Genomic DNA, 56,916 nt, shown 5'->3' with positions numbered 1-56,916 from the left:
CTGTTCCGACGCGGCGGCCACCGCCACGCTCTGGCGGCTGGTTTCCTCGGCGATGCCGGTCAACGACACCGCGTTCGATTCCAGATCCCCCGCGCCGGAGGACACCGCCCCGGCGATGCCCGACAGCGCCGCTTCGAAGCTGTCGGCCAGACGCGCCATTTCGGCGGCGCGCACGGCCACCGCACGCTCCTCCTGCTCGCGCCGCTCCTTTTCCATTTCGGCAACGCGCACGATGTTGCGCTGGAAGACCTCCAACGCGCGGTTGACCTGCCCGATCTCGTCCTTGCGCTCCACCCCGCCGATGGCAAAGCCATATTCGCCGTTCGCCAGCCGCCCGATGACGGCGACGGTGCGGGCGAGCGGTCGCCCGATCACCATCATGCCGACCAGACTGAGCAGGGCCGCCAGAATGACCAGCGTCACGACGCTGCCCGCCAGGGTCCAGTTCTGGATCATCCGGGCCGGTTCGTTGACCTTGTCGAACGGAATGGTGGTCAGCATGCCCCACGGTGTGCCGGTGGTCCCGATCGTGATGGGCGTCAGCACGTTCTGGACGGTGCCCAGAACGGAATCCTCGGTGACGAAATCGCTGCGCTGTCCGGCCTTCACCGCATCGACCACGCCCGACAGTTCCGGGGCGGAGGCCGTCACCGGCTTGCCCAGCGCGCCGCTCTGGTGGTGGGCCGCCCAGCTTCCCTTGTGCGACACCAGACTGATCCGGCCGGTGTCGAGCGGACGAACCCGGCCCAACGATTCGGAAAAACGGTCAAGCGGCAGGCTGAGACCGACCACGCCGATCACCCGGCGGTCGACGATGACCGGGGCGACCAGCGACACCATCAGCACCTTGCGGCTGCCGACCATGTATTCATAGGGTTCGGTGACGACCGGTTTGCGGGTTTCCTTGGGCTGGAAATAGAAGGCCGCTCCCGGATCGCCCGCCTTCGGTTCGTCAAAGGCGCGAACGTCGATCTGCCCCTTTTCCCGGAACCATTGGGCCAGAAAGCGCCCTTTGCTGTTGCAGCCGATGTCGTCGATGTGGTCGTTGTCGGGATCGATGGCGTTCGGCTCGAACCCGGCCCACAGGCTGAACAGATTCGGATCGCTTTCGAACATCGCCCGCATCACCTCGTTGTAGGCGTTGCGGTCGCTGACCCAACTGCGGCGCATCATGCCAAAGGCGTTGGCCAGCGCCTCCACCGTCGCCATGGCGCGGTTCAGATCGCCTTCGACGCTGGCGGCGTGATGTTCCCCCACCTCGCTGCTGTGGCGCAGGGCCAGATCGCCGATGATGCTGGTGTTGACCGTGGACAGGGCGGCCACGCCGCCGGCGAAAATGACCGCCAGCATGGCCACAGCCCACAAGATGAGCTTGCCGGTCAGGCTGCGCCCCGCGTTTGCAATTCGGTTCATCATGACGTGATGACTTTCACCTTGTCCCCATCTCCCAAACGCGGGGCGTCGCGGTGAACCGGACGCCCCGTCACAACGCCAGTCAGGGGCGCTGCATCACGCATTTGGCTTGCACGGGATAGACAACCTCCGCCGCCGGGATGACCTTCACCGGCTTGAAACCGATGTCGGTGCCATCCACCGGGTATTTCACGCCCTTCTCGACCCGCGACACCACGATGGGCAACAGCGCCTGATGGTCTTCCTTGCGGATGGCCAGCGGTCCCATTTCGGTGGTGACGGTGGTGTTTTCCAACGCTTGGGCGATGTCGTTGCCTTTGATCGCGCCGCCGTTGGGTTTGATCGTGTCCAGGGCCGCCGCCAGCGCCCGCAACGCGTTGACCGTGTTGGGCTCGACATAGACCGGCAGGTGTCCCGTCACCTTCAGGTAATCCTGCGCGAAAATTCCGTCGGTCAGTTCGATGTTGTAGGGGTGGGCGACGTAATGGCCCAACGCCCCTTCGCCCGCGTTGCTGATGTTGCCGACCTGATCAAGGAAGGTGGTGCCGAACCGCACCTTCAACCCGCCGTCGCCCGCCGCCTTCATCATCAGCAACAGATCGTTCGACCAGTTGCCGGTCAGCACGGTGTCCGGGTTGGCCGCCTTGATCTTGGCGATGAAGGGGGAGAAATCCTGGATGCGGGCCACGTCGTGCAGGACGCTTTCCACCACCTCGTACCCGCCGCGCGCGGCGTTGGCCTTGATCGCCGCCTCGACATCCTGGCCCCAGGAGTAGTTCTGGTTGATCGCGTACACACGCTTGCCCAGAACCCCTTCCTGATGCATCACGCTGACCAGAGCACCGATCCGCATCGGCGCCGTCGCCGAATAGCGGAAGGCGTGGAAATGGCACTTCTCGCCGGTCAGTTCCATCGCCTCGGCCCCGACGTTGAGGTAGACCACCTCCTTGCCCGGGTTCTTCCTGTTGTACTCGCGGATGTCGTCGGACAGTTGGGCGGCGATCAGGGACGAGGAGCCTTGCAGAACGATGTGCGCCCCCTCCGCCGCCGCTTGCAGAAACTTTTCCGACGCGCCCGAGGGTTTGCCGCCCGAGTTGTATTCGGTGACGATGACCTTTTCGCCATTGAAGCCGCCCCGGGCGTTCAGCGCGTCCAGCACATAACGGGCGGCGATCAGATAGGGGCGGCCGGTGGAGGCCTGCATGCCCGACAGGCTTTCGATCACCGCGATCCGCAGCGGTTCCGCCTGCGCGGTGGCGGTATGGCCCGCCGATAGGGCGACAACGGACGCAACAGCAAGCGCAAGACGGCCGAGAGTGGCAAGCGAGGCGGTTTGGAACGGGGCGCGCATCGAATCTTCCTTGGGTGGGGTGGCCTCCCCCGCCTGATTCGGCGCACAGGCAGAGACGAGAATCGACCGATCCTCGTGCAGCCGCGCTTGGCAGTCGAACGGTGAGGGATGATCGTGGGATAACCAAGGGTGAAGGACTCAAGGCACGCCCCGATGGCACGAAGCAACGCAAAGCCCATGATGACAGACGCCCTGGATTGGAACGTCCGCCACACGCTCACCCTGGTCGATTGGCAGAAGCAATCATATGACTACGAAGAGGTGCATATCACCATATGTTGATCTCGCTTAGGAGATGGAGATCCTCTTAATCATTATTATCTGTATGTTGTCGGCAACTTTATGCAATCTTTTGTCGCCCTGCAACATGGATCTCGCTACCGCGCGCATTTCCATCCGGGAATCTTTCCGCGCGACGCGGAGAGCATAACCAAGGGAGAAGGGGTTGGCGGACGCGCCGCCCACTCTTATCTTCCCCTCATGACCCAGCCCCTGCCCCCCTACGGCACCGCCCCCACGCTCGCCGACCTTGAACGTCTGGCCGACGCCGCCCTGGACACCATTCCGGCGGAGCTGCTGGCCCCGATCCAGAATCTGGTCATCCATGTGGAGGATTTTCCCGACGAGGAGACCGAGCAGGAGATGGAGCTGGAAAGCCCCTTCGACCTGCTGGGCCTGTATCGCGGCGTCGATCTGACCCGGCAGAGCGTGGCCGATGTGCGCGGCGGGCCGGACATGATCTTCCTCTACCGCCGCCCGATCCTGGATTACTGGTGCGAGACGGGGGAGGATCTGGCCGCCATCGTCCGCCATGTCCTGATCCATGAAATCGGCCACCATTTCGGCCATTCCGACGAGGACATGGAGCGGATCGAGGCGATGGGCTGACGGACTGCTACGCCCCGCCCCTGCCCTTGCCCTCGCCGCCGTCCAGAACCGCCGTCACCCGCGCCCGCAGCTCCGGGACCAGATCGCGGTCGAACCAGGGATTGCGGGCCAACCAGCCGCTGTTGCGCCAACTGGGGTGCGGCAGCGGCAGAAAGTCGGGTTCATACTCCCGCCACGCCGCCACGGTGTCGGTCATCGTCGCCTTGCGCCGCGCGCCGAGATAGCGGGCCTGGGCGTAACCGCCGACCAACAGGGTCAGGCGCACCCCGGTCAAGGCCGCCCGCAACGGCGGGTGCCACAGCGGCGCGCATTCCGGGCGGGGCGGAAAATCGCCCCCCTTGGCGGCGGTTCCGGGGTAGCACAGCCCCATCGGCACGATGGCGATCCGCGATTCGTCGTAAAACGCCGTCCGCTCCATCGCCAGCCACGCCCGCAGCCGGTCGCCCGACGGGTCGTTCCACGGGATCCCGCTGGCGTGCACCCGCGCGCCCGGCGCCTGCCCGACGATCAACAGCCGGGCGGTGGTCGAACCGCGCAGCACCGGACGGCAGCCGTGCGGCAGCGCGTCGGCGCAACGGGTGCAGGCCCGTGCCTCGGCGAACAGACGCGCCAGCGCGTCCGAGGTGGCGGGCGGGGTGGGCGGCGTCACAGCGCCAGCAGCTCCGCGACCAGGGCCGGAACCAGGGCGGTCGCCGGTCCCTGGATCGCCCGGTCAAAGCGGCTGACGCCCTCCGACGGGTCCAAATTCAGTTCGACCGTCACCGCCCCGTTGGCCCCGGCCTCCGCCACGAAACCGGCGGCGGGGTAGACATGGCCGGAGGTGCCGATGGACAGGAACAGGTCGCAATCCTCCAAGGCCGCCTGGATGCGGTCCATGTGGTACGGCGTTTCACCGAACCACACGACATCCGGTCGCAAACCGCCCTTGCCCCCGCAGCTCAAACACAGGTCATGCACCGACAGATCGTCGTGGCAGTCCGTCACCGCGTGGCAACGCTGACATACCGCCTTCAGCAATGCGCCGTGCATGTGGATCGGATCGGCGGAACCGGCGCGCTCGTGCAGATCGTCGATGTTCTGCGTCACCAGGGTGACGGAGCCACGCCACCCCCGCTCCAGCGCCGCAAGCGCCGCGTGCGCCGCGTTGGGCTGGATCGCCGGGTCCAGCAGCCCCCGGCGGCGGTCGTTGTAAAAGCGGTGGACCAGATCGGGGTTCCGGGCAAAGCCGCGCGGCGTCGCCACATCCTCCAAATCCACCTCGGACCAGATGCCCCCGGCGCAGCGGAAGGTGTCCAACCCGGATTCCTGGGAAATCCCGGCCCCGGTCAGAATCACGATGGAATCGGTCTGATTCAGTCGAAGGGAGTCCAACACCGGCATCAGTCTTTCTCCTTCGCGTCGCGGTCGGCGGGCATTGTGGCGGAACGGACGGCGCTGTCGAGACGTGATTTTCTCAACCGAACCCATCGACGACGTCGTTCGTTTTCAAACCGCCCGCAACCGGATAGCCTGCGGCCCGACGCGTCCGGCAACGAGAGTCCACGCCATGGTGAAGCTTCTGTTCGTCTGCACCGGCAACATCTGCCGTTCCCCCACGGCGGAGGGGGTGTTCCGTCACCTCGTCGCCCAGGCCGGGTTGGACGGGCGCATCGGCGCGGACTCCGCCGGTACCCACGGCTATCACATCGGCGAACCGCCCGACCCGCGCACCGTGAAAACAGCCAAGGCGCGGGGCGTCGACCTGTCGGGCCTGCGCGCCCGCAAGGTGGCGCTGGATGATTTCTACGCGTTCGATCACATCCTGGCGATGGACAGCGGGCATTTGGAGCAGCTGCGGCGGCTGGCCCCGGCGGACGCCACGGCCACCCTGTCGCTGTTCCTGGACGTCCTGCCCGACAGCGGCCTGCGCGACACGCCCGATCCCTATTACGGCGACGCGCGTGGCTTCGAACAGGTGTTCGACCTGTGCGAGCGGGGGGCCGCCGCATGGCTGGCCCGCGTCCGTCCCGACCGCTGACGGAGGGGGCAATTTGTAAGATTCAATGCCGAATCGGGACCGATAGCGTCTCGCCCACGCCCCGGCCAGTGGTTATACTTGGGAAATCATAAGTCCGGAGTCACCGACCACCATGCCCACCGTTTGTGGCGCTCTCGACGGGATTTCCCTGTTCGACTCCTTCACGTCCGCCGAACGCGCGGCGGTGGAGGCGCAGGGCCGGGTGTTTGACGCCCCTCCCGGTCATGTGCTGATGAGCGAGGGGACGGAGGCGCAATCCCTGTATGTCCTGCTGTCGGGAACCGTGCGCGTGGTCCGCAGCGACGGCGTCGGCGGGCAGGTGGAGGTCGGGTTCCGGCAGGCCGGGGAATGTTTCGGCGAAATGGCGCTGGTCGATGGCGGCACCCGGTCGGCCTCCATCATCGCCGCCACGCCGGTCACGGTGTTCGAACTGGAACGCGACCTGTTCCTGTCGCTGATCTCGCCCTCGCCCGATCTGCTGGCCAAGCTGCTGCGCGAGTTGAGCCGGATGATCCGCGACGTGTCGGAACGGGTGGTGCGCGAGGATCTGGAGCGCCGCGCCCGGCTGGCCGAATCCGCGTTGGCCCGCCACCGCGCCATCACCCAGGCCGTCACCGGGCTGGCGCACGAGCTGAACACGCCGCTGGGCGTCTGCGTCACCGCCGCCAGCCATTTGCAGGATTTGGCGGTGATGGGGATGGAGGATGTGCGGGAACCGACCGCGCTCCTGCAATCCAACCTTGCCCGCGCGGTCGAACTGGTGGAGGCCTTCACCGCCATCGCCGCTTGCCAGCACACCGGCCCGCTGGACGCGCTGGACGCGCGCGAAGTGGTGGAGCACGCCATTGCCCTGTTCCGGGCGCAGCGCCCCGATTGCGGGCTGTCCATCACCGTTCTCCCCGGCGATCCCTGCCCGTGGCTGGGCCACGCGGCCCATCTGGACCGTGTTCTGCACCATCTGATCGACAACGTCCACGCCCACGCCCACCCGGACGGGGGCGGAAGTCTGACGATTGCGCTGGATCCGGCCGCGCTGGAGGGCAAGCGCGCGTGGCGGATCACCCTGCGCGACGACGGGGTCGGCATCGCCGCCGCCCACCTGCCGGTTCTGACCGACGCCTTTTTCACCACCGCGCGCGGGCGCGGCCACAAGGGGCTTGGCCTGGCCGTGGTGTTCAACACCGTCACCGGTCCAATGGGCGGGCGTCTGAGCATCGACAGCCAACCCGGCCAGGGAACCCGCGTGACCCTTGTGATTCCACAAGACTTGTAAGGGCCAAACACGGCTGGGAGCAAACCCCGCCAAACAGGCCGCGCGCCTCGCCGAGCGCGCTCAACCACCATGGCCAAGCGCACAAAGGCAAAAAACCCGAACGGATCTCTCCGTCAGGCACAACAATCTGTCAGCGGACATTTGCCCGCTGGAACGTCTGATTGTCTCGGGGGAAATTGGTGGAGCCGAGGAGGATCGAACTCCCGACCTACGCATTGCGAACGCGTCGCTCTCCCAGCTGAGCTACGGCCCCACACACACGATCCGCACGCGGCTTGCGTCCGGCGTGGCGCGGTTTTTAGCCATTCACGGCGGGGCTGTCAAGCGGCTGATTCAGAAAAATCGACACCAGCTCCCACGCCGCCACGCGCACCCCAGCCCACAAGCTGCGGAAAAGCCACGGGACTGGACAGCGTTGCGCGCCTGTGGTTAGGGTGCGGCCCAAACGCAGGCGCCCGCATCGGGCCGCCGGATCGGGCCGCCGTGACGGACGCGGCCGTCCCAAAACCGACACGGAGCAGGCCCGGCATGATCGCGCTGTATGTGCTCATCAACACCATTCTGGACCTTTTCTTCTGGGTCCTGATTCTCTCGGCGGTCTTGAGCTGGCTGGTGGCGTTCAACGTCGTCAACACCCGCAACCGCGCGGTCTATCTGATCGGTGACGCGCTCCACCGCCTGACCGAACCGGTGCTGCGCCCGATCCGCAACGTTCTGCCCAACATGGGCGGGCTGGATCTGTCGCCCATCGTGGTTCTGCTGGGGATCTCCTTCGTTCAGAACCTGTTGGCGCAATACTGGCCGCGCTTCTGATGCCCGGCCCGCTGGAGCCGGTGGCCGACGGGCTGCGGCTGGCCTTGCGGGTGACGCCGAAGGCGTCGCGCAACGCCGTCGCCGGGCTGGCGGACACCGCCGACGGCGGGCGGGTGCTGAAGGTGACGGTCACGGCCGTGCCGGAAAACGGCAAGGCCAACGACGCCGTTGTGAAACTGCTGGCCAAGGCGTGGAAACTGCCGAAAACCAGCCTGACGGTGGTGGCCGGGGCCACCGACCGCAACAAGATCATCCATGTGGCCGGCGATCCGGCGGCGCTGATGCCCCGCCTGACGGCCTTGATTGACAGCGCAGCAGAGTGAGTGTGGAGGCGACCATGGCGGACGCAAAGATCATCGACGGCAAGGCTTTCGCGGCCGGTCTCAGGGCGCGGGTGGCTGATGGCGTCGCCGCGCTGAAGGCCAGCCATGGCGTCACCCCCGGTCTGGCCGTGGTGCTGGTGGGCGAGGATCCGGCCAGCCAGGTCTATGTGAAGTCCAAGGAACGGGCGCTGGTCGAGCTGGGGATGAACTCCTTCGACCATCATGAACCCGCCGACATGGCCGAAGCCGACCTGCTGGCCCTGATCGACCGGCTGAACGCCGACCCGGCGGTCCATGGCATCCTGGTGCAACTGCCGCTGCCCAAGCACATCGACACGCAAAAGGTCCTGGCCCGCATCGTGCCGGAAAAGGACGCCGACGGCTTCCACGTCGTCAACGCCGGTCTGCTCGCCACCGGCCAGCCGGGGGCCATCGTGCCCTGCACCCCGCTGGGCAGCCTGCTGCTGATCCGCGACACGCTGGGCCATGATCTGAAGGGCAAGCGGGCGCTGGTGCTGGGCCGGTCCAACATCGTCGGCAAGCCGATGGCGCAACTGCTGCTCCAGGCCGATTGCACGGTGACGCTGGCCCATTCGCGCACCGCCGATCTGGCCGGGGAATGCCGCCGCGCCGACATCCTGGTCGCCGCCGTCGGTCGGCCCGAGATGGTGCGCGGCGATTGGATCAAGCCGGGGGCGACGGTGATCGACGTCGGCATCAACCGCGTCCCGGCGGCCGAACCGGGCAAGACCAAGCTGGTCGGCGACGTTCATTTTGCCGAGGCGGTGACGGTCGCCGGGGCCATCACCCCGGTCCCCGGCGGCGTCGGCCCGATGACCATCGCCTGCCTGATGCTGAACACGCTGGCCGCCGCCTGCCGCGCGGCGGGTGCCCCGGTCCCCGCCGAGGCCGGGCTGTGATTACGGTTCACACCCGCGTCGATGGCCGCGTCGTCCGCCAGCCCTTGGCGCTGGGCGAGGCGCTGCCGCCCGACGCGGTGTGGATCGACCTGCTGCGCCCGGACGAGGAGGAGCGCGCCCATGTCGGCGCGCTGACCGGTTGCGACCTGCCGACCCGCGCGGAAATGCGCGAGATCGAGGCGTCGAGCCAGCTCTACACCGAAGGCGACGGCGTTTACATGACCTCGCCAATCATCTCGCGCGCCACCTCCCCCCACCCCGAACAGGGGGAGCTGACCTTTGTCCTGACGCCGCGCCACCTCATCACCCTGCGCTACACCGAACCGCTGCCGGTCATCACCTTCGCCGCCCGCTGCGTCCGCCAGCCGGAGTTGCTGGCGTCGAGCGAAACGGCGCTGTTCGGCCTGCTCGACGCGGTGATCGACCGGGTGGCCGACGTGCTGGAGCTGGTCGGCGGCCGCATCGACGAGCTGTCCACCCGGATTTTCGACGATTCGCTGGACAGCGGCGGCTTTGGCAAGGCGGCCAAGAAGCCCGACGAGTTGCAGGACGTGCTGCGCGGCATCGGCCGGGCGGGCGACCTGACCCACAAGGTGCGCGACAGTCTGGCCGGTCTGGACCGTCTGGTGGTGTTCCTCACCTCCGTCAGCGGCGGGCGGCTGACCAAGGACCAGAAAACCGCGCTGAAGACGATGACGCGCGACTTGCGGTCGCTGAACGAGCACGCCGGTTTCCTGGCGCACGAGGCGAATTTCCTGCTCGACGCCACGCTGGGCCTCATCAACATCGAACAGAACGCCATCATCAAGATCTTCTCGGTCGTCGCCGTCGCCCTGATGCCGCCGACCCTGATCGCCTCGGCCTATGGCATGAATTTCAAACACATGCCCGAACTGGATTGGGAATACGGCTACCCGATGGCGATCCTGCTGATGGTGCTGTCGGCGGTCGGCCCGCTCTGGTATTTCCGGCGGCGCGGCTGGCTGTAACCGCCCCTCTCATACCGCCTCTCTCTGTTACCGTCTGGCCGGATCCACCCACCAGCTTTCGATCAGCGGGCCATAGAGCGGGGTGACGGCGGGGCGGCGCAGGTGGGACCAGTGGGCCAGACGGTCCACCGGGCTGTAAAACAGCGGAACCATGTATTGCCCCCACATCAGAACGCGGTCGAGCGCGTGGACCCGCGCCACCAGATCGGCGCGCGTCGTCGCCTCCGCGATGGATTGGGCGATGGCGTCCACCGCCGGGTCGCGGATGCCCGCCAGATTGCGGCTGCCCTCCTGCCCGGCGGCGGCGGAGCCGTAATAGTAAAGCTGCTCGTTGCCCGGTGACAGGCTGGACGCCCACCAGCGCACCACCATGTCGAAGTCGAAGCGGTCCAAGCGGGCCTGGAACTGGGCGTTGTCCACCGCGCGGACGCGGGCGGCGATGCCCAACCCGTCGAGCGAGCGGGCGAACTCCAGCGCCACCCGTTCGTCCGCCGGATCGGACAGCAAGATTTCGAAGACAAAGGGCTGGCCCTCCGCGTTGGTCAGACGCCCCTCGCGGATCGTCCACCCCGCCTCGGCCAGCAGGCGCAGCGCCGCCCGCCGGTTGGCCCGCGCGCCCGCCGGGCCGCTGCCGTCGGTGATGGGCAGGGCAAAGGGCTGGGTGAACAGCGCGGGCGGCAGCCGGTCGCGGAACGGCTCCAGCGCGGCCAGTTCCGCCCCCTGCGGCACGCCCTGGGCGGCCAGTTCGGAGTTCGGGTAGTGGCTGGCGGTGCGGGTCAGCGCGTTGTGGAACAGGGTGCGCCCAATCCAGGCGAAATCGGTGGCCATGCCAAGGGCCTGCCGCACCCGGACATCGGCGAACAGCGGGCGGCGGGTGTTGAAGATCAGGCCACGCGCCGCGTCGGGGCGGCGGTGGGCCAGTTCCTCCCGCTCGATCCGCCCGTCGCGCAGGGCCGGGCCGTCGTAGCCGGTTGCCCATTTGGCCGGATCGATCTCGCGGCGGATGTCGCCCTCTCCCGCCTTGAAGGCTTCGAGCGCGACCGAGTCGTCGCGGTAATAGACATACTCCAACCAGTCGGCGTTGAACTGGCCGCGCCGGATCGGCAGATCGCGGCCCCAATAATCGGGAATCCGCTCGTACACCACGCGCCGACCGGCATCGACCGCCGCCACCCGATAGGGGCCGCTGCCCAGGATCGGGTCCAGCGTCGTGCGGTCGAACGGCTTGTCCGCCCACCACGCCTTGCTGTGGATCGGCATCAGCCCCATCAGCAGCGGCATTTCCCGGTCGATGCCGCCATCCTCGTTCGCGGCGAAGACGAAACGGACGGTTTGCGCATCCAGCGCCTCGGCCCGCGCCACCTTGGCGTAGAACAGCCGCCGGTTCGGCGTGCCGTGCACCCGCTGGATCTCCAGCGAGAACAGGACATCCGCCGCCGTCACCGGAGTCCCATCGTGCCAGCGCGCCAGCCGGTTGATGTGGAAGGTCACGGCGGAGCGGTCGGGGGCCACCTCCAGCCGGTCGGCCAGCAGGCCATACAGCGAGAACGGCTCGTCCCACGACCGCGTCAGCAGGGTTTCAAAGGTGAAGCCCAGCCCCTGGACCGGAACGCCCTTGACGATGTGCGGGTGCAGCGAGTCGAAAGACCCGGTCACGGCCTGCCGGATGGTCCCGCCCTTGGGCGCGTCGGGGTTGACGTAGGGCAGCGCGGCGAAATCCGGCGGCAGCCGCAGATCGCCGTGCATGGCGATGCCGTGGGTGGCCGTGTCGGGCGGGACGGTGCTGGCCGCAATGGACGGCGGCGCGGCGATGGCACCGCCGGGGGCGGCCAGCAGCGCCAGGGCGAGGAGGAGGGAGCGGATCATGGCGTCAAGGTTGCTCCTTTGCCGCACCCGCGCAAGAGTGCCTTGGCCTTGGGCGCGCTTGCGCCTAAACTCCGCCCCCGGCGGTGCCGGTCTTCGCGTCGGCGCCCAAGAAAAACGTGCCCTGTTACGCCAGTCGAAGGACGAGAGAAGATGGATCTGAGCAAGGTTGCCGTGGGCAAGAACCCGCCCTGGGATGTGAACGTCGTCATCGAAATCCCGGTCGGTGGCGATCCGGTGAAGTACGAAGTCGACAAGGAATCGGGCGCGGTGTTCGTCGACCGTTTCCTGCACACGGCGATGTACTATCCCTGCAACTACGGCTTCATCCCGCACACCCTGTCGGGCGACGGCGACCCGGTGGATGTCTGCGTCATCGGTCAGGTCCCGGTCGTTCCGGGGGCGATCCTGCGCTCGCGCCCGATCGGCGTGCTGTACATGGAAGACGAAGCCGGCATCGACGAAAAGCTGCTGGCCGTTCCGGTGGACAAGCTCCACCCCTTCTACAGCGACGTGAAGAACTACACCGATCTGCCGGAGATTCTGGTCCGCCAGATCGCCCACTTCTTCGAGCACTACAAGGATCTCGAAAAGAACAAATGGGTGAAGACCAAGGGTTGGGGCGATGCCGAGGCCGCCGCCAAGCTGATCGAAGAGGGTCTGGCCCGCGCGAACGACGCGAACCAGGGCAAGCCGGGCGTGGTCGTCTGATCGACGGTTGAGCCGCAAGGCGACGCGGAACCGGGGGCTGCGGCAACGCAGCCCCCGTTCTGTTTCTTCAGATCTTGCCCTCGGCAAGTTTCTTCAGATCTTGCCTTCGGCAACCTCGTGGTCGAAGCGGCGCAGCGCCTCTTCCAACGCCCATTGCCGTTTGGCCTTGTCGCTGCGGTCCAACAGGCCCTGGCAGGCCGCCGACGGCGCTTCGCCCACGGTGCAGAGCCGGGCCGACCACAGGCTGTCACCGGGCAGGAAGCTGTGTTCCAGGCTGGTGCGGGCCAGACGGACCAGATCGCCATAGCCAAGGCCGAATTCGGTGACGCCGCGCTCCAGCTCGTTGGTCAGGTCGATGCGGCTGACGCCCTCGTCGTCGGTGGAGATCACCGTCGGCACCCCCGCCGCGCGGTAGATCGGGAAGGGGTGGTCCTTGCCCGCCACCCCCAGGATCACGTCGTTGCTGGTCAGGTTGATTTCCACCGCGACCTTGCGCGCCGCCATCTGGCGCAGCAGGCCCTGCGGGTCGTCCTCATACATCAGATCGACGCCATGGCCGATGCGCTTGGCCCCGGCGATCTCCACCGCCTTGCGGATGTGGTTGCGCAGCTCCTCCGGCGGGACCAGCCCCAGCGTCAGTTCACCGGCGTGCAGGGCGACGTTGGTGTCGGGGAAGCGGCGGCGGGTTTCGGCGATCATCGCCATGTGCAGGTCGTAGTCGGCCAGCGCCACCGGGTTGTCTTCCGGCGCGACGTAGTTCAGGCCGACGACGCGCGGTTCCTGTGCGGCGAGCATGGCGTTGAACAGGGTGACGGCCAGCACCGGGCTGGGGGCCTGCGTGCGCGACACCTGTTGGATGTAGCGCACCGACACACCGCAGCCGGGTTTGGCCGCCGGGGTGCCGCAGCCCAGCAGGCTGCGCATCCGCGCTTCCGCCGCGTCGATGTCCTGCTTGGCCTGTGGCACCAGAGCGGACAGACCGGCGGCGGTCAGCGTGTCGGCCATCTGGGGCACGCTGCCGGTCCAGGGCGTGGCCTTGCCGATGTTGGCGGCGGCCCAGGTCCGGAAGGACACCATCAGCTCGACATGCTGTTCGCCCTGCCGCCCGGCGCGGTCCACCACCTCGGCCAGCAGATCGCCGGTGGAGCCGGTCGCCGCGCTGAACCGGCCAAAGGTGGCAAAGAACTGGTCGTGCAGGCTGTAGCCGGAAATGGGCAGCGCGTCGCGGGTGGACAGGGCGTCCAGCGCCATCGGGTAGAGCACGCTGTCACCGATGACCACGCTGGCCGCCGGTTGCGGGCTGTCCTTGGTGGTTCCGCAGGGCTTCTCCTGGGTCGGGGCGACCAGGGATTTCGCCGCGACGTTGAAGCAGAGATTGCCCGCCTGCGCCAGCCGCAGATAGGTTTCGGCATAGACCGCGCCGGTCAGGTGGCTGTGGAGATCGGCCCCCTTGGGCATGCGGTAGAGGAAGGCGCGCAGCTCCGGCGGGCTGTGGCGCACCGCCTCGAACCGCCGCGCGGCCGCCGAGTCGGCGGCGACGGCGGGCTGGGCGTCGTCCTTGGGCAGGACCGTCGTCACGGTCGGCCCCATCGTGGTGGTGGCGCAGCCCGCCAGCAGAATCGCCGCCAGCGCCGGGCTGGCCCAACGCGCAAACACCCCGTTCATCCCATCCTCCCCGCTGCAATCATCCATTGCGCGAACTGTGACGGAGATAATCGCCCCAACGCAATCACCGCGCGTGGATGAACGGTATTTGCGTCAAACACCAAGGACTTGACCCGATCCTTGCCGCCGTCCCCGCCGCATTGAAACGCTGTAGCCATGGGGAAATTCCCGCTATGGTGCGGGCATCACCTTCGTGCCTTTGCCGACCGGAGCCGCCGCGATGACCGACACGCCCGCCCCCACCCTGCTCGACGCGGCCCGTCTGTTCCGGGCCAACGATTTGGCAGGGGCGGAAGCCGCGTGCCGGGCGATGCTGGCCGTCAACCCGCACGACGCGCAGGCGGTCCATCTGCTGGGGCTGGTCGCCGCCCACACCGGCCACCCGGACGACGCGCTGGCCCTGTTCACCGAGGCGATTGCCGAGCTGGACACCGACGCGTCCTTTCACAACAGCCGGGGCAGCCTGCTGTTCCAACTGGGTCGCGCGACGGAGGCGGAGGCCGCCTTTCGCGCCGGTCTGGCGGTGAACGACCGTTACCCGGAACTGCACGGCAATCTTGGCAACGCGCTGAAGGCGCTGGGACGGCTGGAGGAAGCCGCCGAGAGCTTCCGCGCCGCGCTGGCGCTGAAGGACAACGCGCCGGAGATGCATCATTTCCTCGCCGCCACCCTGCGCGAACTGGGCGACCTGGAGGCGGCGGAACAGCATTTCGGCAAGGCGCTGGAACTGGCCCCCGATTATCTGGACGTTCATTACAGCCTGGCCGAACTGCTCTCCACCCAAGGGCGTCTGGAAATGGCCGAGCAATCGTTCCGCAAGGTGCTGGAGGCGGCCCCGCGCTTCGTCCCCGCCCAGGTCGGCTTGGCCCACGCGCTGCAAAGCCTGGATCGCGCGTCCGAGGCCATCGACGCGATCGAGGCGGCGCGCGAACAGGCCCCCGATCACCCGATGATCCAGTTCACCCGCCGCCTGATCTACTCCAGCGCGGTCCCCGGCTGGCATCTGCCGATGATCAATGATTTCGAGCGCAACGACGCCTACAAGCACGCGCTGGAACGGGCGGTGACGCCGGACTCGCTGGTGCTGGAGATCGGGACCGGATCGGGCATCGTGTCGATGATGGCCGCCCGCGCCGGGGCCAAACAGGTCGTCACCTGCGAGGTGAACCCGATCCTGGCCCGTGTGGCCAAGGAAACCGTCGCCCGCAACGGCTACGCCGACCGCATCAGCGTCGTGCCGCGCCTGTCCACGCAATTGACCGTGGGCGAGGACGGCGATTTGCCGGAAAAGGCCGACGTCTTCGTGTCCGAACTCATCAACATCGGCATGCTGGCCCCGCGCATGCTGTCGGTCCTGCAACACGCCCGCACCCATCTGGTGAAGCCCGGCGGTGCCATCATCCCGCGCGCCTCCACCGTCTACGCCATGCTGGTGGAAACGCCGGAGCTGGCGCGCATCAACCCGGTGGAGCGCATCGACGGCTTCGACATGTCGGCCTTCGACGTCTTCCGCTCCCCCGGCTATCAGCAGATCGATCTGGCCGCCGATGCCCACACCCCGCTGTCCGACCGCTTCACCGCGCTGGATTTCGACTTCACCCGCAACATGCCGGAGGAGGGCGAAGAGGAGATCGCGGTCACGGTGACGGCGGAGGGCACCTGCCACGGCGTCGCCTTCTGGTTCGACCTCTTCATGGACGATGAGGTGGTCTACAAGTCCGAAAGCCTGTCGCGGACCAACCACTGGAAACAGGCGATGACCTTCCTGGAGCTGCCGATCAAGGTCCGCCCCGGCGACCGCCTGACCGTCGTCGCCCGTTACGACAACAACCAGATCTCGTTCGGCATCGGCGGGTGAGCGGGGTGGCTCCCCCGTCCCAAACCCCGGCCCCCCTCAACCGCCGGGCGGTTGCGTCCTGGTGCCTGTATGATTGGGCGAACTCCGCCTACAACACCATCATCACCACCTTTGTCTTTTCCGTCTATTTCGCCCGTGGCGTGGTGGGCGATCCGGTGGAAGGAACCGCGCGTTGGAGCGCGGCGATGACCCTGGCCGGGGTCGCCATCGCCCTGCTCAGCCCGCTGTTGGGGGCGATTGCCGACCGGCACGGGCGGCGCAAACCCTGGATGGCCCTGTTCACCGGGGTGACGGTGGCGTTCAGCGCCGCGCTGTGGTGGGTGCGGCCCGATCCCGCCGACGCGCTGTTCGCGCTGGTCTGCGTCGTGGTCGCCACCGTGGCGTTCGAACTGGCCAACGTCTTCTACAACGCCAGCCTGCCCGCGCTGGTTCCGGCCCGTCTGCTGGGGCGGGTGTCGGGCTGGGGGTGGGGCATCGGCTATTTCGGCGGGCTGGCCTGTCTGGTGCTGGCCCTGTTCGGCTTCGTGAAGGCCGAGGCCCCGCTGTTCGGTCTGTTCGGGTTGAGTTGGGACGCCTGGGGGCCGCAGGCCAACATCCGCGCCACCGCGCTGCTGGTCGCCCTGTGGTACGGGATCTTCGCCCTGCCCTATTTTCTGTGGGTGCCGGACGCGCCGTCGAACGGCCAATCCCTGATCCAGGCGACGCGGGAGGGGGTGGCCACGCTGGTCGGCACCCTGCGGCAGGCCGGGCGGCACCGCCAGACGCTGCGCTTTCTGATCGCCAGCGCCTTTTTCCGCGACGGCATCAACACCATCACCGCCTTTGGCGGGCTGTTCGCGGCGGGCAGCTTCGGCATGAGCTTTGAGGAGATCGTCCTGTTCGCCATCGCCCTGAACGTGGTGGCCGGGGCGGGGGCCATCGGTTTTGCCTGGATGGACGACCGGGCGGGGGCCAAGCCGGTGATCCTGGCGGCACTGGTCGGCATGACCCTGTTCGGCCTGCCGCTGCTGCTGGTGACGGACAAACTGTGGTTCTGGGTGCTGGCGCTGGGGTTGGGGCTGTTTTTCGGCCCGGCGCAGGCGGCGGGGCGGTCGTTGATGGCCCGCCTGTCGCCGCCGGACATGACCGGCGAGATGTTCGGCCTGTATGGGTTGACCGGCCGCTTCGTCGGCTTTTTCGGACCGTTCCTGTTCGGGCTGGCGACGGAGGCCTTTGCCAGCCAACGCGCGGGCATGGCCACGGTTTTGGCCTTCTTCGTCATCGGTTTTGTCCTGATGCTGGGGGTGCGGGAACCGGTTGCCCCGCGTCAGAACGCCGCAAACTGAGAGATTTTCCGGCTCAACGCTGATAGGTTCGCTTTTGCTGCGACGCACAATGTCGAGCCGAGGGAGCGGATCATGCTGCACATCAAGGACATCGAGGCGTTCGCCCGCATCAACGAGGCGCTGAACACCGGTCCGGAGTCGGCCACCCCCGTCGCGGGCGCCGCCCACACCATGCACCCGGCGCTGTTGCTGGCGCTGGTCGCCACCGGTCGCTTGCCGCTGTCGGCCCTGCCCCGCCCCGGCCATCCCACGCAACAGCCCGAAACGACCGACCCGCAAACGCCTGCCCCCCAATCGCCCGGCACGCCGTCGGACTCCTGACACACCCCCATCACGCCGCCGGAAGGCACCCCATCCCGATCAGGCTGCGGCGCACGGCCTCGTCCAACGGGGTGTGCGGTTCCGCCCCCAGCGCCGCGACAAGGCGGCGGTTGTCGAGCCGCACCGGCTGTTCCCAGAGATAGCGCATCTCCATCACCTCGCGGATGAAGGGCACGAAGGGGGCGGCCAGACGGAACAGGCCCCACGGCAGCCGCCGCACCGGCAGGTCGGCGCGGCCCACCGCCCGCGCGATCGCCGCCGCCATCGCCGTTCCGTCCGGATCCCAATGCCCGCCGACATGAAAGCGCGCGGCGTCGTCCAGCCCCTCCGGGCGGTCCAGCAGCCGCACCGCCGTGTCGGCCAGATCGGGCAGATAGGCCCATTGATGGCTCACACCGGGACGGCCCGGCAGCGTCACCCGCGCCACGGGACGGCCCGCCGTGACCAGCCCCTGCGCAAACCAGGTGTTGCCGGAACGAGGGCCGAAGAAATCGCCCGCCCGCAGGATCAGCAGCTTGGCCCCGCGCCCGACCGCGTCGCCCAGGCGGCGTTCCATCTCCACCCGGATCGCCCCCTTGCGGGTCAACGGGCGCTGCGGCGCGTCCTCGTCGATCAGGGGAAAGGCGTCGGGGCCGTAATTGTAGACGGTTCCGGGCAGCAGGACGCGGGCACCCTGGTCAATCGCGGCGGCGATGGTGGCGTCCACCATCGGCAACACCAGTTCGCCCCAGTTGCGGTAGCCCGGCGGGTTGACCGCGTGGACGATCAGCGACGCGCCATCGGCTGCGGCGCGCACATCGGCGGCGGACAGGGCGTCGCCGCGCGTCCACTCCACCCCATCGGCATCCACCCCGAGTCGCATCGGGTTGCGGTGGAGGGCGCGCACCCGCCACCCCGCCGCCACCAACCGCCGGGCCAGCTCACCGCCGATCCCGCCGGTCGCCCCCAGCACCAGCGCCCGCCGACCCGCCGCCTGCGTACCCGTCTTCCGCGCGTCCTCTTTCGCCTCACCGCTCATCATCCATCCCCCTGGGTTGCGTCGTGTTCGGGGGAGAGGATGACAGCGCCGGGGATGAATGGAATTGTCGAACTCTGTTGGATGGCTATACTCAAATCGATGAACGCCACCCCGCCCAGTTGGGATCTCTACCGCAGCTTTCTGGCGGTTCTGCGCGACGGGTCGCTGTCGGCGGCGGCGCGGACGCTTGGCTTGACGCAACCGACGCTGGCCCGCCACGTCGCCGCGCTGGAGGAGGCCGTCGGCGGCGCGCTGTTCGTCCGCTCCCCCCAAGGCTTGGAGCCGACCGACGCCGCCCAGGCGCTGAAGACGCAGGCGGAGGCGCTGGAATCGGCGGCGGCGGCGCTGTGGCGCACGGCGGCGGGGTTGAGCCGGGCGGACGGAGTGGCGGATCCCGTGCGCGGCCCGGTGCGCGTCACCGCCAGCGAGGTGACGGGTGCCCGCGTGCTGCCGCCGATTCTCGCCGCCCTGCGCGCCGCCCATCCCGCCCTGGTGATCGAGCTGGTGCTGTCCAACCGGGTGGACAATCTGTTGCAGCGCGACGCCGACATCGCCGTCCGCATGGTGGAGCCGGAGCAGCAGGCGTTGGTCGTCCGCAAGATCGGCAGCGTCGCCTTGGGCCTGCACGCGCACCGGGACTATCTGGACCGTCACGGTCGCCCGCAAACCCTGGCCGACCTGAGCGGGCACAGCCTGATCGGCTATGACCGGCCCAGCCCGGCGATCCGCGCCATGGGTCGGCGCTTTCCCGGTTTTCTCGACCTGCCCTTTGCCCTGCGCACCGACAGCGACCTCGCCCAACTGGCCGCCATCGAGGCCGGATTCGGGCCGGGTGTCTGTCAGGTCCGGCTCGCCCGCCGCAACCCGGCCTTGGTCCGCCTGCTGCCCGACGCGCTGGAGCTGTCGCTGGGCGTCTGGATCGCCATGCACGAGGATTTGCGCTCCACCCCCCGCTGCCGCGCCGTGTTCGACGGGCTGGTCGCGGGGTTGAGCGCCTATGTGGCCGAAAGCGGGGGCGAGTCCAACGGAAACGCGGCTTAGGAAGACCAGCCCATCCGCTGTTCCACCCCGTCGGCGGCCTCCTTCAGGATGGTGGCGCTGCGACGGAGCGCGGTTTCCTCGTCGGCGGACAGATCCGGCAGGATGGTATCGACCACCCCGCGCGCGCCGATGACGCGGGGCAGCGACAGCACCACCTGCGGCACGCCGACCACCTGATCGTTCAGAACCGCGCAGGTCGCCACCAGATTTTCATCCCCGGCGATGGCGGCGACCAGCCGGGCCAGCCCGCCGCCGATGCCAAAGGCCGTGTGCCCCTTGCCCGCGATGATGCGGTAGGCGGCGCGGCGCACCCCTTCGTCGATGGCCGCGCGGTCCTCCGCGCTCAAAGGACGGCCAAGCTGGGCGGCGGCGCGGTCCACCGGAACCCCGGCGACGGTCGCCCCCGACCACAGCAGCACCTCCGAGTCGCCATGCTCGCCGACGACGTGGGCGTGGACCGACTTCGGCGTCACCCCCAACCGCGCGCCCAGCAGCGCCCGGAACCGCGCCGTGTCCAGCACGGTGCCGGACCCGATGACCCGGTGCGGCGGCAGGCCGCTGATGCGGGTGGCGATCTGGGTCATCACATCCACCGGGTTGGTGGCGATCAGCAACACCGCGTCGGGTGCGGCGGCCAGCACGGCGGGGATCACGGCGGCGAACACCCGCGCGTTGCGCTCCAGCAGATCGAGCCGGGTTTCCCCCGGCTTCTGCCCCACCCCGGCCGACAGCACCACCACCCCGGCCCCGGCCAGGGCCTCATAGGGGCCGGCCTGCACCGTCACCGCGTGGGTGAAGGGCACGGCGTGGGCGATGTCCTGCGCCTGGGACTGGGCCAGCGCCGCGTTCGCGTCCACCAGCACGATCTCGCTCGCCGCCCCCGTCGTCACCATCGCAAACGCGGCGGTGCTGCCGACAAACCCGGCCCCGACGATGCCAACCTTCATGACCCGATCCCCCAATCGTCGCACACAGTCTATACCCTCAGCCTGCGACCGGCAGCGCGCCGACGCAAGCCCGCCCCGCGCAACCGCGAGTCCTCTCACTTTCGACCGGGCGCGACGAAACGTCCCCTTGTCCAATGGTCATACCAACCCGTAATGTTGCGACGCAGCAAACGGGATGAGTCTGCCCCTGTGCGCTGTTCGTCACAAAAACCGTCGCCGTCGCGGGGTATGCTGCGCCGACGCGGCCACCCTTGCACCGGATCCGGTCATGACCGTTCGCAACCTCGACAAGCTGTTCAAGCCCGCCTCCATCGCCTTGATCGGGGCCAGCCGAAAGCCGGGCACCGTCGGGGCGGTCGTCGCCCGCAACCTGTTCCAGGCCGGATTCGACGGGCCGGTGATGCCGGTCAACCCGACCGAGCGGTCGGTTGAGGGCGTTCTGACCTACAAGACGGTGGACAGCCTGCCGATCACCCCCGATCTGGCGGTGATCTGCACGCCCCCCGCCAGCGTCCCCGCCACGATCGAGGCGCTGGGCAAGCGCGGGACCAAGGCCGCCATCGTCATGACCAGCGGGATGACCGCCGAACAGACGCAAGCGATGCTGGACGCGGCCAAACCCTATGTCATGCGCGTGCTGGGGCCGAACAGCCTGGGGGCGATGGTGCCGGGGCGGGGGCTGAACGCCAGCTTCGGCCCGGTGGCCCCGAAAAAGGGCGACGTGGCGCTGGTGGCGCAATCCTCCATGGTCGTCACCTCCATCGCCGATTGGGCGACCTCGCGCGGGATCGGCTTTTCGCATCTGGTGTCGCTGGGCGACCGGGGCGACGTGGATTTCGGCGACCTGCTGGATTATCTCGCCTCCGACGTCACCGTCCGCGCCATCCTGCTCTACATCGAGAGCATCAGCCACGCGCGCAAATTCATGTCGGCGGCGCGCTCCGCCGCCCGGCAAAAGCCGATCATCGTCATCAAGGCGGGCCGGTCGGACGAGGCGCAGGAGGCCGCCGCCTCCCACACCGGGGCGTTGGCGGTGTCGGACGCGGTGTATGACGCCGTGTTCCGCCGCGCCGGCATCCTGCGGGTGAACGATCTGGCCGAACTGTTCGACGCCGCCGGAACGCTGGGAACCGGCGTGCCGATCGTCGGCGACCGGCTGGCCATCCTGACCAACGGCGGCGGCATGGGGGTGATGGCCACCGACAAGCTGATCCACGCCGGGGGCCGCCTCGCCAGCCTGTCGCCGGAGACGCAAGCGGCGATCACCGCCGCGCTGGGTGCCCTGCCCGGCGGGGCCGCGCGCGGCAACCCGATTTTGGTCGGGGCCGACGCCAGCCCCAAACGCTACGCCGACGCGCTCAACGCCCTGATGCAGGACACCAGCAACGACGCTGTTCTGGTGCTGCACTGCCCGTCGGCCCTGACCGACAGCGCCGCCATCGCCCAGGCGGTGACGGACACGGTGCTGGCCAACAAGTCGCGCCGCCACCCGGTGCTGACCAGTTGGATCGGCGACGGATCGGCGGCGGACGCGCGCCAACTGTTCGCGGCCAACCGCATCCCGACCTACGACGGCCCGTCCAACGCCGTGCGCGCCTTCCTGCATCTGGTGCGCTACCGCCGCAGCCAGGATTTGTTGATGCAGACCCCGCCGTCGGTGGCCGACGAGTTCCAGCCCGACGGCATCACCGTCAAGCGCATCATCGCCCGCGCCATCGCCGAAAAGCGCGATTGGTTGAGCGAGTATGAGGCCAAGCGCGTGCTGGCCGCCTATGGCGTGCCGGTGGTGGACACCCGCGTGGCCGAAACGCCGGAGGAGGCCGCCGCCGCCGCCCGGCTGATCGGCGGCCCCATCGCCCTGAAAATCCTGTCGCACGACATCACCCACAAATCCGACGTGGGCGGCGTCGCCCTGGGCCTGAGCAGCCCGGAGGAGGTGCGCGCCGCCGCCGACGCCATGCTGGACCGCGTGCGCGAACACGCCCCCGACGCCCGGATCGAGGGCTTCACCGTGCAGGAAATGGCGGTGCGGCCCGACGCCTATGAGCTGATCGTCGGCATGACCGAGAACGAGCTGTTCGGCCCGGTCCTGCTGTTCGGCGAGGGCGGCATCGGCGTGGAGGTGGTGGAGGATTGCGCGCTGGCCCTGCCGCCGCTGAACATGCGGCTGGCCACCGACCTGATGAGCCGGACCCGGATCTGGAAGCAGTTGCAGGGCTACCGTTCCCGCGCCGCCGTCGATCTCGATGCCGTGGCGCTGACGCTGAACAAGGTGTCGCAACTGATCGTCGATTTCCCGGAAATCGCCGAGCTGGACATCAACCCGCTGTTGGCCGACGCCGACGGCGTGCTGGCGCTCGACGCCCGCATCAAGGTCGCCACCCCCGCCCTGTCCGGGGCCAAGCGGCTGGCCATCCGCCCCTACCCCAAGGCGCTGGAGGACCGCATCACCATCAAGGACGGTCGGCAGTTCTTCGTCCGCCCGATCCTGCCGGAAGACGAACCGCTGGTGCATCATCTGGTCGAAAACCAGACGGCGGAGGATCTGCGTCTGCGCTTCTTCGCGCCGCTGAAGCGCCTGTCGCACCAGGCCGCCGCGCGCCTGACCCAGATCGATTACGACCGCGAAATGGGCCTGATCGCCGTTGGCCCCGATCCCGAGACCGGCACCACCATCATGTACGGCGTCGTCCGCATCACCGCCGACCCCGACAATCTGCGCGCCGAATACGCCGTGATGGTGCGGTCCGACATGAAGGGCCAGGGGCTGGGCTACATCCTGATGAACAAGATTCTGGATTACGCCCGCTCGCGCGGCATCAAGGAGGTCTATGGCGAGGTGCTGCGCGAAAACACCAACATGCTGAACATGTGCCGCGCCCTGGGCTTTGTCCGCCGCGAAAACATGGACGAACCCGGCGTGGTGGAGGTGCGAATCGAGCTGGGCGGCGGTCTGGCGGCGGAGTGATCCGCCACGCTCACAGGCCACACTCAGCGCTCCGACGTCAAAACGATAACCGCGTCACAGGGCAATCGCTTGAACGAGCGGTCATCGTCACGCAAGCAAGAATAGACACGGATTTCACGGACAAAAGGATGGATTGCACGGATTTTTGACTCCAATTGCCTCCCACAACCCGTCAGGAGGGTTGCCGCAAAATGGCAAACAGGGTGCTCTGAGGCGCGTTCCGCGAAATCCGTGAAAAAATCCGTGAAATCCGTGTCCATTCTTGTTTTGGTCTGGTGCACAATGCTTCAAGCGATTGCCCTGACCGCGTCAGCGGCGGCGCTCCAACCCCTTCCACCAGGGTTTCGGGGACGCCGCCCGCCGCCGCGCCACCTGGTCCAACACCGCGCGCCGCCCGGCGGCGGTCAGACGGGTCCAATCGCGGATTTCGTCCAGGCTGCGGAAACAGCCGACGCACACGTCGTTGTCGTCCAACGTGCAGCGCCGCACGCAGGGCGAGGTCACGGTCTCATCATCCTCGGTCATGGTTGGGAACCACCACGGGGTTGTGCGGGTCCAGCATCGCGCGCCCAGCCTCGCAGGAAAAGGGACAACGCAGTGGAACAGGAAACGCAAAAGGGGGCGACGCAACACCGCCGCCCCTGTTCGTCTCCCCTGCCGACGGTCACTCGCCGTCGTGGGCCTGGATGAAGCTGCGGATCTCCGGCAGGATGCTTTCGCGCCAGCGGCGGCCGTTGAAAATGCCGTAGTGGCCGACCCCCTTCTGGAAATGCGTCTTGCGCATGTTGTCGGGCAAGGCCGAGCACAGGCGTTGCGCCGCGATGGTCTGGCCGGGGGCGGAAATGTCGTCCAACTCGCCTTCCACCGTCATCAGCGCGGTCTTGGTGATCGCCGACGGGGCGATCTTGCGCCCGCGCGACACCCAGGTGCCGTTGGGCAAGGCGTGCTTCTGGAACACGGTTTCGATGGTTTGCAGGTAGAAATCCGCCGACAGATCCATCACCGACAGATATTCGTCGTAGAACCGGCGATGCTGTTCGGCCGAATCGCCGTCGCCGCGCACCAGATGGCGGAACAGGCCGACATGCTCGCCGATGTGGCGGTCGAGATTCATCGACATGAAGCCCGACAATTGGATGAAGCCGGGATACACGCGGCGGAACGCGCCGGGGTAATAGACCGGAACCGTGGTGATGACGCTGCGCTCGAACCACTTCAGCGGGCGATCCACCGCCAGCTTGACCGGGGTCGTCGGGTTGGCCATCGGGTCGATCGGGCCACCCATCAGGGTCATGCTGCGCGGCTGCACCGCCTCGTCCCCGGCGGCCATCAGCGACACCGCCGCCATCACCGGAACGGCGGGCTGGCACACCGCGATGATGTGGGTGCGCTCGCCCAGGAAGCGGACCAACTCCTGCACCGTCTCGATGTAGTCGTCCAGATCGAAGCTGCCCTTGGCCAGCGGAACCAGACGGGCGTCGATCCAGTCGGTGATGAACACGTCGTGATCGGGCAGCAGCGCTTCGACCGTGCCGCGCAGCAGGGTGGCGTGGTGGCCCGACATCGGGGCGACCAGCAGAACGCGCGGCTGGCGCGGCGTGCCCTCGGGCTTGGCGAAGTTCAGCAGATGGCAGAAGGGGGTCGTGGTGACGACGCGTTCGGTGATCGCCACGGTCTGGCCGTCGATCTTCGTTTCACCCAGGCCGAAGGCGGGCTTGGCAAAGCGCCGGGTCGTCCGTTCCACCAGTTCCGCGCTGGCCGCCACGGCGCGCCCGAGCTTGGTGTAAGACAGCGGCATCAGCGGGTTCTGAAAGGTGTGTTGAGCGGCTTCGGCCCAGAAACGCATCGGCCGCATGGCCGCGTGTTGCATGTCGTACAGGTGGTACAGCAAATCCCGTCCTCGCGTCGTGCTGATCCCCGGCGGTGGTGGCTTCGGGGCCGTGTGATGATCGTGTTACGAATTGATCGTATGGCCAACTGTATCTTGCAGTGCGGCGATGTCAACGGTCTTTCGCCCCCCTCCACGACGCAAGGCTCTGTTGTGCAAAGAACATTGCAACGCGTCATTTTGCTGGGCTGCAAAAGACCTAGGGCCAACCCCTATCGCCATTGGTCTAAATGACCAAACCATACGGTTCCGTCAAGACAAGGCCAAAGTGGCGCGCACCGGCAGATGGTCTGACGCCCGCCGGGTCAGGGCGGTGCGCACGCTGTCGAAGGCGGGAATGCTCAACCCTGCGGTGACGTACAGACGGTCAAGCCGCAGGGTCGGCAAGCGGGCGTGAAAGCTGCGCGGGTCGGCGGCGTCGGCGAAGAAGGCCCCCAGCCGCCGCAGCCGGGGGGAATTGGGCGTCCATTCGTTGAGATCGCCCATGAAGAGGGTGGGCAGGTCGGGCTTTGCTGCCACCCGGTCAAGGATCATCCCCACCTGTTCGGCGCGCTCCCACGGGTCCAGGCCCAGATGGGCGACGATGACGCGCACGGGCCGCCCCTGCACCTCCACCACCGCGTCGGCGGCCCCGCGCGGCTCCCGCCGCCCGATGGACAGATCGACGGTGGTGAAGTCGCGCACCGGCAGCCGGGTCAACAGAGCGTTGCCGTAATGGGCGCGCTCATGGTGCTTGGTGGGGGCGGCGTAGGCGGTCAGGCCGGTGGCCTCGGCCAGATGGGCGAACTGGTCCAACCCCGGTTCGCCGCGATGGTGCCAACCGATTTCCTGAAGCCCGATCAGATCGACATCGAGATCGCGGATCACCCGCGCGATGCGGTCGGGGGCAAAGCGGGCGTCCAGCCCGACGCAGCTGTGGATGTTCCAGGTCGCCACCGAAAAGGCGGTCGCCCCGGCGGGCACCGGATCGTCGCGCCGCTCCGGCCGACGGGGACGACGCCGGGCACCGGCGGCGCGCAGGGCGGACGCGATGCGTTCAACTCGGTCACGGCTGAATTGGATCACGGTTGATCGCTTCCCCTGTTCATCCCCGCCCGCCGTGTCGCCGCGCGGGCCAACCACACCAACGCCAGCGCCGCCGCCAGCCAACCACCATAATCGACCAGCAGGCCCCACGCCCAGCCTTCCGCCCGGTGCAGGCTCAGGATGGCGGCCTGCCACAGCCACGCCAGCCCGACCATGGTCGGGTCCGCCGCCTCCAACCCTTCCGCGTGGTCGGGGGTGAGCGCCAGCAGCAGGGCCAGCAGCCCCAGCGCCACGAGCAGCCAGCGGTGGCGGCGCGGCACGCGCGAGGGCAGGACGCCGCGCAACAGCTCCACCGCGCCGACCGGCCGCTCGGGATCGAACAGGCCCGGATCGAGCAGCCCAGTGTCGAACAGGCCGGTGTCGGCCACCGTCCGGCCCGCCCCCTCCGGTTCCCCATCGGCCAGCGGTTCCAGCCGACGGCCTTCGGGGCGGCGCAGCGCCTCGATGGCGGCGATCAGCGACCCGCGACGGCGCGTTTCCAACGCCACCCGTTCGGGCACCACGCCCAGATGCTCGGCGATCAGATCGTCGCGGCTGTGGGCGATGGCGCGGCAGTGCTCAGCCTCGGCGGGGGCCCCGGGGTTGGCTTCCCACGCCAGATCGCATTCGCTGTCCAGCCCCATGGAGCGGTTGTTGAGGTTGGCCGACCCGATCCGCAACAGCCGGTCATCGACCACCATCACCTTGGAATGGACGGTGATCGGGGTTCCATCGTCGGCGCGCGGGCAATAGACGGCGAAGCGGCCATAACGGTCCGCCGCCCGCAGCTCGCGCAGGCGGTTGGCCCGCGCGCCCAGCATCACCGCGTTTTCCAACCAACTGGGGGAGCGCACCGGGTTGACGACCACCACCTCCGGCCCGTCGGCCTCGGCCAAGCGCGCCGCCAGCGCCCGCGCCACAGCGGTGGAGGCGAAATACTGGCTTTCCAGATAGATGACGCGGCGGGCGCGGGCGATGGCGTCGAGGAACAGCGCCTCGACCTCGCGCGCTTCCGGTCGCCCGTTGCCGCCGGGATCGGTGCGGCTGATGCCGACGCGGGTTCCACGCGCCAGCGCCGCCAGCGCGGGCGGCCAGGGGTCGGCCGCCACACGGGGGTCCGGCGACGCGCGGCGCAGGAACCGGCGGTGGGCGAAACGGCGCGGCGGCGGAACCAGGATCGGCAGGGCGGGCGGCTCCAGGCTTTCCCCGGTGGCCCGCAGCCAGCGCCCCCGGAACAGCTCCCCCAACGCGCGGGCGGCGTCGCCGTCCACCGCCATCATGGCGTCGTGGAACGGGTCATAGGGGGTCCCGTCGGGTTGGCGGCGGCGGCGGTCCTGCCCCAAATGGGCGCGGGTGTCCCAGCGGTTGGCGGTCAGATCCAACCCGCCGCAGAAGGCCAGGGAATCGTCGATGACCAACAGCTTCTGGTGATGGCAGGCCCCGGTCGGGTGGTCGCCATCCAGCCGGTATTGCAGCCGCCGGTGCGTCAGGCCGTTGCGGAGCAGGAAGGGGCGGCTCCAGCGCGCCAGATCGAAGACCTCGGCGTAATCCCATTTCAGCACATGGATGCGCAGGTCCGGGCGGGTGGTGGCCAACCAGTTCAACAGACGGCCCAGCCGGTCGGGACGCTGGACCCGGTGGGATTGCGGAGTCAGGCGGATGCGCGCGTCGAAATCCCAGGCGGTCAGATAGACGCTGCGGCGGGCGCGGCGCAGCGCCGTCTTGGCGTGCAGGAAATAATCCTCGGCGTCCACGATGACCGCCAGCCGGTCGGCCCGCTCCACCCGCCAGCAATTGCGCCCAGGGGCCAGAATCGGCTCCGCAGCGGTGGCGAGCGGAACGGGCAAAAGCGGGTCGGCGGTCATCACGGAGCGATCCGTCGGGAAAGGGAACAGGGTGGCATCCTGACTGATGTGGGGACGCCGCCGCCATCGCGCCGCCGTGCCGGATGAAAATTTTGCGCCCGTCGCGTCTGCACCCACGCCAATTTCGTTGCCCATCCGGGGCGGGCGCGCTTACGGTCGCGAATGGGCGGTTCCTCACCCGCTTCACCCCCTCCGCTCCCCACGAATTCCCCCGCTTTTGCCGAGACCGCTCCGACCCGATGCCGCGCACCGCCGTCCGCCGCCTGATCGACACGCTGCCCGCCACGCTCCTGCCCATCGCCGCCGGTGCGGCCTTGGCCTGGGCGGTGGCGTGGGCGGTGGGGTTGAGCGGGCTGGACGCCGCGCGTGGGTTGCTGGCCGCCACCGCCTTCACCCTGCTTCTGGTCGCCCCCGCCCTGCTGCTGGGGGCCGGGTTGGGAGCATTGGCCGGCGCCTGGGCCGGGTTGCCCCCGCACAGCGGCGGCGGTTGGACCGGGCGCGCCCTGATCGCCGCCGGGCCGCTGCTGCCGGGCTTTCTGCTGGCCGCCTTGGCCGCGCTGGCGGTGCGGTCCGGGGCCGCCGCTGCCCCGCTGGCCTGGGCGGCGCTGGCCCTGCCCGCCGCCTGCCACGCCGCCCGGCTGGCCCGCCCGGCCATGTCCGCCGCACTGACCAGCGACGCGCTGCGCATGGCCGAGGGGTTGGGGCTGGACGACCGCACGGTGCTGCGCCACCTCGCCCTGCCCGCCGCCCTGGCCCCCGTCACGGGGGGCTTTGCCAACGCCGCGCTGTCCGCGCTGGCCGGGGCGACGGCGGTGGAAAGCCTGCTCGATCTGCCCGGTCTGGGCGCGCTGCTGATTGATGCCGCCCGCGTCGGCTCTCTGTCGGGCAGCCTGCCCGCCCTGATGGCGTTGTGCGGCCTTGCCGGGCTGCTGCGGGCGCTGGGGTCCGCGCTGGGCGGCTGGTTGCAACGCGTGACCGGAGCCGGACGATGAGCGCGCCGCCGCCCCTTCCCACCACCACCCACCATGGCAAGGGGGCCGCCGGGCTGGCCCTGCTGGTCGCGCTGGCGTTGGCCTGCACCGTCGCCCCGCTGCTGAACGACGGGGCGGGGCCGCTGCGCGCCGACCGCGACCCGGTGCTGACCGCCCTGACCGACGGGCGCGGCAGCCTGTCCTTTGCCCTGCTCAGCGGGCTGTTGGGGGCCGGGTTGGGGGTGGCGTGGAGCGGGCTGGCCATCGCGCTGGGCGACCGCGCCGAACGTCGGCTGATGGGTGCCGCCGCCCGGCTGGTGGCGCTGCCGTTGGCGCTGCTGGTCCCGCTGGGGGTTGGCTTGACCGGCGGCGGTTTGCCGGTTCTGACCGCGCTGGTGGCGCTCAGCGCCGCGCCGCTGGTCGCCGGTTTGGCCCATCAGGACCTGCGCGCCCTGCTGCGCCGCGATTTCCTGACCGCCGCCCGCGCCGCCGGGCGGTCCAAGGGTGCGCTGCTGCTCCATCACCTGCTGCCCAACGCGGTGCGGCCGTTGCTGGCCGCCGGGGCGATCGCCCTGCCGCGCGCGCTGGCGGTGGAAAGCCTTGCCAGCCTGCTCGGTCTTGGCCTGCCGTCGTCGGTGGGAAGCTGGGGCGGGGCCGTGGGGGTGGCGGCCCGGCTGGGGGATGGCCTGGCGCTGGTTCCCGCCGCCCTGCTGCTGGCCCTGTCGCTGTGGGCGTTCCACGCCGTCGCCGACGAGGCGCTGCGTCTGGCCGCCGAGGGACCGCACGGCGGCCCGTCAAACGGCCTGCCGGGCGGTTCCGCCCCCGATGCCCGCCCGTGATGGACCGGCCATGACTCCACCCACCCACGCCGCAACCGCCCCATCGCCGCACACCGCCGCTGCGCCCGTCTCGACCCAGGCCCTGACCCTGCTGGCGGGCGACCGCGTGCTGATCGACCGCGCCGACCTGCGTCTGGACGCCGGACAGGTGCTGTCGCTGACCGGCGGGGCCGGAACCGGCAAGACCCTGCTGCTGCGCGCCCTGGCCGGGTTGCCGCTGCCCGGCGTCACCCTGGCCGGACAGGCGCGGACCGACGGTCGCCGCCTGCTGATCGCCCAAGGGGGGCGGCTGGCCCCGCAACGCCCCTTGGCGCTGCAAGCGGCGGACGTCATCGGCCATCATCTGGGGCTGGACGCCAGCGCCGCGCTGCGTCGGATGGCCGACGCGCTGGACCGCATGGGCGTTCCCCCCGCCGCCCGCCGCTTCGACCTGCCGCCGGAACGGTTGCCGGACTCCCTGCGCTGGGCCGCGCTGTTCGCGCTGGGCATCGCCGTCGGCCCGGCGGTGCTGCTGGCCGACGCGCCCGCCGCCGGGCTGGATCCGACCGTGCGCTTGCGGCTGCTGCACCGGTTGGCCGAGTGGGCGCGGAGCAGCGCCACAGCCCTGATCCTGGCCGGACGCCCGGAAGACGGGCTGGACGGCCCCGCCGACGCGCGTCTGTGCCTGCACGAGGGACGGGTGCTGCCCACCCCGCCCATCCCCGACCCGCTGCCCGCCCCCGATCACGCGCATCATCCCGCCGGGGCCGCCGTGATGACCGCCCACGGCCTGACCATGTCCTTTCCAATGGGCACCGGCCCGACGGGAGAGGCGCGCCGCCTGACCGCCGTCCACAGCCTGGATCTGGAGTTGGTCGACGGTGAAACCCTGGTGCTGCTGGGCGAAAGCGGCAGCGGCAAGGCCATGCTGGCCCGCGCCCTGCTGCACCTTCCGGCCCCCAGCACGGGCCGGGTGGTGTGGATGGGCCGCGACCTGACCAAGGCCGACGACGCGACGCTGCGCCGCGTCCGCCGCGACGTCCAGCCCCTGTTTCCCGATCCGGCTGGGTCGCTTGACCCGGCGATGACGGTGGGGGCGCAATTGACGGCGGTGCTGGAATCGCTGCGCCCGGACATCCCCGCCGACCGCCGCCCCCAACGGGTGGTCGAGACGCTGCGCGCGGTCGGCCTTCCCACCGACACGGCCACCCGCTGGCCCGCCAGCCTGCGCCCGCTGGAGGCCGCGCGCGTCGGCCTGGCCCGCGCCCTGATGCCCGATCCCCGCGCCCTGGTCTGCGACGAGCCGCTGGCCACCCTGTCGGCGGAGGATCGGGCGGAGTTCTGGGACGATCTGTTGACCGCGCGGGACCGCCGCCATCTGTCGCTGATCCTGACGACGGAGCGGGCGGAGGAGGGCTTGCGCCACGCCGACCGGGCGCTGGTGCTGCTGATGGGCCGGGTGGTGGAACGCGGCAGCGCCGACGATCTGCTCCACCACGCCCGCCACCCCTACACCCAGGCGATGCTCAGCGCGGCGCGCGGCGACCGCCCGGCGTTGGAGGGGGATCCCCCCTCGGCGCTGCGCCAGCCCGATGGATGCACCCTGCGCCAGCGCTGCCCCAAGGCGCGGAGCTTTTGCGCGCAGGCGGTGCCGACGCTGGAGCCGGTCGGCCCCGGCCACGCGGTCGCCTGCCATTACTGGGACACGCCGTAGACACACCTGCCAAGGCAACGGCTGCAATCACCGTTGCACCGTAGTAAGCTGACGGGACAATCGGTGTCATGGATCGCCACACGGAGCGTCAATGACCGTTCCCCACCACGATGATCCGGGGTGTCTGGGTCTCGACCTGTTGGTCGGGCTGGCGGCTCCGCTGTGGTTGGTGGGCGCGGACGGTTTGGTGGTGTGGTTGAACGAGGCGGCTGCCGGCCTGATCGACCTCCCCGCGCTCGACCGGCAGACGGTGCTCCGTGTCCAGGCCAACGCGGCGGCAAGCGCCGCGCTCGCGCGCTGCCGCGACAGCGGACGGCCCGGTCGGGCCACCGTCGCCCTTCAGGCCGGGGACCGTGTCCGCATCGATGATCTCGACGTGCGCGTCACGCGCGCGCCCGCGCGCCTGTCCGCCAGCAGCCCCCCGCTGCTGTTGCTGGAAGCCACCGCCGACCGCGCGGCGCGGCAGGAGATGGCCCGGCTGACCGAACAGCTTGTCGCCCTGTCCTACGCCTATCCCGATCTGCGGTTCGAACTGCGGCGCGACGGGACCATCCTGGATTTCGCCACCGCCAGCCCGACCGAACTGAACATTCCCGCCGAACGCTTCCTCAACGGTCGTGCGCAAGAGGTCCTGCCCGATCCCGCCGGAGCGCAGTTGGACGAGGCGCTGGCCCGCCTGTCGGCGGAGGAGCCGGTCGTCGGATTCGAATTCACCCTGCCCGCCCCGTCTTCCAACCAAAGCGACGCCACCTTTGAAGCGCGGTTGGTCGCGCTGATGGACGGCGACCGTGTGTTGTGCAGCGTCCGCAACGTCAGCGAACGCGTGCGCGCCGAGCGGGAGGCCCGGCAAAGCCACGCCCGGCTGCTCGACGCCATCGAAAGCGTGGCCGAAGGATTCGTTCTGTTCGACGCCGATGATCGTCTGGTGCTGTGCAACCAGCGTTACCAGGACCTGTTCAGCGATTGCCGCGACGAGCTGACCCCGGGCACCCGGTTTGAGCCGCTGCTGCGCGAGACCTCGGCCCACGGCCTCTACCATCTTTCGCCGGAAGAGGCGGAGGCCTGGGTGGAGCAGCGGCTGGAACTGCACCGCAAGGGCGGCCCGGCGATGGAGGTGCAGTTGAGCAACGGCCGCTGGATGCGCATCGAGGAGCGGCGCACCAGCGATGGTGGAACCGTCGGCGTGCGCACCGACATCACCGACCTGAAGCACCGCGCGCTTGAATTGGCCGCCGCCCGCGACGCGGCCGAACAGGCCAACCGGCGGAAATCCGACTATGTCCACCATCTCAGCCATGAGCTGCGCACGCCGCTGAACGCGGTCATGGGCTTTGCCCAAATCCTGCGCGATGAGGTGATGGGGCCGCTGACCAACCCACGCTACCGCGAGGCCGCCGCCCAGATCGTCACCGCTGGCGATTACATGCTGGAACTCATCAACAACCTGCTCGACCTCGCCCGGATCGAAGCGGGAAAGATGGAGCTGTATGAAGAAGCCAGCGATCTGACCAGCCTGATCGACGTCACCTTTGCCATGATGGCGGCGCGGGCCGACGCGGCAGAGGTGGCGTTGGGCTGCGATGTCGGGGCGGATGTGCCCAGCCTGTACGGCGATCCCACAATGATCCGGCAGATGCTGACCAATCTGGTCGGCAACGCCCTGAAATTCACCCCACCGGGCGGGCGGATCACCGTCGCGGCCCACCGGAACGGGGATGGAACGCTGACCCTGTCCGTTCGCGACACCGGGCGCGGCATGACGCCGGAGCAAATCCCCCTCGCCCTGACGGCTTTTTCCCAAGCCCATGACCGGATGACCACGGACGAGGTGGGAACCGGTCTGGGCCTGCCGTTGACCTGCGCGCAGGTGGCCCTGCACGGCGGGCGGCTGGACATCGACAGCGCGCCGGGCCAGGGGACCACCGTGCGCCTGACCTTCCCCGCCGACCGGGTGGGTGTGGAGGAACGGGTCTGCTGACCCGCCCGTTGTCCCCACACGATCCCGGTTCAGGCCGCGCGCAGCGCCGACAGGAAGCCATCGACCTCCGTCCGCATGCGGGCGGTGTCATCCGCCACGTCGGTGACGGTGGCGACCATCACCGACGACGCCTGTTCCGCCGCCGCCGCCGCCCCGGTGACGGCGGCGATGTTGCCCGACACCGCGCGGGTGCCGTCGGCGGCGTCGTGGATGTTGGCGGCGATCTCGCCGACGGCGGCGGTCTGCTGCTCCACCGCCGCCGCGACCGCCCCGGCGATCTCGTTCAGCTTGGCGATGGTGCGGGTGACGGCGGCGATGCTGTCCACCGCCGTGCCCGACGCCGCTTGGATGTCGGCGATGCGGGCCTGGATCTCGCCGGTCGCCTTGGCCGTTTGACCAGCCAGGGTTTTCACCTCGCTGGCGACGACGGCAAAGCCCTTGCCCGCCTCCCCGGCGCGGGCGGCTTCGATGGTGGCGTTCAGCGCCAACAGATTGGTTTGTCCGGCGATGCCGGAAATCAGATCGACCACCTTGCCGATCTCCGCCGCCGCGTCGGCCAGACTGCCCATCACCCGCGTGCCGCGTTCGGCGTCGCGCGTCGCCGTGGCGGCAATCCCCGCCGAATCACCAACCAGACGGGCAATCTCCGCAAAGGACGCCGACAATTCCGCCGTGGCCGCCGCCACGCTGTCCACATTGGCCGAGGCGCGCGCCGAGGCGTCGGCCACCGCACCGGCGTGGCTGGCGGTGTCGGCCGCGCTGACCGCCATGCCGCTGGCCGCGCCGGACAGGCGGCCCGTGGACTCGGTCAAGGTTTCAACCAGCCGCTTGACCGTCGCCTCGAACCCCTGGGCCAAGCCCTGAAGCTCGCGGCGGCGCTCCTCGGCGGCGGCGGCCTTCAGCCGCTCCTGTTCGGCCTGAAGCCGTTCGGCCTCCAGCATGTTGTCCTTGAACACGCGCGCGGCGGCGGCCATGCGGCCGATCTCGTCGCGGCGGCCATCCTCGAAGCTGGCGGAGAAGTCGCGGGCGGCCAGACGCTCCAACGCTGAGGCCACCGCCAGGATCGGCCGCGACACGCTGCGCACCAGCGCCCAGCCAAAGGTCAGCGACAGCAGCGTGCAGAGCGCCACCGCCCCAACCACCATGCCATGCGCGGTGCTGTACACCTCCGCCCCCCGGTCGGCGACCGTTCCCGCCTCTTGAATCGTGCCATCCATCAGGGCGTTGAGGGTTTCCTGAACGCGGGCGAAGGCCACGGCGCTGGGGCGTTTGAAAACGCTGGCGGCGGATTGGCTTTGGTTGTCGCGCACCAGCGTGCGCACCCGGTCGGCGGCGGTCGTGTAGTTTTTCCACGCCTCGTCAAAAGCGGTCAGCCGTTCGGCCAGTTCGCCGCTGGCAAATTGCGGCCCGGCCGCCGCGCGCAGGCGGGCGACGTTCGACTCCGCCGCCTTCAGGTTGGTTTCGACCTGATCGATCTGCATGGCGTTGTTCGACAGGGCGTAGGCCGCTTCGGCGATGCGGTAGCTTTGCGCCGCCGCCGTCAACTGCCCGGCCAGTTGGGTCCCCGGCAGCGAGCGGCCCCGCAAAATCTCCGCCGCGCTGTTTAGAATGTCGATGCGATCCAGCGTGAACAGGCCAAAACCGCCCGCCATCACCACCGTGCCAACGACCGCCGCCATGATCTTGGCGCGGATGGTGAATCGTGAAAATGCCTGTGTTTTAGCCATTTCCCTGCCTTTTCCGCGCGCAATGTCAGAGCGATGGATGTTCGATGATTCCGATCCTTCGGTGTCTAATTTTCTTACGGGAAGCGTTTAATATTATCAACACAGATCTTGCGCCAAAACGCAAAACGACCGCCGCACCCGAAGGCACGGCGGTCGTTTGCAACCACAGACCGAGTGTCGCGGACGCCGAAGCGATCAGGCGGCGGCGCGCAGGGCCGCCGATTCGCCAAACAGCTTCACAACCGCCTCGACGAACTCGGCAAGCTGGTCCTGGCCGAGCGCGCTGACGGTGATGTCATCGACGACCAGACCGTCGTCGCTGATCTTGCCACCGGCGGCGATCAGGTTGGCGCGGTAGGCTTCCGGCGCGGCCAGCAGGCGGCCACGCAGCTTGCCGGGAATGGCGAGCAGCTGGATGCCGTGGTCGATCGCGGCGATCGGCTTCCCGGCGTCCAGGAAATGGCCGACGATGCGGCGGGTGTGGGCCGATTGCTGGAGCTTGGCGACGCTGCGCTCGCCACCCGGCAGCAGCAGCATGTCAAAATCCGCGCCCAGCGCTTCGCCCAGCGGCTTGTCGACCGGGAAATAATGGCCCCAGGACTTGCCATGCCAGCCGTTCACCAGACCCGTCTCGGTCGAGATCGTGCGCAGGGTCGCGCCGGTCTTCAGCAGAGCGCGTTGGGGTTCGGTCATCTCCGCTTCTTCAAAGCCGTTGGAGACGAGAATGGCAATGGACTTTCCTGTGAGCGAATATTCCATACTGCACTGTCCTTTCATCATGTCGATCAGAAACGCCGGGGCCGGATCATCCGGCGGCGGCTCCGCCACGGAACGACTCGGCGGCGGTGTCGACCCGTCCCGCGCCGCGCGAGCGGCACAGGGGTCAGACCCGCCACCGGACTCCGTGTGGGGTGCCCGGCGTGGAGGGACCGTTACGTCCCGGATCGGTTTGTTTTCAGCATGCGATGTAAGTGGTCTTGAAGCGTTCTCAAGTCAACAACGGATTCCGCGCCGCAACCGAAAGACGGCAACGTTTCCTATCGGAAAAATCTCATATTTTTCAGATTGATAACGCTGTTTCACGCGGTGGTCGACCATCCCGGTACGACACGGTGCAGGGCAGCCATACCCCAAGGGCGGGGCTTTCCCATCGGATCGGCGTGAAAAAAAAGCGGCCGGAGGTTTCCCCCCGGCCGTTGAAAAGTCAAAGCATCAGCCGTTCAAAACGATCCGGCTCGCACACCGGATCACGGACCAACTCCCGATCAATGGAACTGGTCAGCCTCGGTGGAGTCCTTGTAGGCGGTGGTCGAGGAGGTGCCGCCCGAGATCGCCGTGGCGACCGCGTCGAAGTAGCCGGTGCCGACTTCGCGCTGGTGCTTGGTGGCGGTGTAACCGTCCTTCTCGGCCGCGAACTCGGCCTGTTGCAATTCGGAGTAGGCGGCCATGCCACGGGCGGCGTAGCCCTTGGCCAGCGTGAAGGCCGCGTAGTTCAGCGAGTGGAAGCCCGCCAGCGTGACGAACTGGAACTTGTAGCCCATGGCCCCCAGCTCGCGCTGGTACTTGGCGATCGTCGCGTCGTCCAGGTTGGCCTTCCAGTTGAAGGACGGCGAGCAGTTGTAGGCCAGCAGCTTGTTCGGGAATTCCTTCTTGATGGCTTCGGCGAACTTGCGGGCGTCGTCCAGGTTCGGCTTGGAGGTTTCCCACCACAGCAGATCGGAGTAGGGGGCGTAGGACAGGCCACGGGCGATGCAATGCTCGACGCCGACGCCGGTCTTCAGACGGTGGAAGCCTTCGGTGGTGCGGCCCGAGGCGAAATCGATGAAGGGATGGTCACGCTCGTCGATGTCCGAGGTGATGAGCTGCGCCGACTCCGCGTCGGTGCGGGCGATCACCAGGGTCGAGGTTCCGCTGACGTCGGCGGCCAGGCGGGCGGCGTTCAGGGTGCGGATGTGCTGCTGGGTCGGGATCAGCACCTTGCCGCCGAGATGGCCGCACTTCTTTTCCGAGGCGAGCTGGTCTTCCCAGTGCACGCCCGCCGCACCGGCCTTGATCATGGCCTTCATCAGTTCGAAGGCGTTCAGCGGGCCACCGAAACCGGCTTCGGCGTCGGCGATGATCGGCGCGAACCAATAGGTGTCGCCCTTGCCTTCGGCGGTCTGGATTTCGTCGGCGCGCTTGAAGGTGTTGTTGATGCGCTCGACCACCGCCGGGACGGAGTTGACCGGGTACAGGCTCTGGTCGGGGTACATCTGACCGGCGGTGTTGGCGTCACCGGCGACCTGCCAGCCCGACAGGTAGATGGCCTTCAGGCCGGCCTTGACCGCCTGCATCGCCTGGTTGCCGGTCAAGGCGCCCAGCGTGTTGATGTACGGCTCGGTGTTGAGCAGTTCCCACAGGCGTTGCGCGCCCATTTCGGCCAGCGTGTACTCGATCTTGACCGAGCCGCTCAGACGCTTGACATCCTCCTCGGTGTAGTCACGGCGGATGCCTTCGTAACGGGCGGCGCGGAGGGCGGCCTTGGTCTTTTCGTCGAGCGACATGATCGGTGTCCTTCTCTGTCCGGTTTTGCCCTGGTTCAGGGGGCGAATGAAAATCCTCGGGGCGGGCCTTTTTTCGGTCCCGACGCTCGTTGCCGAGCCTTGTTTGGGTGCCGTTGGCTTTGCAGCGCGGCCATGGACAAAGTGTTACGCCCGCCCCCTGTGCGTTGCAATAAGCCCTTGTTTGTAAAAAGGTCCGTTTGTAAACTGCTGTCTCAAACTTTTTGTAAATCGGTAAAGTTTGTAAATCCGCACAGGCGGTGCCGGGCGGCGGTTGGGGGCGACGGGCATGGACAAAAAAGCGATGCTGGGGCCGAAGGTGCGGCGGCTGCGCCGCGATCAGGGCCTGACCCAGGCGCAGATGGCCGACCAGTTGGGCATCTCCCCCAGCTATCTGAACCTGATCGAGCACAACCAACGCCCGGTCACGGTCCCGCTGCTGCTGAAGCTGGGGCAGAATTTCGGCGTCGACCTCCAGGCCTTCGCCGAGGATGAGGAAAGCCGCCTTGTCGCCGGTCTGCGCGAGGTGTTCGCCGACCCGCTGTTCAACGGCTCCGACATCAAGAACCAGGATTTCCGCGAACTGGCCGCCGTTGCCCCCACGCTGGGGCAGGCGGTGGTTGCGCTCTATCGCGGTTTCCGCAGCGCGCGCGACGATCTGCAAGCCCTGTCGGAACGGGTGGCCGACCGCGAAAAGCTGCATCTGGTCCAGGGCAGCGGTTTTCCCCAGGACGAGGTCCGCGACCTGTTCCAGGCCCACTCCAACCATTTCCCGGAACTGGAGGACGCCGCCGACGCGCTGTGGAAGGACGGCAATCTGGAGCGCGGCGATCTCTATCGCGGTCTGGTCGATTGGTTGAACACCCAGCACAGCGTCCGCGTCCGCCTGCTGCCGTCGGAGGTGATGGGCTACGCCGTCCGCCGCTTCGACCGCCACAGCCGCCGGGTGCTGCTGTCGGAGATGCTGGCCCCGTCGGGGCGCAGCTTCCAGCTCGCCTGTCAGATCGCCCTGTTGCGGCACCGCGAGTTGCTGAACCGCATCGTCGAGGCCGCCAACCTGTCGGACGACGAGGCCCGGCGGTTGGCCCGCATCGGTCTGGCCAATTATTTCGCCGCCGCCGTGCTGATGCCCTACCAACGCTTCCACGAGGCCGCCACCGCCGTTCGTTACGATATCGAAATATTGCGGAGGCGGTTCGATGCGTCGTTTGAGCAGGTGTGCCAGCGCCTGACCACCCTGCACCGCAGCGGGGCGAAGGGGGTTCCCTTCTTCTTCATGCGGGTGGACAGCGCCGGCAACGTGTCCAAGCGCTTCTCCGGGGCCGGATTCCACTTCGCCCGCTTTGGCGGCGGCTGCCCGCGCTGGATCGTTTACGAAGCGTTCCGAACACCGGGCAAGGTGCACAGCCAGGTCGCCCAGATGCCGGACGGGACCACCTGGTTTTCCATCGCCCGCACCGTGGTCAAGGCCGGGGGTGGCCACCGCAGCCCGCCGCAGCAATTCGCCATCGCGCTGGGCTGCGACGCCCACCACGCCGCGCACGTCACCTATGCGGATGGCATTGATCTGGCCAACACCGAAGCGGCGACCCCCATCGGTGTGAATTGCCGCCTGTGCCCGCGCCTGGATTGTTCTCAGCGGGCGTTTCCGCCGTTGAATCATCGGCTTATCGTGGATGAGAACCTGCGCGGCCTGTCCCCCTATCTGTTCGCCCCGCCCAGCGCGGAATGACGGATGGATTGATCTGGATCAAGGTTTCACGCTGATTTCAGTGTTGTATGTGTCCAGACTCGCCCGCTGGCTTGGTATAAAGCCGTGGCCTTCGGGCGGAATTGTTGCTAGGTTTTGGCCGCTGCGTGGAGGCAGCCCCCGTTCCGCCACCTGAACGCACGCCCGAACCCGAAAGCTGGCCCCGAAAGCCAGCCCTGGCATCGCCACAGTCTTTGGAATCTCCATGAGCAACCTCATTCAGGAGCGCGTGCTGCGCGTTCACCACTGGACCGACACGCTGTTCACCTTCACCACCACCCGTGACCCGTCCTTCCGCTTTCTGCCGGGCCAGTTCACGATGATCGGTCTTGAGGTGAACGGGCGCCCGCTGCTGCGCGCCTACAGCCTGGTCAGCGCCCATTACGAAGAGACTCTGGAGTTCTTCAGCATCAAGGTGCCGGACGGACCGTTGACCTCGCGGCTTCAGCACCTGAAGGAAGGCGACACGGTTCTGGTCAACCGCAAGGCGACCGGCACGCTGATTTCCGACAATCTGACGCCGGGGCGGAACCTGTATCTGCTCAGCACCGGCACCGGTCTGGCCCCCTTCCTCAGCATCATCAAGGACCCCGAGCTGTACGAGAAGTACGAGCGGGTGATCCTGACCCACGGGACCCGCACGGTCGCCGAACTGGCCTATGACGATTTGATCCAACACGAGCTGCCGGAGAACGAGTTCTTTGGCGAGCAGGTGAAGGAAAAGCTGCTCTATTACCCCACCGTGACGCGCGAGCCGTTCCGCAACAGCGGCCGCCTGACCACGCTGATGGAAACCGGCAAGCTGTACAGCGATCTCGGCCTGCCCGAACTGGATCCGGCGCACGACCGCGTGATGATCTGCGGCAGCCCGGCGATGCTGGCCGAAACCTCGGCGATGATGGAGCGCAAGGGCTTCGTCATGGGGACCAACGGCGAGCCGGGGAATTACGTGATCGAAAAGGCGTTCGTCGAGCGTTGATCGAAACGCTGTCGAGCACACTGATGGAATAGAGCGGGTCCGCCCGCTGTTGATCGGGGACAACCATCCCCAACCTGGAACCGGCGCGTTTCCCCCAGATGGGAAACGCGCCTTTCTTTTGCCGGTTTGCGCCGCCCTACCCTGTCTTCAACCCGCCCCGTCTTTGGTGTAGACATCCCGCCCATGCGACTGATCCCGATCCTTGCCGCGATTCTCGTCGTCGGCCTTGCGAACCTCGCCGTGTGGTCCTTGCCGAACCGGCCGGTTCCCCTTGAACCGCCGCCCGGCGGCAAGCTGCGAAGCGTGTCCTTCGCCCCCTTCCGCGACGGCCAAAGCCCGCTGACGCAGGTCTTCCCCAGCCCGGCGCAGATCGAGGAGGACATCGCCGCACTCGCCCCGCAGGTGGCGGGCATCCGCACCTACACCTCGCTCGAAGGCTTGCAGATCGTGCCGGAACTGGCGCGCAAGCACGGGCTTCAGGTGACGATGGGGGCGTGGCTGTCGTCCAAGGCGGAGAAGAACGAGGCGGAGATCGCCTCCCTCATCGATCTGGCCAACCGCTACCCCGACACCATCACCCGCGTCATCGTCGGCAACGAGGTGCTGCTGCGCCGCGAACTGACGCCCGAACAGGTCACGGGCTACATCGACCGGGTCAAGGCGGCGGTCAAACAGCCGGTGTCCTACGCCGACGTCTGGGAATGGTGGCTGAAATACCCGCAGATCGCGGACCATGTCGATTACCTGACCATTCATCTGCTGCCCTATTGGGAGGACGTCCCGGCCGGAGTCGCCGGGGCGACGGAGCGCATCCGCTCCTCCTACCACGTCATCGCCCAGCGTTTTCCGGGCAAGCCGATCCTGGTTGGGGAAACCGGTTGGCCGACGGCGGGCCGATCGCGCGGGGCCGCCGTGCCGGGGCTGGTCAACAAGGCGCTGTTCGTCAACGGCTTCGTCCGGTTGGCCGCGCAGGAAGGCTTTGATTACAATGTGATCGAAGCCTTCGATCAGGAATGGAAAGCCAAGCTGGAGGGGACCGTCGGCGGCCATTGGGGCCTGTATGGGGCCGACCGCGTGGCGAAATTCTCCCTGGCCGGACCGGTGGTGGAAAACCGCGACTGGCCCCGGCTCTATGGCCTGTCGAGCGGGCTGGCGCTGCTGCTGCTGGCCGGGCTGGCCCTGCGCGGCGGGCGCGTCAGCAACGCCGGGTGGCTGGGGCTGGCGCTGTTGACGCAAGCGCTGTCCAGCGCCTTTGTCCACGCCGTCCACGCCGCGCTGCACGGCAAGCATTATTGGCACGACACCGCGCTCGCCGCCGTCATGCTGACCGTCACCGCCCTGCTGTCGCTGGCCGTGCTGTTGAGCGCGCAACGCGCTCTGGCGGGCGGCGGTCTGGCGCGCGAACCGCTGGCCGGGTTGCGGGTTCCGCGCCCGGCGCTGTCGGGGGTCGAGTCGCTGGGCCGGTGGACCGCGCTGGCCATCACCGGCCTGTCGCTGGTCTGGGCCGCCCTGATCGTCTGGGATGGCCGCTACCGCGATTTCCCCAACGTCTACGCCGTGATGCCGGTGGTTGGGCTGCTGGCCCTGGGCCTGATCCGCGCCGCGCGCCGTCCGGCGGGGGCTGGTGTTGCGGCGGCCTGGGCCATCGACGGGCTGTTCCGCCCGGCGGTCCCGACCACCGACGCCCCGGCCCGCTGCCTGTGCGGGGCCGTCCGCCGCCTGCCGGTCGAGTCGCTGCTCGCCGCCGGGTTGCTGCTGACCGCCGCCCTGACCGTGCTGGCGGAAGGGTTTGTGCCGCTGGAATCGCTGATTTACGGCCAGCTTCCCTTCCTGCAGGCGCTGCACGAGGTCGATTGGACCCAGCCGAACCGGGAGGCGCTGGCCTGGGCCGCCCTGCAAGCCCTGCTGGCGATCCCCTACGCCGCCGGGGTGCTGACGGCCAAGCGCTGATCCCGCAAGACACGGTCCGCCGCGCAACGCTGTGGTTGCGTGGCGGACCGGGCTGTGGATTGATGGACGGGTTCGTGTGCCCACCCCCGGCGTGATCCGTGGCCCGATCCGTGGCCCGGCCGCCGATTGAGGATCCGTCCGATGTCCCTGGAACTCTGGCTGGCCTTCGCCGCCGCCTCCACCATCATGCTGCTGATTCCGGGGCCGACGGTGCTGATCGTCGTGTCCTACGCGCTGGGTCATGGCCGCCGGTCGGCGATGGCGACGGTGGCCGGGGTGGCGCTGGGTGATTTCACCGCCATGACCGCCTCCATGCTGGGGCTGGGCGTTCTGCTCTCCACCTCCGCCGCGCTGTTCACCGGGCTGAAATGGCTGGGGGCCGCCTATCTGGTCTATCTCGGCGTCAAGCTGTGGCGCGCGCCGACCACGCTGGGGACCGACTCCGCCGACCAGCCGGACGTCGCACCGTTGCGGATGCTGCTGCACACCTACGCCGTCACCGCGCTGAACCCGAAAAGCATCGTCTTCTTCGTGGCGTTCCTGCCGCAGTTCCTGGACACCGCCCAGCCGCTGGCCGCCCAGATGGTGGTCATGGAACTCACCTTCCTGGTGCTGGCAACGCTGAACGCCACGCTGTACGCCCTGTTGGCGGCGGCGGCGCGCAAGGCGGTGCGCACGCCGTCGGTCCAGCGCGCGGTCAACCGCACCGGCGGGTCGCTGCTGATCGGGGCCGGGCTGCTGACCGCCGCCTGGAAAAAGGCGGCGGCGTAAGACGATCCACACTCAGGGGCAGTCCGCCGTTGACAGCCTTGCGTTGCTAATCCGAAAATTGTCACTCCCGGTGCGCGGCGGCGCGGTCGTGGGGCAAGGTCTTAGAACGCAAAGGATACGGAATCGATGGTCGGCCCGGCAGCGGCGGAAGACGCCAACGACGATCTGCTGTTCGCCGACGAGTCTTCCGACGGCGACGCGACGGACGGACGCCGCAACCCGCCCTGGCTGATCCTGATCGTCGATGACGACCACGAGGTCCACGCCATCACCCGTGTGGTGCTGGGCGACGCCAGCTTTGAAAACCGCGAGCTGCGGTTCCTGTCCGCCTATTCCGCCAAGGACGCCCGCGCGATTCTGGCCGCCCAGCGCGACATCGCCGTGATCCTGCTGGATGTGGTGATGGAAACGGACGACGCCGGGTTGACCCTGGTCCGCCACATCCGCGACAATCTGGGCAACCGTCAGGTCCGCATCATCCTGCGCACCGGCCAGCCGGGCCAGGCACCGGAACGGCAGGTCATCGCCGCCTACGACATCAACGATTACAAGGCCAAGAGCGAGCTGACCGCGCAAAAGCTCTACACCGCCACCGTCGCCGCCCTGCGCTCCTACCAGCATATTTCGCTGATCGAGCGTGGGCGGCAGGGGATGGAAGCGGTGCTGGAGGCCGCCGACCATCTGTTCGCCCAACCCACCCAGGCCCGCTTTTGCGAGGCTGTGACCGCAAGATTGGCCGCGCTGCTGCCGCAACCCGGCGCGGTCCTGCTCTGCGCCGATGGCCCGGACGGCCCCCGTCGGTTGTCAGCGGCCACCACCGGCCCCGGCGCGCCCGCGCCCACCGTGCCGGACGCCGCGCAGGCGGATGTGCACGCCACCCTGCGCGACGGTCTGCCCCGCTGGACCGACGGTCACGCCGTGGTTCCCCTGCGCAACCGCCGACAGGCCCCGCACGCCCTGTGCGTTCTGACCGACACCCCGCTGCCCGAGGTGGAGCAACGGTTGATCGACCTGTACGCGGGCAAGGCCGGCAGCGGGTTGGACACGCTGCATCTGCTGGAACGGCTGCAAGAGGCGCAGGTGGCCACCGTCCACGCGCTGGGCAAGCTGGCCGAATACAAGGACGAAGTCACCGGCGACCATGTGAAGCGGCTGGGCCGCTGGGCCACCGCCATCGCCCACGAGCTGCGCGCCCGCAACCTGTTCACCGACGAGCTGGACGACGAGTTTTGCGGCATGATCGGCCTGGCCAGCGTCCTGCACGACGTGGGCAAGGTCGCCATTCCCGACGCCATTTTGCGCAAGCCGGGGCGGCTCGACCCTGACGAGATGACCCAGATGCGCGAACACGCCGCCATCGGCGGCAGCATCCTGCGGGACGCCGGAGGGGCGGGGGAGCGCAATTGCCTGACGATGGGGGCGGAGATCGCCGAAAGCCATCACGAGAAGTTCGACGGCAGCGGCTACCCCCATGGCCTGAGCGGCGACGCCATCCCGCTGGCCGGGCGCATCGTCGCCGTCGCCGATGTGTTCGACGCGCTGCTCCACCGCCGCCCCTACAAAAAGGCGTGGGAGGCTGAGGAGGTGCTGGATCTGCTGCGCGGCGAGTCGGGCCGCCATTTCGACCCGCGCGTGGTGGACGCCTTCCTGGCCGTGCTGGCGCGCGACGGGCTGCCGCAGGTGGCCTGACCGGGCAGGGTCGCCCGGACCGCCGCCCACCGCACGCCGCCCGCAACACAGCCAAACCTCACATGCCCAGAACGTCCTTCATGCTGTAGAGGCCGGGGGTCTTGTCGCGCGCCCACAGCGCGGCGCGCACCGCGCCCTTGGCGTAGATCTGGCGGCCCGATCCCTTGTGCGTCAGCTCGATCCGTTCGCCATCCCCGGCGAAGATCACGACATGGTCGCCAATGACGTCACCGCCACGCAGGGTGGCAAAGCCGATCTCGCCGCGCGGGCGCACGCCGGTGATGCCGTCGCGGGTCTTCTGCCACACGTCTTCCAGCGCCACCCCACGCCCCGCCGCCGCCGCGCGGCCCAGCCCCAACGCGGTGCCCGACGGTGCATCCACCTTGTTGCGGTGGTGCATTTCCAGAATGTCGATGTCGTAGCCGTCATCGAGCTTGCTGGCCACCTGCTCGACCAGCGCCAACAGCAGATTGACGCCCAAGGACATGTTGGGCGACTGGATGATGGCGGTGTGGGTCGCCGCCTGGACAATCGCCGCCTGCTGCGCCGGGTTCAGGCCGGTGGTCCCGATCACCAGCGCGGTTTCCGCCTGGGCGGCCAGCGCGGCGTGACGCTCCGTCGATTCCGGGGTGGAGAAATCGATCACCGCGTCGGCCTGGGCGAACAGCACCACCGGATCATCGATGGCGGTCACGCCCTGCGCCTCGATCCCGGCGAGCAGGCCCAGATCCTTGCCGATGGCGGAGCCGCCCACCTTGTCGGTGCCGCCGATCAGCGTGCAGCCCGCCGTCGCCGTGATTTCCCGAACCAGCATCTGGCCCATGCGCCCCGCGCAGCCGATGACACCGATCTTCATGACGCCACACTCCCTGACCAAACAGCCGGACATTCCGGACTCAAGGCTTTAGCACAGGGAGGGGCCGGGCTTAACCCCCCTTTGACCGATCCGGCGGGGAGACACCCGGCGTCGCAGAGTCAGACCGTCACGCCCCCAGGCAACCGCGCAGCGACGCCGCCAGATTGCGCAGCAGCGTGGCGTAGAGCGCCGGGCCTTCGGCCAGTTCCGCCCCTTCGGGGTCGAGCACGCCGGTCTTGGCCTTGGTCCCTTCGGCCACGGTGCGGATCAGGGCCGGTTCGAACTGCGGTTCGGCGAAGACGCAGGCCGCATCGAGGCCGCTGATCTTGGCGCGGATGGCCGACAGGCGCTTGGCCGACGGGCGGCGGTCCGGGTTGACGGTGATGGAGCCGACCGCCGACAGGTTGTAGCGGTCCTCGAAATACTGATAGGCGTCGTGGAAGACGACGAAGGGCTTGCCCGCCACCGGCGCCAGCGCCGCTTTCAACTCCGCGTCCAGCGCATCGATGGCCTGCAACGTCTTGTCGGCGTTGGTGCGGTAGGCTTCGGCGTTGGCCGGATCCTTGGCCGCCAGCGCGTCGGCAGTCAGGGTGACGATGCGGCGGGCGTTGGTCGGGTCGAGCCAGATGTGCGTGTTGACCTCGTCATGATCGTGGTCGTCGTGCTTGGCCGCTTTGGCGTCCTTGCCCTTGGCCTCGTGCTTGTGGTCGTGGCCATGGTTGTGCTCGTGCCCATGGTCGTGCGCCTCCCACGCCCCGCCTTCGCGGGCGTCGAGCAGCCGCATGCCCTTGGCCTCCATCAGCGTCAGAACGGTGGCCTTGCGGGCGTTCGACGACAGCGGCTTTTCCAGAAAGCCTTCCATCTCCGGCCCGATCCACACCACCAGATCCGCCGCCGACAGGCTCTTCGCGTCCGACGGTTTCAGCGTGTAGGTGTGGGGGGACGCCCCGCCGCGCACCAGCAGCGCCGGTTCGCCCACGCCCTGCATGACCGACGCCACCAGGGAATGGATCGGCTTGATCGACACGACGACCTTGGGCGCGTCGGCCAGAGCCGACCCCGCCGCCAGCATCAGGGCGGCAACCGCCGAAAAGCACGCGATACGGCGCATGGGAGCAATCCTTTTTGACATTCTGGACAGGGCCACGCTTTGAGCGCATAGGAGAAAACCCGCCCCCATGTGTCACGTTATAACATAACATGTCAACCACCCACCCCCACCGTCACACGCATGCCACACCCGCCCCCGCCACGCCCGCCCCCAGCGGGGGGACGCCGCCGGGCGACCCGCTGGTGTGGACGGAAAACCTGTCGGTGCGGCTGGGCGGGCGGCTTGTCCTGTCCGGTATCACCATGGCGGTCCAACCGGGCGAGGTGGTGACGCTGATCGGCCCGAACGGAGCGGGGAAAACCACGCTGGCCCGCGCCGTGCTGGGTCTGGTCCGCCCGTCCGACGGGCGGGTGCGGCGCCGCCCCGGCCTGCGCGTCGGCTACATGCCGCAGCGGTTGACGGTGGACGCCACCCTGCCGCTGACCGTCCGCCGCTTCCTCGCCCTCTGGCGTCCGGTGACGCCGGAGCGCATCGCCGAGGCGCTGGAGGAGGCGGGCGTCACCCGTTTGGCCGACGCCGCCGTGCAAACCCTGTCGGGCGGGGAGATGCAGCGGGTGCTGCTGGCCCGCGCGCTGCTGGGCGACCCACAATTGCTGGTGCTGGACGAGCCGGACCAGGCGGTGGACGTCCATGGTCAGGCCGAACTCTTCGCCCGCATCGAGCAGGTGCGCCGCCGCCACCGTTGCGGCGTGCTGCTGGTCAGCCACGATCTGCACACGGTGATGGCCCGCACCGACCGGGTGATCTGCCTGAACGGCCATGTCTGTTGCCACGGACGGCCGGAGGATGTCAGCCGCCACCCCGAATACCACGCCCTGTTCGGCCGCCACGCGGCGGAACTGGCGGTCTATCTGCACCACCACGACCACGCTCACGATCCCGACCGTGGCGTCGTGTCCGGTCACGATGGGGATTGCTGCCATGGATGAGTTTCTGATCCGCGCGCTCGCCGCCGGGTGCGGCATCGCCCTGCTGGCCGGGCCGCTGGGATCCTTCATCGTCTGGCGGCGGATGGCCTATTTCGGCGACACCCTGTCCCACTCCGCCCTGCTGGGGGTGACGCTGGGCTTTCTGCTGGGCGTGAACCCGATGATCGGGGTGATGGTGGTGTGCGTGGCCCTGGCCCTGGCCCTGGTGGCCTTGCAGCGGCGGCGCACGCTGGCCGCCGACACGCTGCTGGGCATCCTGTCGCACGGTTCGCTGTCGCTGGGGCTGGTGGCCCTGGCCTTTCTGGAAACGCTGCGCGTCGATCTGATGGCCTATCTGTTCGGCGACATCCTGTCGGTGACGGTCAACGATCTGGTGTGGATCTACAGCGGCGGGGCGGTGGCGCTGACCGGTCTGGCCCTGCTGTGGCGGCGGTTGCTGGCCGTCACGGTGGACGAGGATTTGGCGCGGGTGGAAGGCATGCCGGTGGACGCCCTGCGTCTGGCCTTCATGCTGCTGATCGCCATGGTGATCGCCATCGCCATGAAGATCGTCGGCATCCTGCTCATCACCTCGCTGCTCATCATCCCGGCGGCCTCGGCCCGCCGCTTCACCCGCACGCCCGAACAGATGGCGGCCCTGGCCTCCGTCTTCGGCGTCGCCGCCGTGGTGGCCGGTCTGCTGGCCTCGCTGGCCTGGGATCTGCCGGGCGGCCCCAGCGTGGTGGTGGCGGCGGCCAGCCTGTTCCTGGCCGGATCGCTGCTGCCGATGCGCGGGTAACAGCCGCCGAGGGAACATCCCTCGGTGGAACACAATTGTGTTCTTGCGCATTTTTGTCAAAATCAGGCGGCGGACGCGATGGCGGACTGGCCGCCATCGCCGCCGCACTACCGGGAGGTGCTGAGGATGGAGAAGATCCTCGCTCTCCTGATCCTGGTGCTGGAGATCGTCAAGCGGTTGCTTGACCTTCTGCACTAAGATCGGGCGGGCGGACGGGGGAAAGCAGCCCCTGTCCGCCTACCCCCAATATTGGTGAGCGAACCGGCGGTTGTCAATCCACGCCCCAACAACCTGCACGCGGTCAGAAACGGCCTGACCGCTGTGTTCATGCACCACGCAGGCTCCGCGCTCGCCGTCACTCGTCGATGTTGCGGGCCAGGACGTCGCGCTTGCCGGAATGGTTGGGTTTGCTGACGACGCCCTCGGTCTCCATCCGTTCGATCAGGCGGGCGGCGGAGTTGTAGCCGATGCGCAATTGCCGTTGGATGAAGCTGGTGGACGCCTTGCGCTCGCGGCAGACGACGGCGACGGCCTTGTCGTAGAGATCGTCGCCCGATCCGCCGCCGGTGGCCGACAGCGCCCCACCCTCGTCGTAACCGCCCTCGCCGTCCTCGTCCTCGGTGATCGAGTCGACGTAGTTCGGCTCGCCCTGCGCCTTCAGGAAGCGGACGACCTGCTCCACCTCGCTGTCGGAGACGAAGGGGCCATGGACGCGCGTCACCCGCCCGCCCCCGGCCATGTAGAGCATGTCGCCCTGACCCAGAAGCTGTTCGGCCCCCTGTTCGCCCAGGATGGTGCGGCTGTCGATCTTGCTCGTCACCTGGAAGCTGATGCGGGTGGGGAAATTGGCCTTGATGGTGCCGGTGATGACGTCCACCGACGGGCGTTGCGTCGCCATGATCAGGTGGATGCCAGCCGCGCGCGCCATCTGGGCCAAGCGCTGGATCGCCGCCTCGATGTCCTTGCCCGCCACCAGCATCAGATCGGCCATCTCATCGACGATGACGACGATGTAGGGCAGTTCGGTGAGATCGAGCGGCTGTTCCTCGAACAGCGGCTTGCCGGTGTCGGGATCGAAGCCGGTCTGCACCCGGCGGGTCAGCGACTCGCCATCCTCGCGGGCTTCGCGCAGGCGGGCGTTGTAGCCCTCGATGTTGCGCACGCCCAGCTTGGACATGTTGCGGTAGCGGTCCTCCATCTCCCGCACCGCCCATTTCAGGGCGACCACCGCCTTTTTCGGATCGGTGACGACCGGGGTCAGCAAATGCGGGATGCCCTCATAGACCGAGAGTTCCAGCATCTTGGGATCGACCATGATGAAGCGGCAGCGCTCCGGCGGCAGCCGGTACAGCAGCGACAGGATCATGGTGTTGATGGCAACCGACTTGCCCGACCCGGTGGTGCCAGCGACCAGCAGATGGGGGAAGCGGGCGAGGTCGGCGACCACCGGGTGCCCGCCGATGTCCTTGCCCAGCGCCAGCGCCAGCTTGCAACCGCTCTTCTCGATGCTCTCCGACGCCAGCAGCTCGCGCAGCAGCACGGTTTCGCGGCGCGCGTTGGGCAGTTCGATGCCGATGACGTTGCGCCCGGACACCACGGCGACGCGCACCGACACCGCGCTCATCGAACGGGCGATGTCGTCGGCCAGCCCGATGACGCGCGAGGATTTGGTGCCGGGGGCGGGTTCCAGCTCGTACAGGGTGACGACCGGGCCGGGATGGACCTTCCGCACCTCGCCCCGCACGCCGAAATCGCTGAAGACGCTTTCCAACTGGCGGGCGTTGCGCTGCAACTGCGCCTCGTCCACCTGCTCGCCGCGCACGCCGGGGGGCGGGGCTTGCAGCAGGGTCAGCGGCGGCAGCTCGTAACTCTCCTCCTCGTCCTCCTCCATCAGATCCAGCGGCAGGGAGCGTTGGGCCGGGGGGGCCTCCGGCTTGCGGGTGACGATGGGGATCGGGCGCACGGCCTTGTCGTCTTCATCAGCGGTCAAGGGACGAAGCGGGGCGGCGTCCAGACCGGCGGGGGGAACCTGCGCCGGGCCGTGGGCGTCGGTGCGCGGCTCCTCGCCAAAGCTGGGCGCAGCGCGGGTGCGCCGCTCCAGGCCGGGGGAACGGCGCACCAGCGCCTCGTCCACCGCGCCGCTGGCGGTCTGGAGCGCCGATTGCGCCGCGTTGCGCGCCGCCGCCACGCCGCGCCGCCCCACCGTGTTGACGGCGTAATGCGCGCCGCGCGCGGCGTACCGGCTGGCCTTGACCGTACCCGACCCCAACGCCTTGAATCCGGAAACCCATTCGGCGATGGACAGGCCCGCCGCCAGGAACAGCACGAAGCCGCCGGAAAAGGCGGCGACCGTCGCCACCATCGGCGTGCCGCCGAACAGGTTGGTCACGCCGCGCAGCATCACCGCGCCGACGCTGCCGCCGGGCAGGGCCGCGAGCGGGTCGGACGACACCGTGGTCAGCCCGGCCAGCGCCATCGCCACCAGGATCACGCCCCACAGCGCCAGCACCGTGCGGAACATCGGGTTGCCCAGGCTGCGCTGCGCCCCCAGCCGCCAGCCCCAGAACATAGGGACCAGCGCGATGACGAAGGACGCCCAGCCCAGTGATTGGATCAGCACATCGGCCAGATAGGCCCCCGGCAGGCCGAACAGGTTGTGGATGGTTTCAACCTCGGCGGGGACCGAGTTCCAGGACGGATCCGACGGGTCGTAGCTGCCCAGCAGCACCATCAGCATCAGCCCGAACAGACCCATGACAAAGCCCATCGCTTCGCGGGCGCGGGCCACCACCAGCCGCCGCATGGCGGGGGAGAAGAAGGGCGCGGCCTGTTCGCGGGCGCTGGGCGCGCGGGCGCGGTCCTTGGGGGCGTCCTGCCCGACAATCTTTTGCTCGGCGATCTTTTCATCGCGCGCGCCCAGACGGGCGGCGGCGGTCCGCCCCAGGCTGGGCCGGGGGCGCGCGGAAGGAGGACCGGCGGGTCGGGCCATGGGTCGAAACCTCGTTCTCGGTCCGCCCGGCTCATCGGGAGCGGGGCGGACGGCAGCGGTCAAAACACAAACGATCGAAACACGAACTCACAGGAACAGCGCAACGGGGGAACAGCGCCTTGGACCGCCGTCAGCCGCCCCGGATCAGCCCCCCAGGGTCATCCCAGGATCAGCCCAGAATGCGGACGATGGACGCGCAGGCGGCGGCGATGGTGTCGGCGTCCTGCACCAGCGCCACGCGGATGAAGGCGGCGCCGGGGTTCGGCTCGCCCGGGTTGTTGCGGGCCAGATAGGCCCCGGGCAGCACGCGCAGCGCGCCGTCGGCCCACAGCCGCTTGGCCGCGTCTTCGCCGTCGCCCACCTCCAACCACAGGAAGAAGCCGCCATCCGGGCGGTAATAGCCGTAACGGCCCTGCAATTCGGCCTCGGCGGCGGCGAACTTCGCGCGGTACAGGCGGCGGTTCTCCTCCACATGCGCCTCGTCGCGCCACAGGGCGGTGCTGGCCGCCACCACCGGCAGCGGCATGCCCGCGTTGGCGTAGCTGCGCAGGCGGGAGAAACGCCCCAACAGCACGGGATCCCCGGCGACGAAGCCCGACCGCAGCCCCGCCGCGCTCGACCGTTTGGACAGGGAATGGAACACCAGCAGGTTCGACCAGGGCGTGCCGCCGTGCGGCAGCGCGGCCGCGACCTGGAGCGCGCCGACCGGCGGGCGGTCCAGATAGATTTCGGCGTAGCATTCATCCACCGCCAGGACAAAGCCATACTCCCGCGCCAGCCCGATGGCCTTGGCGAGATAGGCGGCGGACGCGGCGGCCCCCTGCGGGTTGGCCGGGGTGCAGAGGTAGAACAGGGCGGTGCGTTCCAGCAGCTCCGGCGTCAGGGCGTCGAGGTCGGGCAGGAAGCCGGTCTCGCGCGTGCCCGACAGGAAGACCGGCTCGGCCCCCGCCAGCACGGCGGCCCCCTCATAGGGGGCGTAGAAGGGGTTCGGCATCAGAACGGCGGGCTGGCGACCGGCCTTTTGCGGCGGAACCGCCAGCAGGGCCAGCATGAACAGCGCCTCGCGCGTGCCCGAGACCGGCAGAACGGAGGAGTCGGCGTGCAGCAGCCCGGCGGGCAGCGCGTAGCGGCGGGTCAGCCAATCGCCAACGGCCGCGCGGAATTCGGGGGTGGCCCCAACCGGCGGGTATTTGCCCCACCCGGCGGTGTGGGCGCGCAGCGTTTCGTCGATCAGGGCGGGGGGCGTGTGCTGGGGTTCGCCAACCGACAGCATGACCGGGGCGACGTTGGCGCGCGGCGTGACATCGGCCAGCAGATTGGCCAGCCGGGTGAAGGGATAATCGGTCAGCCGGTCAAGACGGTCGTTGCCGATCGCCTCGCTGAACACGGCACCGGAATGAACGCTGAAATCGGCAGACACCATAACGCCGCACACCTTTCCCAATCCGCACAGGCCCACGTCGCCGCACAGGCCGGTTTTTCGACGAAAACCGACGTCGAAAACCGCCCCCGCGACAACGCGGTCGATCCTATCGGCGGAACCGGGAGGGAACAAGTCTGCAAAGCCGGTCCGGTCGCGCCGAATCCAGGCAAGAACCATTCGAAAAGACACACAGCGCGCCGTCCGGATCCGCCCCCCGCAGAGGCGAACCCGGACCAGGGCCGACAATCATCCACCACCGACCGCCGCCCCGGCACACCGGAACAGGGCCGCCACGGTGGACAAGGATCAGAGCGCCTCGCCGTTGGTCTCGCCGGTGCGGATGCGCACGGCTTGGGCAATTTCCAGAACGAAGATCTTGCCGTCGCCGATGCGGCCGGTGTTGGCGGCCTTCTGGATCGCCTCGACCACCTGTTCGAACTGGTCGTCGGACACGGCGACCTCGACCTTCACCTTGGGCAGGAAGCTCACCGAGTATTCCGCACCACGGTAGATCTCCGTCTGGCCCTTCTGCCGACCGAAACCCTTGACCTCGCTGACGGTCAAGCCCTGGATGCCAAGCGACGTCAGCGCCTCGCGCACTTCGTCGAGCTTGAACGGCTTGATGATGGCCATAACCAGTTTCATGTGGCTTCCCCTAAAAAGCGTTGTTCCGGTCCTGGCCGATCAGATCGACCCGTCTGGGTTCTTCCCGTCCGCCGGTTTGGCGGGGGGCGTCCCGTTCGGATTCGAGCCTGTTCGTCTCGACCGCAAAAATCAATGGCTTCAAGAATCGTGCCGCAAGATTTCTACCGCAAGCGCGAGGGGATGCCTGCGGATTGGGCGCTTAAAACGGCATCATATGCCTTTTTTTTGTTCAGCGACAATCTGTCCGTCGCTGGATGCGCGCCGCCGCACTGGACATCGGCCCGGCGGAGGACAATTGTCCATCGCACCTCACGCCAGGATCGCGAAGCAAAGGACAGCACATCATGGCCGAATCGGGCAACCCGAGCGCGCAGACGCCCCCCACCGACGCCACCGGCACCCCGCCGTCCACCGATGTGGTGACGACCGATGTGGTGGTTTTGGGCGGCGGCCTGGCCGGTCTTTCCATGGCGGCGGCGTTGGCGACGGCGGGCGTCCCGGTGGTCTGCATCGACCAGGACAGCCCCGACCGGCAGGCCGACGCGGCCTATGACATCCGCACCACCGCCATCGCCTACGCCTCGATGAAGGTGCTGGAGGGGGCGGGCGTGTGGACACACATGGCCGACCACGCCGGGCCGATGCTCGACATCCGCATCGCCGACCAGTTTTCGCCGCTGTTCGTCCATTACGACCACACCGAACTCGCGGTGGACGGCGAACACCGGCCCTTTGGCTGGATTCTCGACAACAAGGACATGCGCCGCGCGCTGTTCGCCCGCGCGGCCGAACTGCCGGGCCTGATCCACATCGCCCCGGCCAAGGCCACCGCCGTCACCCGCAACCGCAGCGGGGCCAGCGTGACCCTGGCCGACGGGCGGACGGTGCGGGCCAAGCTGGTGATCGGGGCGGACGGCCGCAAATCGCTGGCGCGCGAGGGAGCGGGCATCAAGGTCCGGCGCTGGGCCTACGACCAGAGCGCCATCATCTGCACCATCCGCCATTCCCAGCCCAACAAGGGCATCGCGGTGGAGCATTTCCTGCCCAACGGCCCCTTCGCCGTCCTGCCGATGACCGAGAACCGCTGCTCCATCGTGTGGAGCGAAAAGACGGCGCTGGTCAAACGCTACCTCGATCTGCCCGACGACCAGTTCATCGAGGAGCTGACCCGGCGCTCCGGCGGCTATCTGGGCGACATCACCCTGGCGACCCGGCGCGAGGCGTGGCCGCTGTCGGTGCTGCTGGCCGAACGCTTCATCGCCGACCGGCTGGCCCTGATCGGCGAGGCCGCCCACGCCATCCACCCCATCGCGGGCCAGGGGCTGAATCTGGGGCTGCGCGACGTCGCCGCCCTGGCCGAGGTGATCGTGGACGCCCACCGGCTGGGGCTGGACGTTGGCGGGCCGGAGGTGCTGGCCCGTTTCCAACGCTGGCGGCGTTTCGACACCGTGCTGCTGGCGGCGGTGTGCGACGGGCTGGTGCATCTCTTCTCCAACAACATCCCACCGATCCGGCTGGCCCGCGATCTGGGCATGGGGTTGGTCAACCGCCTGCCGCCGGTCAAACGCTTCTTCATGCGCCACGCCATGGGCATCGTCGGCGACCTGCCCCGGATGATTCGCGGCCAGCCGCTGTAAGGCACGGATGGGCGTCCCCGGTCTTCGCACCGGGGGCGTCCACACCGGCAAATCAGCCCTTGGCTTTCCGGCCCGTCCGCCTTATGTCCGCCACAACGCCCGGTTATGACGGTCGGGTTGATGCTGTCCAGGGATGACCGCCCGTGCTTGCCCGCTTCCTCGCCGCCCTTCTGCTGACCGCCGGCGCGCTGACCGCGCCCGCCCCGGCCCTTGCCGCCCCGCCCGTCGCCGCCACGCTGTCGGCGCAGGACAAGGCCGCCATCGCCCAGGTCGAGCAGTATCTGAACGGCGTCCAAAGCCTTCAGTCCAAATTCGTCCAGGTCGCCAACGACGGACGGCAGGCCACCGGCACCTTTTATCTGTCGCGGCCCGGCAAGATGCGGCTGGAGTACGACAAGCCGATCACCGACTTCGTCGTCGCCGACGGCACCTTCATCTTTTATTGGGACGGCGAGATGCGGCAGCAGTCGAGCGCGCCCATCGGCACCACCATGGCCGACGTCATCCTGCGCAAGGCGATCAAGCTGTCGGGCGACGTGACCGTCACCAACGTGTTCCAGGCCCCCGGCGTCGTCGAGGTCAGCCTGGTTGAAACCAAGGAGGCGGGCAAAGGGACCATGACGCTGGTGTTCGAGGATCGCCCCTTCCAACTGCGCAAATGGCGCGTGCTCGACGCCCAGGGTCTGACGACCGAGGTCGCCTTGCTGAACCCGCGCACCGATGTCACCCTCCCATCCGATTTGTTCTATTTCAAGGAACCCAAAGCCGGATCGGATTACGGTAAGAGCAACTGATCCACCGCGCCCGCCCGTTCCGGCGCGCCACCGGAGGCCCATCATGACGCACAAGCCGCTGATCGGCGTTCCCGCCTGCTTCCGCAGCATCGGCGAAAGCCCGTTCCACGTCTGCGGCGACAAATACGTGCGCGCCGTCTCCGACGGGGCCGGGGGCGTGCCGTTGCTGATCCCGGCGCTGGGCGGTGCCTTGGAGATGGAGGATCTGGTCGGTCGGCTGGATGGCCTGCTCATCACCGGCAGCCCGTCGAACGTCGAACCGCACCGATACGGTGGCCCGGCCAGCGAAGCCGGGACCCTGCACGACCCCGCCCGCGACGCCACCACCCTGCCCCTGATCCTCGC

At 68.4% G+C, this 56,916-nt stretch carries 48 protein-coding genes and 1 tRNA gene (2 of these 49 cut by a window edge); 28 read left to right on the top strand and 21 right to left on the bottom strand.

The genetic code is table 11. From position 1 onward, the window contains the following. Both EJ903_RS08115 and EJ903_RS08110 read right to left on the bottom strand, forming a co-directional pair. Positions 1–1,416, bottom strand: the 5' portion of a protein-coding gene (locus tag EJ903_RS08115) for a methyl-accepting chemotaxis protein (RefSeq protein WP_126613915.1). Its footprint begins 678 nt before the window's first position; only the first 1,416 of its 2,094 coding nucleotides appear in the window; it begins with the start codon at positions 1,414–1,416; its stop codon lies off the left edge, out of view. 79 nt (positions 1,417–1,495) lie between these two features. Next, positions 1,496–2,764: a branched-chain amino acid ABC transporter substrate-binding protein gene (locus EJ903_RS08110; protein WP_126613913.1), complete on the bottom strand. Its 1,269-nt coding sequence runs from the start codon at positions 2,762–2,764 to the stop codon at positions 1,496–1,498. 480 nt (positions 2,765–3,244) lie between these two features. Here EJ903_RS08110 and EJ903_RS08105 point away from each other — a divergent pair, with 480 nt between their 5' ends. Then, positions 3,245–3,652 carry a metallopeptidase family protein gene (locus tag EJ903_RS08105; RefSeq protein ID WP_174237264.1) on the top strand — a complete coding sequence of 136 codons (408 nt, stop codon included), beginning with the start codon at positions 3,245–3,247 and terminating at the stop codon, positions 3,650–3,652. A gap of 7 nt (positions 3,653–3,659) precedes the next feature. Here the strand turns inward: EJ903_RS08105 and EJ903_RS08100 are convergent, their stop codons facing one another. Both EJ903_RS08100 and EJ903_RS08095 read right to left on the bottom strand, forming a co-directional pair. Then, positions 3,660–4,301, bottom strand: a complete 642-nt coding sequence (locus tag EJ903_RS08100; RefSeq protein WP_126613910.1) for a uracil-DNA glycosylase family protein — start codon at positions 4,299–4,301, stop codon at positions 3,660–3,662. Beyond that, positions 4,298–5,032, bottom strand: a complete 735-nt coding sequence (locus EJ903_RS08095; RefSeq protein ID WP_126613908.1) for an NAD-dependent deacylase — start codon at positions 5,030–5,032, stop codon at positions 4,298–4,300. The genes EJ903_RS08100 and EJ903_RS08095 overlap by 4 nt, the downstream gene beginning before the upstream one ends. Before the next feature lie 166 nt (positions 5,033–5,198). On the opposite strand from EJ903_RS08095, the gene EJ903_RS08090 reads away from it, so the two are divergent. Both EJ903_RS08090 and EJ903_RS08085 read left to right on the top strand, forming a co-directional pair. Continuing rightward, positions 5,199–5,669, top strand: a complete 471-nt coding sequence (locus EJ903_RS08090; protein ID WP_126613906.1) for a low molecular weight protein-tyrosine-phosphatase — start codon at positions 5,199–5,201, stop codon at positions 5,667–5,669. A 112-nt stretch (positions 5,670–5,781) separates the two neighbouring features. Beyond that, the gene (locus EJ903_RS08085; RefSeq protein ID WP_126613904.1) at positions 5,782–6,942 is read left to right on the top strand and encodes a cyclic nucleotide-binding domain-containing protein; all 1,161 of its coding nucleotides are present in this window, start codon (positions 5,782–5,784) and stop codon (positions 6,940–6,942) included. A 177-nt stretch (positions 6,943–7,119) separates the two neighbouring features. Here EJ903_RS08085 and EJ903_RS08080 read toward each other — a convergent pair. After that, positions 7,120–7,195 (bottom strand) — tRNA-Ala (locus tag EJ903_RS08080). A 275-nt stretch (positions 7,196–7,470) separates the two neighbouring features. On the opposite strand from EJ903_RS08080, the gene EJ903_RS08075 reads away from it, so the two are divergent. The 4 genes from EJ903_RS08075 to EJ903_RS08060 are packed head-to-tail and all read left to right on the top strand — an operon-like array spanning position 7,471 to position 9,987. Continuing rightward, entirely contained in the window at positions 7,471–7,755 is a 285-nt protein-coding gene (locus EJ903_RS08075; protein WP_126613902.1) for a YggT family protein, read from the top strand. After that, a complete protein-coding gene (locus EJ903_RS08070) occupies positions 7,755–8,078 on the top strand; it encodes a DUF167 family protein (RefSeq protein WP_126613900.1) in 324 nt (107 codons plus the stop codon). Before EJ903_RS08075 ends, EJ903_RS08070 begins: the two co-directional genes overlap by 1 nt. Positions 8,079–8,092: 14 nt before the next feature. Further along, positions 8,093–8,998, top strand: a complete 906-nt coding sequence (gene folD, locus EJ903_RS08065; protein ID WP_126613898.1) for a bifunctional methylenetetrahydrofolate dehydrogenase/methenyltetrahydrofolate cyclohydrolase FolD — start codon at positions 8,093–8,095, stop codon at positions 8,996–8,998. After that, a complete protein-coding gene (locus tag EJ903_RS08060) occupies positions 8,995–9,987 on the top strand; it encodes a magnesium transporter CorA family protein (RefSeq protein ID WP_126613896.1) in 993 nt (330 codons plus the stop codon). The genes folD and EJ903_RS08060 overlap by 4 nt, the downstream gene beginning before the upstream one ends. A 27-nt stretch (positions 9,988–10,014) precedes the next feature. On the opposite strand, the gene EJ903_RS08055 is transcribed toward EJ903_RS08060, so the two are convergent. Further along, a complete protein-coding gene (locus tag EJ903_RS08055) occupies positions 10,015–11,853 on the bottom strand; it encodes an extracellular solute-binding protein (protein WP_126613893.1) in 1,839 nt (612 codons plus the stop codon). 150 nt (positions 11,854–12,003) lie between these two features. Here EJ903_RS08055 and ppa point away from each other — a divergent pair, with 150 nt between their 5' ends. Continuing rightward, positions 12,004–12,561 (top strand): inorganic diphosphatase, encoded by a 558-nt coding sequence (ppa, locus tag EJ903_RS08050; RefSeq protein ID WP_126613891.1) that lies wholly within the window; start codon positions 12,004–12,006, stop codon positions 12,559–12,561. Positions 12,562–12,654: 93 nt separating this feature from the next. On the opposite strand, the gene EJ903_RS08045 is transcribed toward ppa, so the two are convergent. Further along, positions 12,655–14,226 carry an adenosine deaminase family protein gene (locus EJ903_RS08045; protein WP_158627896.1) on the bottom strand — a complete coding sequence of 524 codons (1,572 nt, stop codon included), beginning with the start codon at positions 14,224–14,226 and terminating at the stop codon, positions 12,655–12,657. 220 nt (positions 14,227–14,446) lie between these two features. On the opposite strand from EJ903_RS08045, the gene EJ903_RS08040 reads away from it, so the two are divergent. From EJ903_RS08040 to EJ903_RS08030, 3 genes are all read left to right on the top strand, one after another. After that, on the top strand, positions 14,447–16,084 hold the full coding sequence (locus EJ903_RS08040) for a tetratricopeptide repeat protein (protein WP_126613887.1): 1,638 nt from the start codon (positions 14,447–14,449) through the stop codon (positions 16,082–16,084). Positions 16,085–16,089: 5 nt separating this feature from the next. Further along, a complete protein-coding gene (locus EJ903_RS08035) occupies positions 16,090–17,409 on the top strand; it encodes an MFS transporter (protein ID WP_126613885.1) in 1,320 nt (439 codons plus the stop codon). A 72-nt stretch (positions 17,410–17,481) separates the two neighbouring features. Further along, positions 17,482–17,730 (top strand): hypothetical protein, encoded by a 249-nt coding sequence (locus EJ903_RS08030; RefSeq protein WP_126613883.1) that lies wholly within the window; start codon positions 17,482–17,484, stop codon positions 17,728–17,730. Positions 17,731–17,740: 10 nt separating this feature from the next. On the opposite strand, the gene EJ903_RS08025 is transcribed toward EJ903_RS08030, so the two are convergent. Further along, positions 17,741–18,751: an NAD(P)H-binding protein gene (locus EJ903_RS08025; protein WP_342772127.1), complete on the bottom strand. Its 1,011-nt coding sequence runs from the start codon at positions 18,749–18,751 to the stop codon at positions 17,741–17,743. Between the two features lie 78 nt (positions 18,752–18,829). Between EJ903_RS08025 and EJ903_RS08020 the strand changes: the two genes are divergently transcribed. Then, positions 18,830–19,789 (top strand): LysR family transcriptional regulator, encoded by a 960-nt coding sequence (locus EJ903_RS08020; protein ID WP_281274752.1) that lies wholly within the window; start codon positions 18,830–18,832, stop codon positions 19,787–19,789. On the opposite strand, the gene EJ903_RS08015 is transcribed toward EJ903_RS08020, so the two are convergent. Continuing rightward, the gene (locus tag EJ903_RS08015; protein ID WP_126613881.1) at positions 19,786–20,736 is read right to left on the bottom strand and encodes an L-lactate dehydrogenase; all 951 of its coding nucleotides are present in this window, start codon (positions 20,734–20,736) and stop codon (positions 19,786–19,788) included. The two genes, EJ903_RS08020 and EJ903_RS08015, sit on opposite strands and share 4 nt — an antisense overlap. 268 nt (positions 20,737–21,004) lie before the next feature. Here EJ903_RS08015 and EJ903_RS08010 point away from each other — a divergent pair, with 268 nt between their 5' ends. Then, positions 21,005–23,704, top strand: coding sequence for a bifunctional acetate--CoA ligase family protein/GNAT family N-acetyltransferase (locus tag EJ903_RS08010; RefSeq protein WP_126613879.1), 2,700 nt, complete (start codon positions 21,005–21,007; stop codon positions 23,702–23,704). Positions 23,705–24,013: 309 nt separating this feature from the next. Here the strand turns inward: EJ903_RS08010 and EJ903_RS08005 are convergent, their stop codons facing one another. From EJ903_RS08005 to EJ903_RS07990, 4 genes are all read right to left on the bottom strand, one after another. After that, positions 24,014–24,229: a DUF1289 domain-containing protein gene (locus EJ903_RS08005; RefSeq protein WP_126613877.1), complete on the bottom strand. Its 216-nt coding sequence runs from the start codon at positions 24,227–24,229 to the stop codon at positions 24,014–24,016. 139 nt (positions 24,230–24,368) lie between these two features. Further along, entirely contained in the window at positions 24,369–25,595 is a 1,227-nt protein-coding gene (locus EJ903_RS08000; RefSeq protein WP_126613875.1) for a polyhydroxyalkanoate depolymerase, read from the bottom strand. Between the two features lie 249 nt (positions 25,596–25,844). Continuing rightward, entirely contained in the window at positions 25,845–26,657 is an 813-nt protein-coding gene (locus EJ903_RS07995; protein WP_126613873.1) for an endonuclease/exonuclease/phosphatase family protein, read from the bottom strand. Then, positions 26,654–28,522, bottom strand: a complete 1,869-nt coding sequence (locus EJ903_RS07990; RefSeq protein ID WP_210211401.1) for a phospholipase D-like domain-containing protein — start codon at positions 28,520–28,522, stop codon at positions 26,654–26,656. Before EJ903_RS07990 ends, EJ903_RS07995 begins: the two co-directional genes overlap by 4 nt. 239 nt (positions 28,523–28,761) lie before the next feature. On the opposite strand from EJ903_RS07990, the gene EJ903_RS07985 reads away from it, so the two are divergent. The 4 genes from EJ903_RS07985 to EJ903_RS07970 all read left to right on the top strand — a co-directional run bounded on the left by EJ903_RS07985 (position 28,762) and on the right by EJ903_RS07970 (position 34,003). Beyond that, on the top strand, positions 28,762–29,514 hold the full coding sequence (locus EJ903_RS07985; RefSeq protein ID WP_126613871.1) for an ABC transporter permease subunit: 753 nt from the start codon (positions 28,762–28,764) through the stop codon (positions 29,512–29,514). Beyond that, complete coding sequence (locus tag EJ903_RS07980) at positions 29,511–30,332, top strand: ABC transporter permease subunit (protein ID WP_126613869.1); 822 nt, start codon at positions 29,511–29,513, stop codon at positions 30,330–30,332. The genes EJ903_RS07985 and EJ903_RS07980 overlap by 4 nt, the downstream gene beginning before the upstream one ends. 10 nt (positions 30,333–30,342) lie before the next feature. Further along, positions 30,343–32,025 (top strand): ABC transporter ATP-binding protein, encoded by a 1,683-nt coding sequence (locus EJ903_RS07975; protein ID WP_126613867.1) that lies wholly within the window; start codon positions 30,343–30,345, stop codon positions 32,023–32,025. A gap of 91 nt (positions 32,026–32,116) precedes the next feature. Continuing rightward, on the top strand, positions 32,117–34,003 hold the full coding sequence (locus EJ903_RS07970) for a PAS domain-containing sensor histidine kinase (RefSeq protein ID WP_126613865.1): 1,887 nt from the start codon (positions 32,117–32,119) through the stop codon (positions 34,001–34,003). Positions 34,004–34,032: 29 nt separating this feature from the next. Here EJ903_RS07970 and EJ903_RS07965 read toward each other — a convergent pair whose 3' ends face one another. From EJ903_RS07965 to aceA, 3 genes are all read right to left on the bottom strand, one after another. Then, the gene (locus EJ903_RS07965; protein ID WP_126613863.1) at positions 34,033–35,730 is read right to left on the bottom strand and encodes a methyl-accepting chemotaxis protein; all 1,698 of its coding nucleotides are present in this window, start codon (positions 35,728–35,730) and stop codon (positions 34,033–34,035) included. Between the two features lie 195 nt (positions 35,731–35,925). Next, entirely contained in the window at positions 35,926–36,489 is a 564-nt protein-coding gene (locus EJ903_RS07960; protein ID WP_126613861.1) for a DJ-1/PfpI family protein, read from the bottom strand. Between the two features lie 506 nt (positions 36,490–36,995). Beyond that, a complete protein-coding gene (gene aceA, locus EJ903_RS07955) occupies positions 36,996–38,273 on the bottom strand; it encodes an isocitrate lyase (protein WP_126613859.1) in 1,278 nt (425 codons plus the stop codon). A gap of 286 nt (positions 38,274–38,559) precedes the next feature. On the opposite strand from aceA, the gene EJ903_RS07950 reads away from it, so the two are divergent. The 5 genes from EJ903_RS07950 to EJ903_RS07930 all read left to right on the top strand — a co-directional run bounded on the left by EJ903_RS07950 (position 38,560) and on the right by EJ903_RS07930 (position 45,409). Further along, positions 38,560–40,002, top strand: a complete 1,443-nt coding sequence (locus EJ903_RS07950; protein ID WP_126613857.1) for a helix-turn-helix domain-containing protein — start codon at positions 38,560–38,562, stop codon at positions 40,000–40,002. Between the two features lie 223 nt (positions 40,003–40,225). Further along, positions 40,226–40,999, top strand: a complete 774-nt coding sequence (locus EJ903_RS07945; RefSeq protein WP_126613855.1) for a ferredoxin--NADP reductase — start codon at positions 40,226–40,228, stop codon at positions 40,997–40,999. 183 nt (positions 41,000–41,182) lie between these two features. Next, a complete protein-coding gene (locus EJ903_RS07940) occupies positions 41,183–42,949 on the top strand; it encodes a glycoside hydrolase family 17 protein (RefSeq protein WP_126613853.1) in 1,767 nt (588 codons plus the stop codon). Between the two features lie 141 nt (positions 42,950–43,090). Next, entirely contained in the window at positions 43,091–43,720 is a 630-nt protein-coding gene (locus EJ903_RS07935) for a LysE family translocator (protein ID WP_126613851.1), read from the top strand. A gap of 126 nt (positions 43,721–43,846) precedes the next feature. After that, positions 43,847–45,409 carry an HD domain-containing phosphohydrolase gene (locus EJ903_RS07930; RefSeq protein WP_126613849.1) on the top strand — a complete coding sequence of 521 codons (1,563 nt, stop codon included), beginning with the start codon at positions 43,847–43,849 and terminating at the stop codon, positions 45,407–45,409. A 58-nt stretch (positions 45,410–45,467) separates the two neighbouring features. Here EJ903_RS07930 and dapB read toward each other — a convergent pair whose 3' ends face one another. Together dapB and znuA are read right to left on the bottom strand one after the other, a co-directional pair. Then, entirely contained in the window at positions 45,468–46,265 is a 798-nt protein-coding gene (dapB, locus tag EJ903_RS07925; RefSeq protein WP_126613847.1) for a 4-hydroxy-tetrahydrodipicolinate reductase, read from the bottom strand. 127 nt (positions 46,266–46,392) lie between these two features. Continuing rightward, positions 46,393–47,376: a zinc ABC transporter substrate-binding protein ZnuA gene (gene znuA / locus EJ903_RS07920; protein WP_126613846.1), complete on the bottom strand. Its 984-nt coding sequence runs from the start codon at positions 47,374–47,376 to the stop codon at positions 46,393–46,395. Between the two features lie 89 nt (positions 47,377–47,465). On the opposite strand from znuA, the gene znuC reads away from it, so the two are divergent. Genes znuC through EJ903_RS26940 form a run of 3 tightly spaced genes read left to right on the top strand, consistent with a single transcriptional unit; the run spans position 47,466 to position 49,281 of the window. Further along, the gene (znuC, locus tag EJ903_RS07915) at positions 47,466–48,305 is read left to right on the top strand and encodes a zinc ABC transporter ATP-binding protein ZnuC (RefSeq protein ID WP_126613844.1); all 840 of its coding nucleotides are present in this window, start codon (positions 47,466–47,468) and stop codon (positions 48,303–48,305) included. Further along, positions 48,298–49,083: a zinc ABC transporter permease subunit ZnuB gene (znuB, locus tag EJ903_RS07910; RefSeq protein WP_126613843.1), complete on the top strand. Its 786-nt coding sequence runs from the start codon at positions 48,298–48,300 to the stop codon at positions 49,081–49,083. Before znuC ends, znuB begins: the two co-directional genes overlap by 8 nt. A 24-nt stretch (positions 49,084–49,107) precedes the next feature. After that, positions 49,108–49,281: a hypothetical protein gene (locus EJ903_RS26940; protein WP_158627895.1), complete on the top strand. Its 174-nt coding sequence runs from the start codon at positions 49,108–49,110 to the stop codon at positions 49,279–49,281. 157 nt (positions 49,282–49,438) lie between these two features. Here the strand turns inward: EJ903_RS26940 and EJ903_RS07905 are convergent, their stop codons facing one another. From EJ903_RS07905 to glnK, 3 genes are all read right to left on the bottom strand, one after another. After that, positions 49,439–52,072, bottom strand: coding sequence for a DNA translocase FtsK (locus EJ903_RS07905; RefSeq protein ID WP_246015335.1), 2,634 nt, complete (start codon positions 52,070–52,072; stop codon positions 49,439–49,441). Positions 52,073–52,241: 169 nt separating this feature from the next. Continuing rightward, on the bottom strand, positions 52,242–53,495 hold the full coding sequence (locus EJ903_RS07900) for an aminotransferase class I/II-fold pyridoxal phosphate-dependent enzyme (RefSeq protein WP_126613841.1): 1,254 nt from the start codon (positions 53,493–53,495) through the stop codon (positions 52,242–52,244). Positions 53,496–53,801: 306 nt separating this feature from the next. After that, the gene (gene glnK, locus EJ903_RS07895) at positions 53,802–54,140 is read right to left on the bottom strand and encodes a P-II family nitrogen regulator (protein WP_119831484.1); all 339 of its coding nucleotides are present in this window, start codon (positions 54,138–54,140) and stop codon (positions 53,802–53,804) included. Between the two features lie 344 nt (positions 54,141–54,484). On the opposite strand from glnK, the gene EJ903_RS07890 reads away from it, so the two are divergent. The 3 genes from EJ903_RS07890 to EJ903_RS07880 form a co-directional block, all read left to right on the top strand. Then, on the top strand, positions 54,485–55,777 hold the full coding sequence (locus EJ903_RS07890) for a UbiH/UbiF/VisC/COQ6 family ubiquinone biosynthesis hydroxylase (RefSeq protein WP_126613839.1): 1,293 nt from the start codon (positions 54,485–54,487) through the stop codon (positions 55,775–55,777). A 143-nt stretch (positions 55,778–55,920) separates the two neighbouring features. Continuing rightward, entirely contained in the window at positions 55,921–56,571 is a 651-nt protein-coding gene (locus tag EJ903_RS07885; RefSeq protein ID WP_126613837.1) for a LolA family protein, read from the top strand. Positions 56,572–56,614: 43 nt separating this feature from the next. Next, positions 56,615–56,916, top strand: partial view of a gamma-glutamyl-gamma-aminobutyrate hydrolase family protein gene (locus EJ903_RS07880; protein ID WP_126613835.1) — the start only. The gene runs 457 nt beyond the window's last position; 302 of the gene's 759 nt are visible here — the first part of the coding sequence; it begins with the start codon at positions 56,615–56,617; its stop codon lies off the right edge, out of view.

The sequence above is a fragment of the Azospirillum griseum genome (assembly GCF_003966125.1).
In the GTDB taxonomy this organism is placed as follows: domain Bacteria; phylum Pseudomonadota; class Alphaproteobacteria; order Azospirillales; family Azospirillaceae; genus Azospirillum; species Azospirillum griseum.
The sequence above is the reverse complement of the archived record's forward strand: the minus strand, read 5'-3'. Positions and strand labels throughout refer to the sequence as shown.

Excerpts from the sequence above, each read along its gene's own strand:
- EJ903_RS08110 (WP_126613913.1), bottom strand. The coding sequence starts at position 2,764 with ATGCGCGCCCCGTTCCAAACCGCCTCGCTTGCCACTCTCGGCCGTCTT.
- EJ903_RS08105 (WP_174237264.1), top strand. The coding sequence starts at position 3,245 with ATGACCCAGCCCCTGCCCCCCTACGGCACCGCCCCCACGCTCGCCGAC.
- EJ903_RS08095 (WP_126613908.1), bottom strand. The coding sequence starts at position 5,032 with ATGCCGGTGTTGGACTCCCTTCGACTGAATCAGACCGATTCCATCGTG.
- EJ903_RS08090 (WP_126613906.1), top strand. The coding sequence starts at position 5,199 with ATGGTGAAGCTTCTGTTCGTCTGCACCGGCAACATCTGCCGTTCCCCC.
- EJ903_RS08085 (WP_126613904.1), top strand. The coding sequence starts at position 5,782 with ATGCCCACCGTTTGTGGCGCTCTCGACGGGATTTCCCTGTTCGACTCC.
- EJ903_RS08075 (WP_126613902.1), top strand. The coding sequence starts at position 7,471 with ATGATCGCGCTGTATGTGCTCATCAACACCATTCTGGACCTTTTCTTC.
- EJ903_RS08070 (WP_126613900.1), top strand. The coding sequence starts at position 7,755 with ATGCCCGGCCCGCTGGAGCCGGTGGCCGACGGGCTGCGGCTGGCCTTG.
- folD (WP_126613898.1), top strand. The coding sequence starts at position 8,093 with ATGGCGGACGCAAAGATCATCGACGGCAAGGCTTTCGCGGCCGGTCTC.
- EJ903_RS08055 (WP_126613893.1), bottom strand. The coding sequence starts at position 11,853 with ATGATCCGCTCCCTCCTCCTCGCCCTGGCGCTGCTGGCCGCCCCCGGC.
- ppa (WP_126613891.1), top strand. The coding sequence starts at position 12,004 with ATGGATCTGAGCAAGGTTGCCGTGGGCAAGAACCCGCCCTGGGATGTG.
- EJ903_RS08045 (WP_158627896.1), bottom strand. The coding sequence starts at position 14,226 with ATGAACGGGGTGTTTGCGCGTTGGGCCAGCCCGGCGCTGGCGGCGATT.
- EJ903_RS08040 (WP_126613887.1), top strand. The coding sequence starts at position 14,447 with ATGACCGACACGCCCGCCCCCACCCTGCTCGACGCGGCCCGTCTGTTC.
- EJ903_RS08030 (WP_126613883.1), top strand. The coding sequence starts at position 17,482 with ATGCTGCACATCAAGGACATCGAGGCGTTCGCCCGCATCAACGAGGCG.
- EJ903_RS08025 (WP_342772127.1), bottom strand. The coding sequence starts at position 18,751 with ATGATGAGCGGTGAGGCGAAAGAGGACGCGCGGAAGACGGGTACGCAG.
- EJ903_RS08020 (WP_281274752.1), top strand. The coding sequence starts at position 18,830 with ATGGCTATACTCAAATCGATGAACGCCACCCCGCCCAGTTGGGATCTC.
- EJ903_RS08015 (WP_126613881.1), bottom strand. The coding sequence starts at position 20,736 with ATGAAGGTTGGCATCGTCGGGGCCGGGTTTGTCGGCAGCACCGCCGCG.
- EJ903_RS08010 (WP_126613879.1), top strand. The coding sequence starts at position 21,005 with ATGACCGTTCGCAACCTCGACAAGCTGTTCAAGCCCGCCTCCATCGCC.
- EJ903_RS08005 (WP_126613877.1), bottom strand. The coding sequence starts at position 24,229 with ATGACCGAGGATGATGAGACCGTGACCTCGCCCTGCGTGCGGCGCTGC.
- EJ903_RS07990 (WP_210211401.1), bottom strand. The coding sequence starts at position 28,522 with ATGACCGCCGACCCGCTTTTGCCCGTTCCGCTCGCCACCGCTGCGGAG.
- EJ903_RS07985 (WP_126613871.1), top strand. The coding sequence starts at position 28,762 with ATGCCGCGCACCGCCGTCCGCCGCCTGATCGACACGCTGCCCGCCACG.
- EJ903_RS07980 (WP_126613869.1), top strand. The coding sequence starts at position 29,511 with ATGAGCGCGCCGCCGCCCCTTCCCACCACCACCCACCATGGCAAGGGG.
- EJ903_RS07975 (WP_126613867.1), top strand. The coding sequence starts at position 30,343 with ATGACTCCACCCACCCACGCCGCAACCGCCCCATCGCCGCACACCGCC.
- EJ903_RS07970 (WP_126613865.1), top strand. The coding sequence starts at position 32,117 with ATGACCGTTCCCCACCACGATGATCCGGGGTGTCTGGGTCTCGACCTG.
- EJ903_RS07965 (WP_126613863.1), bottom strand. The coding sequence starts at position 35,730 with ATGGCTAAAACACAGGCATTTTCACGATTCACCATCCGCGCCAAGATC.
- EJ903_RS07960 (WP_126613861.1), bottom strand. The coding sequence starts at position 36,489 with ATGGAATATTCGCTCACAGGAAAGTCCATTGCCATTCTCGTCTCCAAC.
- aceA (WP_126613859.1), bottom strand. The coding sequence starts at position 38,273 with ATGTCGCTCGACGAAAAGACCAAGGCCGCCCTCCGCGCCGCCCGTTAC.
- EJ903_RS07950 (WP_126613857.1), top strand. The coding sequence starts at position 38,560 with ATGGACAAAAAAGCGATGCTGGGGCCGAAGGTGCGGCGGCTGCGCCGC.
- EJ903_RS07945 (WP_126613855.1), top strand. The coding sequence starts at position 40,226 with ATGAGCAACCTCATTCAGGAGCGCGTGCTGCGCGTTCACCACTGGACC.
- EJ903_RS07940 (WP_126613853.1), top strand. The coding sequence starts at position 41,183 with ATGCGACTGATCCCGATCCTTGCCGCGATTCTCGTCGTCGGCCTTGCG.
- EJ903_RS07935 (WP_126613851.1), top strand. The coding sequence starts at position 43,091 with ATGTCCCTGGAACTCTGGCTGGCCTTCGCCGCCGCCTCCACCATCATG.
- EJ903_RS07930 (WP_126613849.1), top strand. The coding sequence starts at position 43,847 with ATGGTCGGCCCGGCAGCGGCGGAAGACGCCAACGACGATCTGCTGTTC.
- dapB (WP_126613847.1), bottom strand. The coding sequence starts at position 46,265 with ATGAAGATCGGTGTCATCGGCTGCGCGGGGCGCATGGGCCAGATGCTG.
- znuA (WP_126613846.1), bottom strand. The coding sequence starts at position 47,376 with ATGCGCCGTATCGCGTGCTTTTCGGCGGTTGCCGCCCTGATGCTGGCG.
- znuC (WP_126613844.1), top strand. The coding sequence starts at position 47,466 with ATGTCAACCACCCACCCCCACCGTCACACGCATGCCACACCCGCCCCC.
- znuB (WP_126613843.1), top strand. The coding sequence starts at position 48,298 with ATGGATGAGTTTCTGATCCGCGCGCTCGCCGCCGGGTGCGGCATCGCC.
- EJ903_RS07905 (WP_246015335.1), bottom strand. The coding sequence starts at position 52,072 with ATGGCCCGACCCGCCGGTCCTCCTTCCGCGCGCCCCCGGCCCAGCCTG.
- EJ903_RS07900 (WP_126613841.1), bottom strand. The coding sequence starts at position 53,495 with ATGGTGTCTGCCGATTTCAGCGTTCATTCCGGTGCCGTGTTCAGCGAG.
- glnK (WP_119831484.1), bottom strand. The coding sequence starts at position 54,140 with ATGAAACTGGTTATGGCCATCATCAAGCCGTTCAAGCTCGACGAAGTG.
- EJ903_RS07890 (WP_126613839.1), top strand. The coding sequence starts at position 54,485 with ATGGCCGAATCGGGCAACCCGAGCGCGCAGACGCCCCCCACCGACGCC.